Origin of the sequence: Catenulispora pinisilvae (assembly GCF_015356865.1) — a bacterium.
Taxonomy (GTDB): Bacteria; Actinomycetota; Actinomycetes; order Streptomycetales; family Catenulisporaceae; genus Catenulispora; species Catenulispora pinisilvae.
The window spans coordinates 1-51,084 of record NZ_JAAFZA010000056.1 but is presented as its reverse complement, the minus strand read 5'-3'; the positions used below and the strand labels follow the sequence as shown (position 1 = coordinate 51,084).

Sequence of the window (51,084 nt, the reverse complement as noted above, 5' to 3'; positions counted from 1 at the left end):
GTGACGGTCAGCTGGGTGACGCCGTCGGGCACGGTGAACGTGCCGTCCTGGGTGAAGGTCTGCGAGGTCTGCGCGAAGGCCGGAGCCGCCGCCAGACACGCGCCGATCAGCGCGGCCGCGCCCGCGGCCGCCGCCAGAGGCCGGGTCCGGACCAGCTTCACGTCCTCGCGCACGGTGGCTCCCTGGGGTGGTGATCGGGCACTGTCGGCGCCCACTTGACTACTGGAAGCCGGGTCCCGCCAAGTTCCAGTGCGCCATAGGAGTGCATTGCGACGTCCCGGGGTCGCGACGGCGTGTCGTAACCCTGATAAAACGCACCATAAGTGTATGGATAGCCGCTAATAGGCAACCAGCCACCAGATCCTCACCCCGGGCAGGAAACCTTGCGCCCTCTCCTCAAAGTCCGCGCCGCCCTGCTGGCGCTCGCGACGGCCGGGCTCGGGCTGCTGCCCGCACCGGCCCGAGCCGACACCTTCCCCGACCCGCCGACCGTGGTCCAGGTCGTCGCGCACGCCGACGACACGTTCCTGTTCTTCAACCCGGACCTGCGAAAGGTCTACAGCTTCCCGCTCGTGACGGTGTTCCTCACCGCGGGCGAGGCCACCACCCAGGTCGGGCCGGGCCAGCCCTTCGCCGACACCTGCCTGTACGGCGAGAGCCGCGACATGGGAGCCCGCGCCGCGGCCGCCGAGATCGCCGGCGTGGCCAATCCGACCTGGACCCGGACCCCGATCACCTTCGCCGGCAAGGTCGCCGAGGAGGACACCCTCAACCAGGCACCGCAGGTGAAGCTGGTGTTCTTCAAGCTGCACGACGCCGGGGACGCCAACTTCATCGGCGGCAAGAACAGCCAGACCACATTGCAGGACCTGTACCAGCGCGGCCAGATCACCGGCTGGCACCAGTCCACGATGGGCACGCTGGCCGCGGACGGCGGCTCGGACTGCGAGGCCCAGTACGCGAACCAGACCTACACGAAGACGCAGCTGACCGCCTCGCTGACGGCGCTGTACGCGCACTACAACGCGACCGTCGTCTACGGCATGGACCCGCACCGGTTCGCCAGCGACCCCGGCAACACCGATCATCTCGGCGCCGGCGGTTTCACCCTGGACTCGGTATCCGCCTACCACGGCCCGAACAACGACGGCCACGTGCTGCTGCGTCCCTACCGGGACTACAACGTGAGCTTCGAGGAGTCAGACCTCGACAGCGCCGACGCCACGCAGAAGAACAACGACTTCCTCGCCTATCTCGGCCCGAACCGCGGCGACATCCCCGGGGTGTATCACGGGCTCTACGACACCTCGCCGGACCCGAACGACACGTTCTATCCGCCGTTCTACAGCCGCCAGTACTCGCGATGGCCGAACGGCTCGGTGTGGACCAAGGTGGACGGGACCGGCAAGCTCAACGCCTTCGCCATCCTCAACAGCCAGATCGAGCAATGGACCGAGACCTCCCCTGGCGGCTCCTGGACCGGTCCCACGCCGGTCCCCGGCAGCACCGGGCTCACCCCGACGCTGGACGTCACAGTGGACCCCACAGGGCTGCTGCGGGTGTTCTCCACGAGGCTGTCGGACTACGCGGTCGTGACGGACGTACAGACCGCGCCAGGGGTGTGGGGCGGCTGGACGTCGCTGGGCAACCCGAACAGCTCCAACCCGACGGAGGTCGGAGACCCGGCGTCGCTCACCGAGCAGAACGGCAACGTGACCGTCTTCGTCCGCAACCTCGGCACCGGAGTCAGTGCCAAGACCCTGAACCCGGGCAGCACCTGGCCCAGCGCCTGGGCCGACCTCGGGGGCTTCCAGATCCGGGACGACCTGTCGGCGGGCCTCGGCGGCTCCGGCGCCGGCGAGCTGTTCGCCCCGTCCGAGTTGGGAATCCAGCACTGGAAGCAGAACGCCGCGCGGTTGTGGGCCCGGGACTCCTCGCCGCTGACCCCGGCGGCGATCGGCAAGACGCAGGTCTCCTTCGCCCTCAACGCCGACGGCCGGCCGGAGATCTTCTACGCCGACCCGGACAATCCGACGGTCGCGACGCAGTGGACCCAGAGCAACGGCAGTTGGACCACCACGCCGGGGCTGCTCGGCGGCAGCCCGCCGATGCTGGAGAGCGTCGCCGCCACGACCGGGGGCGACGGCCGCGTCAGCATCGCGATCCGCAACTCCGGGGGCGGGGTCAGCATGGCCTCGCAGACCGGGCCCAACGTGGGGTTCTCCGGGACCTGGCCGGACCTGGGGAACGTGATCGTCGGGGCGCCGGCGATGGCCCTGGATTCCGACGGCCGACTGGTGGTGTTGGCGTTCGAGCTGGACGGGGCGCTGCACATCGACCGGCAGACCGCGGCCGGGACGGGCAGCCCGTTCGGCGGATGGCAGCTGGCCGGGGCCTGACGGCTTCGCCGCGGCCGCTTTCCCGCGGCTGCTTTTGAGACGACACGGCCCGCTTCCCGATTCCGGGGAGCGGGCCGTCGGCTTTCGCCGCGCGCTACGTCGATGCCGCTGCTAAGAGCGACCGAGGATTGGTGGCCGGTCTGGCGAGGCGGCGCAGCCGCCGCAGCACACGGAAAACTCGGCGGGGCTCGTGTCTTTGGCGGCTTCGCCGCTGGTGGCTGGGCGTGCCGGACGCATGCCCTCGACCCGGCCCGCGCCTGCGCGCAAATCGGCACGAGCGTCGTGGGCATGCGGCTTGCAAGCGCAGCGCCGCAAGGCACCGGTGCGGCCAGGCTCGGAGCTCCGACGCTGGTTTCCCAATGTCGCTCAGCCCGCCCGGCCACCAATCCTCGTTCGCTCTAAGTCAGTGCTGCTGGTACGGGTCGTCCCGGAACTGCCGCACGTCGATCATCCCGGTGTCGAAGAACCCGGACGCCTCCGGGTTCTGCTGGTGGGACGGCTGCGCCTGCTGGGCGGCGTACGGGTCCTCGTGCTGCGGGTACTGCTGGTACTCGCCGTTGTGGTACTCCGGCTGAGCGGCGTACTGCGCACCGTAGGGCTGGACCGGATACGGGACCGACGCCGGGTCGTTGTAGTTCGCGGCGTAACCGTTCTCCTGGTCGTAGCCGTAGCCGACCGCGACCTGCGCCGGCTGCTGCTGGTACTCAGGCTGCTGATATTCCTGCGGCGGGTAGTCCTGGGAGAAGTCGGGGCGCTGGAACACGCCGCTCATGTCGGCCGCGGCGAACTCGTGCGACAGCTCCGGCTCCGGCAGGCCGTACTCGCCGGTGTTGTACTCGCCCTGGCCGTAGGGGTCGGGCTGCTGCCCGTAGGTCTCCGGCTGCTGCTGCCCGTAAGCGTCCGGCTGTTGCTGGCCGTACGCGTCCGGCTGCTGCTGGCCGTAGGCATCCGGCTGTTGCTGACCGTAGGCGTCGGCCTGTTGCTGACCGTAGGCGTCGGCCTGCTGCTGGCCGTAGGCGTCGGCCTGGTAGACCGGGGCCTCCTGGTAGGAGGGCTGCTCCTGCGGCTGGTAGGACGGCTCCTGCTGGTAGCCGTCTCTCTGGTTCTCGTAGCCCTCTTCGGTGTACTTCGGGTACTCGCCGGTGTTGTACTCGCCCCGGCCGCCCGCGTCGCGCTGGAAGCCGGTGGGCACCTCGTCGCGCTCGCTGAAGTCGTATTCCGGCCGGGTCGCGGCCTCGACCGCGTCCTGCTCGGCGATGTGCTCGCCCAGCTCGGACATCGGGTCCTTGCCGACCATCTTGGCCCGGCCGCGGCCCACGGCCGACAGCGTCTTGGTCAGCACCACCTCGAAGTTGGCGAGCTTGTCGTCGACGTAGTTGTCGGCGTCCTCACGGATCCGGCGTGCCTCCTCCAGGGCGGCGCCGCGGATGCGGTCGGCCTCGCGGCCCACCTCGGTCCCGGAGAGCATGCTGCCCCGCTCGCGCCGGGCCGCCTCGATGTGGTCGGCGGCGTCCCTGCGGGCCTGGGCTATCACCTCTTCGCGTTCGGCCACCAGCCGCCGGGACTCGGCGAGTTCCTCGGACACCCCGGCGGCGAGCTCGTGCAGGATCTCCAGGACCTCGGCGCGGTTGATCACGCACGAGGCGGACATCGGCACCGCCTTGGCGGTCTCGACGATCTGCACGAGGTCTCCGACCATCTGCTCCAGGCGGTCGCTTGTGGCCACTTCTCACTCGCTCCTCTAGCGGCCGCGGGGGCCGCCCCTTCTTGGCGACGGTCGGTCTTCGCAAGGGGTCCACCGCGGACCCCTAGCGCCAAAGGCTACGCGGACTTCCTCTTGCGTTCAGCCAGTCGCTCGGTAAGGGATGAAAGGACCAGGTCCGGGACCAGGCCGGCGACATCGCCACCGAGCGAGGCGACCTCCTTGAGCAACGAAGAGGACAGGTAGCTGTACAACGGGTTGGACGCCACGAACAGCGTCTCGATCCCCGACAGCCGGTGGTTCATATGGGACATCTGGAGTTCGTACTCGTAGTCGCTGACCGCCCGCAGCCCCTTCATGATCGCCCGGATCCGGTGCCGGGCGCAGAAGTCCACCAGCAGTCCCTCGAAGGGCTCGGCCCGCACGTTCCCGTAGTCGGCCGTCACCTGCTTCACCAGATCGATCCGCTCCTCGACGGTGAACAGCGACCCGGCCTTCCCGGCGTTCACCCCGACCGCGACGACCACCTCGTCGAACAGCTGCGAGGCGCGGCCGATGATGTCCAGGTGGCCGTTGGTGATCGGGTCGAAGGACCCGGGACAGACCACGCGGCGGATGAGGGGCTCGTCCATGGTTACTCCGGCGAGTCGAGGGGACCGGTCGTTGACGCGCCGCGAACGTACCAGACCGCGAAGTTCATGCGGGCCTCCCCGTAGCTCTTGGTCCGTGTCCCCTCATAGCCCACTGGCCAGGGGAAATCCGCATCCCGCGCGGAACGCTCAAGCACCGCCACGGCGTCCGGCGCCAGCCAGCCGCCGTCGGCCAGCGCTGTGAGGATGGTCACGACCTCGGCGTCGGGTACCGCGTACGGCGGATCCAGGAGCACCAGGTCGAAGGGCGCCTCGGCCGGACGGCCGCCGGCGGCGGCGCGCTCGGCGCGGTCGGCGACGACCCGCGCCCCGGGCAGGCCGACGGTCGCGATGTTCTGCGCGATGAGCCGGGCGACCCGGCGATCGGCCTCGACGAGCAGGACTCGGGCAGCGCCGCGCGACAGGGCTTCCAGACCGAGGGCGCCGGAGCCGGCGAAGAGGTCGAGGACTGACAACCCGGACAAGCCGCCGAATTCGGATTCGAGGGCGGAGAACAGGCTTTCGCGCGCCCGGTCGCCGGTCGGCCGGGTGCCCTCGCCGGGCGGGACGGCCAGCCGGCGGCCCCGGGCTCGGCCCGCGATGACGCGGGTCATGCGCGCCGGGCCAGGCGCTCGGCGGCAAGCCGGCGGCTTGCGGCAACACCGGTCCGACCACGGTCGGACCGGTGCTCGGCGGAAAGGCGACAACCGGCTGCGGCGCGGCCTGCGGCAGCCGGGTCGCAGCCGATATTGCAGCGCGGCAATGCGAAACCGATCATGTCTTGCCCAAGTATTCCGCGCGCTCGCCGTCCACCAAGACGGCAATTGTCCGGGCGAGCGTCGGATACCCCGCCAGCGTCGGATCCGCTTCCACCAGCGGTGTGGCCTCGTCCCGCGCGGCGCGGATCACGTCCTCGTCGTCGATCACGCTCAACAGCCGCAGCGAACTGCGGTAGCCGGACTGCGTGGCGCCGAGGACGTCGCCCTCCTTGCGGATCGCGAGGTCTATCCGCGACAGCTCGAAGCCGTCCAGCGTCGAGGCCACCGCGGCCAGGCGCTCGCGGGCCGGGGCGCCGTCCGGCGACTCGGTGACCAACAGGCACAGCCCGGCCCACTTCCCGCGTCCCACCCGGCCGCGCAGCTGGTGCAGCTGGGACACGCCGAAGCGGTCGGCGTCCATCACCACGATCACCGTCGAGTTCGGCACGTTCACCCCGACCTCGATCACCGTGGTCGCGACCAGCACGTCCAGTTCGTGCGCGGCATACGCGCGCATCACCGCGTCCTTGTCGTCCGGCGCCATCCGGCCGTGCAGCATCCCGACGCGCAGACCCTTGAGCGGGCCCTCGGCCAGCCTCGCCGCGACCTCCACCACCGCCAGCGGCGGCCGCTGCTGACCGGGCTCGGAGACCAGTTCCGAGCCGTCGTCGAAGACATCGGAGGCGGCGCCCGGCTCGTCGTCGCCGATCCGCGGGCACACCACATAGGCCTGGTGCCCCGCGCCGACCTCCTCGCGGATCCGCTCCCACACCCGCGTGAAGTGCGACGGGTGCTCGTGCGCGGCCACCACGTGGGTGGCGATCGGGGAACGGCCCGCGGGCAGTTCGGACAGGATCGAGGTCTCCAGGTCGCCGAACACCGTCATGGCCACCGTGCGCGGGATCGGCGTCGCGGTCATGACCAGCACGTGCGGCGGGGTCTCGCCCTTGGCCCGCAGCGCGTCGCGCTGCTCGACGCCGAACCGGTGCTGCTCGTCGATCACCACCAGGGCGAGGTCGGCGAACTGGACGTGGTCCTGGATCACCGCGTGCGTGCCGATCACGATCCCGGCCGCGCCGGAGGCCGCGTCCAGCAGGTTGCTCCGGCGGTCCTTCGCGTTCTGCGATCCGGTGAGCAGCGCGACCTTCACCTGCTTGCGGGCCGGGTCCTGCGCGTCGTCGGGACCTTGCGAGAACAGGTCCACCGGCACGTCCGCCGAGGCCCCCAGCATCTGCACGATCGACCGGTGGTGCTGCTGCGCCAGCACCTCGGTCGGGGCCAGCAGCACCGCCTGGCCGCCGGCGTCCACCACGGCCAGCATGGCCCGCAGCGCGACCATCGTCTTGCCCGAGCCCACGTCGCCCTGCAACAGCCGGTGCATCGGGTGCTCGCAGGCCAGATCCCGCTCGATCTCCTCACCGACCTGACGCTGACCGGCGGTCAGGGTGAACGGCAGCGTGGCGTCGAAGGCGTCGAGCAGGCCGGCCGGGACCCGTCGGCGCGGCACGGCCGGCAGCGCCTTGAGCGCTTCGCGCCGCTGCGCCAGCACGACCTGCATCGGCAGCGCCTCGTCCCACTTCAGGCGCTTGCGGGCGACCGCGATCTGGGGCCAGTCGTCGGGCCGGTGGATCCGGCGGAACGCCTCGGTCAGCGGGACCAGGCCCTGCCGGGCCCGGACCGGCCGGGGCAGCGGGTCGTCCGCCAGGTCGGCGTCGAGCTGGTCCAGGACCATCCCGACGCAGCGCGCGATCATCCGCGGCGACAGGCCGGCGGTGGTGGGGTAGATCGGCAGCAGTTCGCCGGCCCAGCTGTCCACATCGGCGTCCTCGCCGAGCCCGTCCAGCTTCTCGAACTCCGGGTTGGTCAGCTGGATCCTGCCGTGGTACTCGCCGACCTTGCCGGCGAACATGCCGAGCATGCCGGGCTTGAGCGCGTTGGCCGCGCGCGGGTTGAAGAACGTGACCTCCACCGGCACGTCGGCGGCGTCCCGCACCTCGACGGTCAGCATCTGGCCGCGCCGGGCCGCCATCGGGCGCCGGCTGACCTTGGTGATCTGCGCGACGATCGTGGCCTCGGTGCCCGGCTCCAGCTCGGAGAGCTCGGTCAGCTGGCCGCGCTTGACGTATCTGCGCGGATAGTGGCGCAGCAGATCGCCGATCGTCTCCAGATGGAGTTTGGTGTGCAGCACCTTGGCGGTGCGGTCCCCTACCGCCTTGTGCAGGGGCTCGTCCAAACGGATGCCCATGGGCCGGGACCTCCCGGAATCACTCGACGCCGATCAGCAGCGGGTAGCCGGTCTGCCCGCCCTCGTACACCACCACGTCCGCGACCGGGTGCCGCGTCCGGATCCGCTCGGTGACCGCCTCGGGCAGGCCCGGCTCCGTAGTGTCACCGACTACCAAGGTCACCATCTCACCGCCCGCCGACAACATGCGCTCCAGGACGGCCTCGGCGGCGGCCACCTGGCCGTCCTCGATCAGCGCGACGTCGTTCTCGACGTGCCCGAGCACCTGCCCGGGCCGGCACACCCCGGCCATCGTCCAGGCCTCGGTGGCCGCCACCTCGATGGCGCCGTAGCGGGTCGCCCCGGCGGCCGCGGTCATGGCCACCACGTCGGCGTCGAAGCGCCGGGCCGGCTCGTGCACCGCCAGCGCCGCTATCCCCTGCACGGTCACCTTGGCCGGTACGGCCGCGACCCGCATCGCCGGCTGCCCGGCGGACAGCCGCTCGGCCACGGCGGCGGCGACCGCGGTGGTCTCGGCGTCGTTCGGCAGCAGCACCACCTCGGCCGCGCGGGTGGCGGCCACGGCCCGCTCGAAGTCGGCGGCGCTCGGCGGCCGGCCGGGCTCGGTGCGCAGGACGTGCGCCCCGGCCGCCTCCAGCAGCCCGGCGATGCCCTCGCCGTACGCCACGGCCACGATCGCGCGGGTGGGCCGCAGGTTCGGGGTGGCGGAGACCGTGGGCGGCTCCGGGTGCGGTGCGGTCTGTGAGGCCAAGTGGGTGATCTGGATGTCCCGCGGCCGGCCGGCGGCGATCCCGGCCTCCAGCGGGACGCCGGCGTCGTCGACGTGCACGTGGATCCGCCACAGACCGTCGCCGCCGACCACCACCAGGCTGTCCCCGCCGCCGCGCTCGCAGAACTCGTCGAGCCCGCGCCGCAGCTCGGCGACCGCGGTGTCGGTGGCCTCCAGCAGGTAGATGACCTCGAACTCGGGCTCGGCCCGGGCCGAGGTGGGCGCCGACCCGACGCTGCGCGCCGAGGCCAGCCGGCGCTGCCGGAGGGCGCCGCGCGGGTCCAGGCCGCCGGTGTAGGCGGCCAGGGTGTCGAGCAGGACCACCAGGCCCAGGCCGCCGGCGTCGACCACCCCGGCGTCGCGCAGGACCTGGAGCTGGTCGGGGGTCCGGGCCAGCGCCTCGCGGGCCCCGGCCGCCGCGGCCTGGGCGACGTAGGCCAGGGAGTGGTTCGCGGTGAGCGGCGCCGGAACGGCGGTGGCGGGCCCGGCGCCGCCGGTCGCGGACGCGGCTGCCAGTTCGGTAGCGGTATCGGCGCCGGCCGAGCCCGAAAGACCCCGCGGCCCGGAATGCGCCCCGGTCCGCTGCCCGGTCAGTTCCCCGATCGCCAGCACCGCCGCGGAAGCCGCCTGTGCCGCGGCCTCCGCCACCGACAAGATCGTCCCGGCCGCCGGCCGGGCCACCGCCTCGAAGGCCGACTCGGCCCCGGCGGCCAGGCCCGCGGCCAGCGCGCCGCCGTCGACCGCCGAACCGGTGTACCGGGCCGCTGCGGCGCCGCGCAGCAACTGGCTGAGGATCACCCCGGAGTTCCCGCGGGCGCCGAGCAGCGCGCCGTGTGCGAGCGCGTGCAGGGCCTCCGGGACCGAGGGCGCCGGGCCCGGAGCGGCCAGCCGGTCGTCCAGGGCCCGGCAGGCGGCCTCGAAGGTGAGGTACATGTTGGTGCCGGTGTCGGAGTCGGCGATGGGGAAGACGTTGAGCGCGTCGATCTCCTCGCGGTGCCGGCCCAGGACCGTCAGGGCCGCACCGGCCCAGCGCCGCAGCGCCCCGGCGTCGACGGGGGACGCGTCCGGGCGCGGCGGCACGGCCGCGTTCGCGGCGGATCCGGAGACGCTGGGGGGCATGGCGGCCAGGGTACCGCTGCGGCCTGTGGCAACCGGTGCACGCACCGCCCGGCGCAGTACGGACGAGGTATCCCCACCGGATTGGCGTCACGGCCCGCGCGTCGGGTACTCTGACCAGGTTGCCAGGAGGGGCAGTGCCCCCTGGCTATCAGTACCTGCCCGCCGACGACGGCGGGGATCACGCAACGCACGCAGCCGCAGGATCTTTTCAACCCACCGGCAGCGTCAACGACTCGGTAGAGGTGAATCGAAGTGGCTGCCAACTGCGAAGTGTGCGGCAAGGGGCCGGGCTTCGGCCACAGCATCTCGCACTCGCACCGTCGCACCAAGCGGCGCTGGAACCCGAACATCCAGACCGTCCGCGCGGTCGTGAACGGGACTCCGAAGCGCGTCAACGCCTGCACCTCCTGCATCAAGGCGGGCAAGGTCGCGCGCTGAGCGTGTGCGAAGCGTAAAGCGGTGGTAAAAACCCGCACGCTTTAGGACTTATCGAACCGCAGGTCAGCCCCACCAGGGTTGGCCTGCGGTTCCTCGTGTTCGGCAAACGGTAAGCCGCCCGACCCGCGACTTGTGTCAGTGCCGCATGTCACGATGGAGTGCATGACCCATCTCACGGTGGAAGGTGCCCTGGACTACATCTCGGGCATCTGTTTCAAGACCGGCCCGCCGAACCGGGTCGGTGTGGAACTGGAATGGTTCCCCCGCGACGCCCGCCATCCGGAGCACCTGCCGGAGCGGGAACGCCTCATGCGAGCCTTCGCAGACGCGGCCGACGCGCCGTTGTCCGGCTCCCTCACGATGGAACCCGGCGGCCAGTGGGAACTCAGTTCCTCCCCCGCCGACTCGGTCCGCGAGCTGATCGCCACCACGGACCGAGATCTGGAACTCCTACGGCGATCGGCTGCGGAGGCAGGCTTAGAGCTCGTCGGCACAGGCCGCGAGCACGGCCACCCCCCGAGTCGCGTCGTCGACCATCCCCGCTACATCGCGATGGAGCGGTACTTCGATCGCGACAACGACTCCGGCCGCGTCATGATGTGCTCCACGGCCTCGATCCAGGTGAACGTGGACGCCGGCACCGAGCACGACGGCCCGGAGGGTTTCCGCCGCCGCTGGCGGCTGGCGTACGACCTGTCCCCGATCCTCACCTTCGCCTTCTGCCGGACCGACCGGCCGGCGGTGTGGGCCGCGCTGGACCCCGGGCGCACCGTCGCCCCACCTCTGGACTCCCCCGACCCGCGCCTGGCGTACGCGCAGTACGCACTGGACGCGAACCTGTTGTGCGTCCAGCGGCCCGACGGCGTCCCCTGGACCGCACCGCCGGGGCTCACCTTCCGCGAGTGGATCAAGACCGGCGCACTGGAGCCCTCCGAGCTGCGCGCCCCGACCCTGGACGACCTCGCCTACCACCTGACCACCCTCTTCCCGCCGGTCCGGCCGCGCGGGCACCTGGAGCTGCGGGTGCTCGACGCGCTGCCCGGCGATCTGTGGCGAGTACCGACAGCGCTCGTCACAGCCCTGTTCCACGATGCCCAGGCCACCGAAGACGCCCGGGCCGCCCTCGAACTCACCCCGATCCGGAAAGCCGCCGCGGCCTGCTTCGACGCCGCCCTGTCCGCCCTGGCGCGGATGGAGGCGTCGCCGTCGCTCATAGCCGAGGTCGCGCGCTACGCCGAGGAGGACCTCCCATGACAGTGCCCATAGACGACACGAGTTCAGCAGCCGGCACCGCCGGCCTGACCGAGCGCATCGCCCGCAGCCTGGAGCGCGCCCGAACCCGCACCCAGGGCCTGACCGGCCCGGTCGAGGATCCCGACCTGATCCGCCAGCACTCCCCGCTGATGTCGCCCCTGGTCTGGGACCTGGCGCACATCGGCAACCAGGAGGAGCTGTGGCTGCTGCGCAACCTCGGCGGCCGCGAGCCCATGCACCCGGAGATCGATCCGCTGTACGACGCGTTCGAGCATCCGCGGGCCGAGCGCCCGACCCTCCCGCTGCTCCCCCCGGACCAGGCCCGGCGCTACGTCCACGAGGTCCGCGGCCGAGTGATGGACCTGCTGGAGCAACCCCGCTGGGGCGACGAAGAGCTCAGCCGGGGCGGCTTCGCCTTCGGCATGATCGCCCAGCACGAGCAACAGCACGACGAGACGATGCTGATCACCCACCAGCTGCGGGTCGGCGAGCCGGTGCTGCACCGCCCGGCGCCGCCCGCGCCGCCGGCCGACGCGCTCGCGCTGCCGGCGGAGGTCTTCGTCCCCGGCGGCCCGTTCACCATGGGCACCTCGGCCGAGGCCTGGGCCCTGGACAACGAACGGCCCGCCCACGAAGTGGACGTCGCAGGGTTCTGGCTCGACACGACTCCGGTGACCAACGGCGGGTATCTGGAGTTCATCGCCGACGGCGGCTACGACGAACCGCGCTGGTGGTCGCAGGCCGGTTGGGAACACCGGCAGAACGCCGGTCTGTTCGCACCCCTTTATTGGACCCGTGAGGGAGAGCAGTGGCTGCGCCGGCGCTTCGGTGTGGTCGAGCCGGTGCCGGCCGCGGAGCCGGTCGTCCACGTCAGCTATTACGAAGCCGAGGCCTACGCCGCCTGGAAGGGCCGAAGGCTGCCGACCGAGTCCGAGTGGGAGAAGGCGGCTCGGCACGACCCGGTCAGCGGCCGGTCGCGCCGGTATCCGTGGGGTGACGACGATCCCCTGCCCCAGCACGCGAATCTCGGCCAGGCGCATCTCCAGCCCGCGGCGGCCGGTTCCTATCCCGAGGGTGAGGCGCCCTCCGGAGCGCGGCAGCTGATCGGCGACGTGTGGGAGTGGGTGTCCTCGGACTTCCTGCCGTATCCCGGCTTCGTCGCGTGGCCGTACCGGGAGTACTCAGAGGTCTTCTTCGGCCCGGATTACAAGGTGCTGCGCGGCGGATCGTTCGCCGTCGACCCGGTGGCCTGCCGGGGCACGTTCCGGAACTGGGACTACCCGATCCGGCGGCAGATCTTCTCCGGGTTCCGGACCGCACGGGACGGGGTGCTCTGATGTGCCGACATCTGGCCTATCTCGGGCCGCGGAAGTCGTTGCGGGAGTTGCTGATCGACCCACCGCACTCCCTGTACCGGCAGAGCTGGGAACCCCGACGGCAGACGCACGGAGTGGTGAACGCCGACGGCTTCGGCGTCGGCTGGTTCGCCGAGCCGGACCCGGTGCCCGCGCGGTACCGGCAGGCCGGTCCGATCTGGGCGGATCCTTCGTTCCCTGATATCGCGCGGGTGACGCGCAGCGGCGCGGTGCTGGCGGCGGTGCGCGACGCCACGACCGGCTCGGCCACCGGCGCCGAGGCGGCGGCGCCGTACCTCGGCTCCGGTTGGCTGTTCAGCCACAACGGATCGATCGGCGGCTATCCCGGCTCGGTGGCGAAGCTCGCCGAGACCGTGCCGGCGGCCGACTTGCTGGCGCTGGAGTCCCGGACGGATTCGGCATTCGTCTGGGCCCTGATTCAACTCCGGGTCCGCGCCGGCGCCGCGATGGCCGAGGCGGTCGCCTCGGTGGTCGCCGACGTCGCCGCGGTCGCCGACGCCCGGCTGAACCTGCTGCTGATGAATGACACGACGATCGTCGCCTCGGTCTTCGGCGACACCCTCAGTGCTCTGATCGACGACGGCTTCGTGGCCGTCGGCTCGGAGCCGTACGACGACGCGCCCGGCTGGGCCGACGTCACCGAGGGGGTCCATACCTGGCGCACGGAAGGCCGACCGGAAACTGTGGAGGGACGATGAGCGGCATAGAGATCGAGCGGCACCTGCCGGCGGACTTCTTCGCGGCGGCGCTGCGGGACGATGTTCTCAAAGGCCTGACAGCGGAGCCGAAGTGGCTGCCGCCCAAGTGGTTCTACGACGCGCGCGGCAGCGAGCTCTTCGAGGAGATCACCCGGCTGCCGGAGTACTACCCGACGCGCGCCGAGCGGGAGATCCTGACCGCCCGCGCACCGGAGATAGCGACGGTGACGCACGCCGAGACGCTGGCGGAACTCGGGGCGGGCTCGTCGGCCAAGACGACGCTGCTCCTGGACGCCCTCCGGGACGCCGGCACCCTGCGCCGCTACGACCCGATCGACGTCAGCGAGGCGGCGCTGCTGGCGTCCGGGGAGCAATTGCAACAGCGCTACCCGGAGCTGACGATCCACGCCGTCATCACCGACTTCGAGGAGCGGCTGGCCATCCCGGGCTCGGCGGGCCCGCGCCTGGTGGCGTTCCTCGGCGGCACGATCGGCAACCTGCTGCCCGAGGAGCGCTCGGTGTTCCTGTCCCGGGTCCGCGCCGGGCTGCGGCCGGGCGAGTGGCTGCTGCTCGGCACCGATCTGGTGAAGGACCCGCGGACCTTGGTCGCGGCGTACGACGACGCGGCGGGCGTGACGGCGCTGTTCAACAAGAACGTGCTGGCCGTCGTCGACCGCGAACTCGACGCCGACTTCGACCCGGACGACTTCGACCACGTCGCGGTGTGGGACCCGGAGGCGGAGTGGATCGAGATGCGCCTGCGGGCCCGGCGGGACTTGTCGGTCCGGCTGAAGGAGCTCGATCTGGGGGTGTCGTTCGAGCGCGGCGAGGAGCTACGGACCGAGATCTCGGCGAAGTTCCGCCGGGAGGGCGTGGCGCGGGAGCTCGGCGCCGCGGGGTTCGCGGTGCGACGGTGGTGGACCGACGAGCTGGGGAGGTTCGGGCTCTCGCTGGCTGAAGCGGTCTGAGACCGGGACTGCTTGAGGTCACCCGGGGTCGTCCGGGGTCGTCCGGAGGGATGAGTAGGCAGTTCCCGTCCCTCCGGACGGCTACAAGCTAGATCGCCGCGCTTGCGTTGGGATTGCGCCGGCGGAGGAAAGGGGCGAAACGCTCTCGCTCAGTGTGGGTGGACCAGCTTGTCCCAGCCGGCCTTGTCCAGATCGTCCGTGTCCAGATCGTCCGTGTCCAGATCGTCCGTGTCCAGATCGTCCGTGTCCAGATCGTCCGTGTCCAGATCGTCCGTGTACGCCGCTACCGCCAGCGCCAGCCGTGGTCCACCGGACCGATGCCCGCGCCCAGCGGGAAGCCGGCCGCGATACCGCCGGTGACGTACTCCTTGGCGGCGCGCACCGCTGCCGGGACGTCATCACCGATCGCCAGACGCGAGGCGATGGCGCTGGCGAGCGTGCAGCCGGTGCCGTGGGTGTGGCGGTTGTCGTGGCGGGGCGCGCGGAACCAGTGCTCGGCGCCGTCCGGGCCGACCAGCAGGTCCACCGATTCCGGGCTGTCGCTCAGGTGCCCACCCTTCACCAGCACCCAGCGCGGCCCGAGATCGGCGAGCGCCCGCGCGGCCTGGACCATCTGGCTCTCTGCTTCGACCTGAAGGCCGGTGATCAGGCGCACCTCGTCCAGGTTCGGCGTGACCACGGTGGCGCGTGGCAGCAGTTCGGTGCGCAGCGCGTCGAGCGCCTCGGGGGCCAGGAGCGCGTCGCCGTGCTTCGAGACGCTGACCGGGTCGACCACCACCGGGACCGGGGCCGCCGGGTCAAGGGTGCCGATCAGCCGGGCCACCGTCGAGGTGAGCTCGGATGAGGCGAGCATGCCGGTCTTGATCGCGTCCACGCCGATGTCGTCCACGACCGAGCGGAACTGGCGCTCCACCGCCTCGATCGGCAGCGCCCAGAAGTCCTGCACCCCGACCGAGTTCTGCGCGGTGACGGCGGTCAGCACGGACATCCCGTGCACGCCGTGCGCCAGCATGGTCTTCAGGTCGGCCTGGATACCCGCTCCGCCCCCGGAGTCGCTTCCGGCGATGGTGAGGACGCGGGACGGGGCGGTGGCTGCGGACATGGTGATCAGCATACGAGCCGTGGCCGGCGGCACAGGAAGCGAGAGCGGTCAGGCGCGGAAGTCGAGCATGTAGAAGACCTTGTCGTAACGGCGATCTCCCACCGCGACGAAGTCCGGGAGGCGGCCGTATTCGCGGAAGCCGAGCGTGCGGTAGAGATGGAGCGCGTTCTCGTTGTCGCCGCGGGCGTCCAGGGTCAGCACCTCGATGCCGGCCTCGCGGGCACTGTCCACCAGAGCGGTGACGAGCAGGCGGCCCACCCCCATGCCCTGCGCCTCGGAAGCGACGGCGAGCTTCTCCAGATCGGCATGAGGGCGATGTGTGGGCCGCTCATAGCGCAGCCAATAGCCGAGGCCCACCAACCGATCGCCAGAGTAGGCCAGCCGCAGCGCCCCATCCCCGGCGCGCGCCGCCGCAGTCACCTTGTCCATCAAGGCGCCGATCTCAGCCCTCGAAGGCCGATCCACCCAACCGAGCGCCGCGCCCCCGGCCACTAGCTCGGCGAAAAGACGCTGCGCGGCGTCGGCGCCATCGCCCGCGACACCACCCACGACACCATCGCGGATCACCACATCGGTCATGATCGCCAGCCTGCCGGACCCAAGCGGGCGGGGCCAATGGAAGTGGTGGCCAGGGCCGGCACGGACACCCGCCACCAAGGCACTACCGAGTTGATGCGCTTGCACCATCGCTTGGAAATGGTGGCCAGCACCAGCACCAGCACCAGCACTGGCACTGGCCCGGCTACCGAGGCACTACCGGCTTGATGCGCTCACGCCATCGCCCAAGCCGCCGGGCTGAACTTCTGCGTCAGCTCCACCAACGCCCGCAGCGGCGCCGCGCCCGGCCCGATCTCGTCCCGCCACCGCGCCTCGATCGTCAGCGGCGCCAGCCCCTCCTTCAGATCCAGCATCACCAGGTCCCCCGACTCCAGCTCCGCCTGCACCGAGAAGCGCGGCAGCAGCGCCGCTCCCCGGCCGTTCACCGTCAGTCGGCGCAGGGCGTTCAGCGAGCCGGTGATCATCGCGATCTTCAGCGACGGGCCCAGGTCGCGGCCGCATTCGTCGAAGAGCTGCCGGTAGATGCAGCCGATCTCGGTCACCATGAACTCCGTGCGCCGAACGTCGTCCAGCGTCAGCGGGTGGACACTGGCCAGCGGGTGCGACGGGGCCGTGACCAGCACCACGTGGTCCGTGCCGACCACCGCGGTCGGGCCGTCGTAGGCGGGGCCGCTGTCCAGCGTGAAGACCGCGTCCAGGCGTCCCTCCAGCAGCTCCTCCATCAGGCGGGTGCGGCTGGTGACGGTGACCGTGACGTCCGCGGTCTCCGGGCCGGCGGCGCCGTGGTCGAAGGCGGTCAGGACCTCGGGCAGCCACTCGTCGGCCAGCGATTGGAGCGCGCCGATGCGCAGCAGCGGGCGGCGGCCGGAGACGGTACGGCGCAGCTCGCCGTCCAGGTCCAGCATCCGGCGGGCGTACGGCAGCAGGCGCTGCCCGGCCTCGGTCGGGACGGTGCCGATGCTTGTGCGGTTCAGCACCGGGGTGCCGAGGTCGCGCTCCAGGGTGCGCAGCTGGTCGCTGACGCTGCTCTGCGCGTAGCCGAGCTGGTCGGCGGCCGCGGAGATGCCGCCGGTCTCGACCACCGCGAGGAACGCGCGCAACTGTCGGGTGTCCATGCCACCATCCTGCCATCGGCTTCTCCGATAGGGGCGGTTCGCAGGGTACGGTGCGTGCGGACCCCGGGGCCGCGCGCCGGCCCCTCCGGAGCCTTTGTACAGAACGCCGTCGCTGGACTGAAACTTCCATTCCCAAGGAGACATGGTGGCTCGCTTCGCCGTCGAATACGTCTACACCGCGGACACCGCCAAGCGGGACGAGGTCCGCCCGGCCCACCGCGCCTTCCTGCGCGAGGCCCAGGACCGCGGGGAACTGCTGGTGTCGGGGCCGTGGGTGAACAACACCGGGGCGCTGCTGGTCTTCGAAGCCGAGGACGAGGCGGCGCTGAAGAAGCTGCTGGAGCACGACCCCTTCGCCGAGGCCGATCTGGTCGCCCGGGTCCGGATCAACGAGTTCAACCCGGTGCTGGGCAGCTGGCTGGCCGACTGAGCCGGCCGGGGTTCGGTCCGGCCGTCGGCGCGCGGTCGGTAGTCGGCGCGCGGTCGGCGATCGCCGGTCGGCCGTCAGTCAGATGCGGAACAGGATCCGGTCCCGCTGCGCGCGGATCGGGTCCAGGTACGTGGACCGCACCTGGTGGTGGCCGGGGTCCGCGACCCAGGCCCGGTAGGCCTCCTCGTCGTCGAAGTCGGCGATCACCGCGGCGTCCATCGCGTCGTCCGTCAGCCGGACGTCGCGGTGGAACTCGAAGTGCCGGCGCCGCTGGAACGGCACCGCCGCCAGGGCCGCGCCGAACGCCTCGATCTGCGCGTCGGTCGCCTCGGGGGTGAACTTCAGGAGCAATATGCTTCGGATCATGCCCTGATCCTCGCGCAGGCCCGTCCCTTCCCGCCATCGGAGTCTCCGATGGGGCGATCGGAAAGACGGCCTGTCGGCCGGAGCGGGGCCGGCCCGATCCTCAAGCCATGGCACTGATCGACGAAGCCGCGCCGAAGAACACCGGAGACACCGTCACCGGCCCTACCCCGCGTCCCGACCCGACACCGGCGAACCCCCGGGCCAAAGCCGCGTTCGCCGGCATCGTGGCCGGCAACTTCATGGTCCTGCTCGACGCGACGATCCTCAACGTCGCCCTCCCCGATGTGAAGGCGCACCTGCACTCCTCGGCCGCGGCGCTGCCCTGGACCGTGGACGCCTACACCGTCGTGTTCGCCGGCCTGATGCTGGCCTCCGGCGCGATCGCCGACCGGTTCGGCGCGCGCAAGGTGTATCAGAGCGCGGTCGCCCTGTTCGGGCTGATGTCCCTGCTGTGCGCGCTGGCCCCGAACGCCGCCGGCCTGATCGCCGGCCGGGCGCTGCTCGGCGCCGCCGCGGCCGGCATGGTCCCGGCCTCGCTCGCGCTGCTGGCCGGGCTCTACCCCGACGCCAAGGAGCGGACGAAGGCGATCGGCGCGTGGGCCGCGCTGTCCGGGATCGGGCTGGCCGTCGGGCCGGTGCTCGGCGGCGCGCTGGTCGCGGCCGGCGGCTGGCGGCTGGTGTTCGTCGTGAACCCGCCGCTGGCGCTCGCCTCCTGGTTCCTGGTCCGCGGCCTGTCCTCGCACCGTTCCGAGCACCGCAAGAAGTTCGACGTCCCCGGCCTGGTCCTGTTCACCGTCGCGCTCAGCGCCCTGACCTACGGCCTGGTCGACGCCGGCACCGAGGGCTGGGGCAGCCCGGCGCCGCTGGCCGCGCTGGGGCTCGCGGTACTGGCCGCCGTCGCGGTGGCGTTCGTCGAGCGCCGGGCCGAGACCCCGGTGCTGCCGCCGGATCTGCTGCGCCTGGGCCGGGTCCGCAACAACCTGGTGACCGCGGTCTCCGCGAACTACATCTTCTACGGCCTGTTGTACTCGGTCACACTGTGGCTGGAGCAGACCCGGCATCTGAGCGCGGCCATGACCGGCGTCGCGTTCCTGCCCATGATGGTCCCGATGTGCTTCCTGCCGTTGCTGACCAGCAGGCTGGCGCACCGGTTCGGCGCCCGGCCGATGGTGATGGTCGCGATGGTGGCGAACATCGCGGTCGGCGCGGTCCTGTCCACGGTCGGCGCGCACACCTCGCTGGCGGTGGTGATCCTGGCCCAGGTGCTGATGGCGCTGGCGACCACGATGACCATCCCGTCGATCACCGCGGACATGGCCGTGGCCACCCCGCGCGCGCTCGCCGCGACCGGCCAGGGCGCGCTGAACGCCGCCCGGCAGACCGGCAGCGCGCTCGGCGTCGCGATCTTGGGCACGCTGTCCGGGATGCACGCCGCCGGGATCGCGATGGCCGTCGGGGCGCTGGTCACGCTGGTGCTGACCGGGCTGACGCGGCGCGGTGCCTGATCCGGGAGCCAGGCAGGAGCCAGGCGGGAGGCCAGGCGCGGGCACTACTCCGAATGGCCGAAGTGGCTCCAGCCCACCGCGCCGTCCCACGCCTTGCCGTCGACGGTCACCGCCGCAGAGCCCTCATGGACTCTGCCGATCGGACGCCAGCCCTCGGGCAGTTCGGCGCCGGAGGCGAAGGTCGCGACCAGCGCGTGATCCTCGCCCCCGGTCAGAACCAGGTCGAGGCGCGGGCCGGGGGTGGTGACCGCCAGGGCGCTGTCGACATCGACCGCGACGCCGCTGGCCACGGCCAGGTGCATCAGGTCGGCCAGCAGGCCGTCGCTCACATCGAGCATCGCGGTGGCGCCGGCGCGGGCGGCCTGCGGACCGGCCGCGTACGGCGGGCTCGGGCGGCGGTGCGCGCTCAGGTAATCAGCAGGCTGCGGGGCCACCGACCCCGCGGATCCCGCTTCAGGCCGCGCCAGGGTCGAGCCCGCAGACCCCGCTCCAGCCGGCACAGCCGCCGGGCCCGCGGACCCCGGCCCCGCTTCGGCCACGCCACCACTCGCTTGCTCCGCGCCATCACCCGCCTCAACGCCGGTTTCCTCGCCGGACAGCAGCAATTCCAGCCCGGCCGCCGACCACCCCAGCCGTCCGGCCACCGCCACGGTGTCTCCCGGCCGAGCCCCCGACCGCAGCACCGGGGCCCGGCCCTCCAGCGTCCCGAGCACCGTCACCGAGATCGTGATCAGCTCGCCCCGCACCATATCGCCGCCGGCCACGATGGCCCCGAGCCCGGCGCACTCCCCGGCCACCCCCTCGGCGAACTCCTCGACCCAGGCCACCGGCAGATCGCCGGGCAGCACCATCGACAGCAGCAGCGAGGTGGGGACGCCGCCCATCGCGACGATGTCGCTGAAGTTCTGCGCCGCGGCCTTGTGGCCGATGTCACGGGGACTGGACCAGTCCCGGCGGAAGTGGTTGCCCTCCAGCAGCAGGTCGGTGCTGACCGCCAGCCGGCCGTCCGGGGCGTTGAGCAGCGCGGCGTCGTCGCCGGCCGGGACCGGGGTGTCGGGGCTGGTCAGCGGCAGGCGGGCCTGGACGCGGGCGATCAGCCCGAACTCGCCGACATCGTCGATGGTCTCCACGCCAGAACGGTAACCCGGCGACACACCGTGGTACTCGATCGGGTGAACCGTGGCGGTCCGCCCAACGGGCATGGACTCCCGGAATGAGGGAACCGCAGGGTACGGTGGCGTTTCCGACAGTAGGAGGACACGTGGTTCAAGCGTACATCCTGGTCCAGACCGAGGTGGGGAAGGCGGGCGCCGTGGCGCAGGCGATCGCCGAACTCGAGAGCGGCATCACCACCGCCGAAGACGTGACCGGGCCCTACGACGTCATCGTCCGCGCCGAGGCCGGGACCATGGACGAGCTCGGCCGGCTGGTGATCGCCAAGATCCAGGTCATCGAGGGCATCACCCGCACACTGACCTGCCCCATCGTGCATTTCGAGTGATGTGGTAGACCGGTCTTCCGTGGGAGCGACCTCGGGAGACGTGAAAAGGTGGATACCGGCCGCGGCTGTAGGAACAGCCGCGGTTTTGGCATGCGTGGGCGCGGTGTGGGGCTACCACGTCGGGCACACCGGCGCGGTCGGCGTCGATCTGCCGCCCGATTCCGATCCGGCCGTGTTGTCCGCCTGCGCGAACCTCGTCAAGGTCCTGCCGTCGGAACTGGAGGGCGACCACCGGCGCGGAGTGGTCGGCGCGGACGACCATGTGAAACAGCGGGCCGCGGTCTGGGGCTCGCCCACGACCGTCCTGCGGTGCGGGGTCGCCGAGCCGGCCGCGATCGTGGTCGGCGGCCCGGACTACACCCCGCTGAGCAACCAGTACGCGAACATGGGCGACGACACCGCGCAGGTCAACTGGCTGATCGAGGACCACGGCGACCACGTCACCTACACCACCACCGACCGCGCGGTGTACGTCGAGGTCACCGTGCCCTACGACGGCCAGACCCAGAAGCAGAACGCCTCCAACGCGTTGGTGGACCTGGCCCCGCTGATCGTGAAGACCGTCCCGGACCGGGCCGGACACTTCGCCAACGACCAGGTGCAGTGACCTGGAGTCCACCGCACCGCGAGTGGGTCAGCGCAGCCCGGTGGGCCGCCGCATCGCGGTGTCGACCAGCCGCCCGATCAGCTCCGCGTAGGTCATCCCGGCCGCCAGCCACATCTGCGGGAACATCGACGTCGGCGTGAAGCCCGGCATGGTGTTGATCTCGTTGACGATGAACCGGCCGGGGCCGCCGTCGACCGACTCCTGGTAGAAGAAGTCGACCCGGGCCAGGCCCTCGGCGCCCAGCGTCTCGAAGACGCCGATGGTCTGCTCGCGGATGTCCTCGATCTCCTCGGCGCTCAGCCGGGCCGGGATGTCGACCTCGGTGCTGCCGTCGAGGTACTTGGCCTCGAAGTCGTAGAACGTGTGCGGGCCGGTGACCCGCAACTCGGCCGGCATCGAGGCCTCGGGCCGGTCCAACGGCTCCAGGCCCGCCAGCACCCCGCACTCGATCTCGCGGCCCGGGATCGCCGCCTCCACCAGCACCTTCGGGTCGTGCCGGCGGGCGATCTCGATCGCCTGGTCCAGGTCCTCCTGCCGGTCGACCCGGGTGACGCCCATCGACGAGCCGCCCCGGGCCGGCTTGACGAACACCGGGTATCCGAGCTCTTCCACGGCCAGCCGCACCCCGGACCGGCCCTCCTCGGTGGCCCAGTCCCGAGGCCGCACCACCTCATAGGCGCCGATCTCGAACCCGGCCTGGGCCAGCAGCCGCTTCATGAACTCCTTGTCCATGGAGACCGCCGAGGCCAGCACGCCGGAGCCGACGTAGGGGATGCCCGCGAGCTCCAGCAGGCCCTGCAAGGTGCCGTCCTCGCCGTAGGGGCCGTGCAGCAGCGGCAGCACGACGTCCACCTCACCGAGCGACTTGGGCACCGCCCCGGGCTCGTGCACGGTCAGCTCGCGGGCGGTCGGGTCGCCGGCCATGGTGACCAGGTTCGCGCGCTCGGCCGAGGCCGGCAGGCCGATCGCGGGCAGCCGCCCGTCCTCGATGGACAGCCGCAGACCGCCCTGCTCGGGCAGCTCGGCCAACACCCAGCGGCCGTCCGAGGCGATCCCGATCGGCAGAAACTCGTAGCGGTCCGCGTCGGGACTGCTGCGTACGGCGTCCAGTATCGAACCGGCGGTGACGCAGGAGATGGCGTGCTCGCTGGACCGCCCGCCGAAGACGACAGCCACCCGGATCCGCTTCTGATCGCTCATGGTCCGACCATACCTAAGTCCTTGTAGGGTCCGAAGCATGATCATGCAGGGTGGGGGCGCGGCGGGCGGCCGAATACGCCGCTGGCTGCCGGAACTGCCGGACCCCGGACCTCAACGCGCGCTGGTGTGGTCGAGCTTCGTGAACCGGGTCGGGACCGGCATGTTCCTGGCGACGTCGGCGCTGTATTTCACGGTGATCGTGGGTATCCCGGCGCGCCAGGTCGGGACCGGGTTGAGCATCGCCGGGCTGGCCGCTCTGCTCGGTTCGGTGCCGGCCGGGACGCTCGCCGACCGGGTCGGGCCGCGCACCGTCCAGCTGGTGACGCTCGCCGTGCAGACCGTGACGATGGCGCTGTTCGTGGTCGTCCACTCGTGGTGGGCCTTCACGGTGGTGGCGGCCTTCGACTACGTCGCGGACGCGGCGAACAACGCGGCGCGCGGGGCGTTGATAGGCCGGGTCGGCGGTGAGCGGCCGGCGCTGTTCCGCGCGAAGCTGCGGACGAACGCGTGCGTCGCGGTGGTGGCCGGAACGCTGCTCGCCGCAGTCGCGATCCAGATCGGCACACGCGGGGCGTACCTCACAGTCATCCTGGTGAACGCGGTCTCCTATGTGGTCTGCGCGCTCCTGCTGTTGCGGGTGCCGGACTTCGCGCCGCTGCCCCGGCCGCCGGGAACCCGGCGATTCGCGGCGCTGACGGACCGGCCCTACGCGGCCTTCGCCATTCTCAATGGTCTGATAAACCTGCAAGCGGTGGTGGTGACGCTGCTGATCCCGCTGTGGATCGCCTCGCGCACGCACATCCCGCACGGCTTCGCCGCCGCGGTCTTCGGGCTGAACTTCCTGGTCGGGGTGCTGCTGATGCAGCCGGTCGGCCGCCGGATGGAGACGGCCGAGCAAGGCGGCCGGGCGTTGCGGATCGCGGGATTGGCGATCGCGGTGGGGTGTGCGGTGTTGGCGGGCAGCGGATCCGGGCCGCGCTGGGCCGAGACGGTCGTGTTGCTCGGCGGCTCGGCGGTGGTGTGCGCGGCCGGGGTGTGGGTGACGGCGGCCGGATTCTCGTTGAGCTTCGAGCTGGCCCCGGCGCACGCCCAAGGGCAATACCAAGGACTCACGTTGCTCGGCCTGGACGCCGCGAGCGCGGTCGGACCGGCATTGCTGACCGCGTTGGTGCTCGGGCTCGGCGGGCCGGGGTGGGTGATTCTGGGCGCGGGGTTCGCGGCCGCCGGGTTGATGGGGCCGACGGTCACGCGGTGGGCCGAACGGACTCGGCCGGAGAGCGCGGGAAGCACAGAGGACGCGGGAAGCCCAGAGGACCCTAGTGCAGCGCCGCGTCGATCTTTCGGGGGTTGGGTGGGGGGTTTTGGTCACCGGCCTGAGGCGAGTCGGATACGGAGCCCGGCGGTCGCGTGCGAGGCTTTGGTCACCGGCTTGAGGCGAGTCGGGTACGGAGCCCGGCGGTCGCGTACGGGGCTTTGGTCACCGGCTTGAGGCGAGTCGGGTACGGAGCCCGGCGGTCGCGTACGGGGCTTTGGTCACCGACCTGAGGCGAGTCGGATACGGAGCCCGGCGGTCGCGTACGGGGCTTTGGTCACCGGCCTGAGGCGAGTCGGGTACGGAGCCCGGCGGTCGCGTACGGGGCTTAAAAGCGTTGTGAAAAAACCGCCAGATTTCGTCCGCCGGCTCACCGAGACCCGCGGCGGTCGCCCGGCAGGGCGGACAAAATCAGGCCGTTTTGTCACAACATGTGTGGTCCGCTTCCGAGAACGGACAGCCCGGGCGTCAAGCCGGCCACGTCGCCGGCTGCCGGTCGCCCCCAGGGCGAGGTTCACAACCCTACGGCGCAAGGCGGGGACCGGCTGAGGTGACGGCGTACCCGGCCGCGGGCTTCGTGCGGTGCGGGACCCTGACTAACGCAAGCACACATGTTGTTAAAAAACGGCCAGATTTTGGCGGCCGGACCTGCTCACCGCCGCCCGACAGCGCAAGTCAGCGGCCAAAATCTGGCGGTTTTTTCACAACGCCTTTAAGCCCCGCACGCGACCGCCGGCCTCCGCACCCGACTCACCTCAAGCCGGTGACCAAAACCCCCCACCCAACCCCCGAAAGATCGACGCGGCGCTGCACTAGTGCCCGTGCCGCTCCGCCTTCAACGGCCGCGTCATCAGTTCCTTGAGCATTTCGGCCGGCGCCCGGCCGTCATGCACGATCGCCACCACGGTCTCGGCGATCGGCATCTCCACGCCGTGCCGATCCGCCAGTTCCAACACCGCCTCGCAGGACTTCACACCCTCAGCGGTCTGCTTCACTTCCGCCTGTGCCTGTTCCAACGTCAGGCCGCGCCCCAGATGCACGCCGAAGCTGCGGTTGCGCGACAGCGGCGAAGCGCACGTGGCCACCAGGTCGCCGAGTCCGGCCAGGCCGGAGAACGTGTACGGATCCGCGCCCAGGGCCGCGCCGAGCCGTGCCGTCTCGGCCAGGCCGCGGGTGATGAGGGTGGCCTTGGTGTTGTCGCCGAAGCCCATGCCGTCGGCGATGCCGACCGCGAGCCCGATGACGTTCTTCACCACGCCGCCGAGTTCCACGCCGGTCACGTCGCTGGCGGTGTAGGTGCGGAAGTAGGGACCGTTCGTCTCGGCCTGAAGGCGCAGCGCCACGTCCTCGTCCCGGCTGGCCACCACCGAGGCGGCGGGCTGGCGGCGGGCGATCTCCAGGGAGAGATTCGGGCCGGACAGAACCGCGACGCGTTCCCGGCCGAAGCCGGTCACTTCGCGGATCACCTCCGTCATCCGCTTGGCGGTGCCGACCTCCAGCCCCTTCATCAGCGACACCAGGACCGTCTCCGGACCGACCAGGTCCTTCCAGGCCGTCAGGTTCGCGCGCAGCGTCTGCGCCGGGACCGTGAGGTACGCGAACTCGGCGCCGGCCAGCGCCTCGGCGGCGGCGGTGGTGGCCCGCACCGAATCGGGCAGCCGGACGCCCGGGGTGTAGTCGGCGTTCTCGTGGTCGGCGTTGATCGCGGCGATCTGCGCCTCGCGGCGCCCGACCATCACGACCTCGTTGCCGGCGTCGGCCAGCACGATGCTCATCGCCGTGCCCCACGAACCGGTACCGAAGACGGCGCAACGCCTCATGCGCTCTCGACCTGCTTTCCGCTCTCTCCGTCGGCGTCCCACCTGACGGCCGCGCCCGCGGCCCCTTGGTCGGCTTCGCCGTTGTCGTTCTCGATCGCCGGCAGATACCGCACCGCCGGCGGCTCCTGGCCGCGCACGTTCGCCAGCAACTCGGTGATGGCGTCCATGATGCGCTCCGTCGCCTCCCGCACCGTCTCCGCGGTCTGCGGCCGACCGCGCAGGTCGTCCAGGTCCACCGGCGGGCCGGCCAGCATGATCATCCGCTTGCGCGGCAGCAGGTGCGGCTTCCTCTCGTGGTAGGCCAGGATCTCCTGCGCCCCCCACTGTGCCACCGGGACCACCGGGCAGCCGGTAGCCAGCGCGATGCGCGCCGCGCCGCTCTTGGCCGCCATCGGCCACAGCCCGGGGTCGCGGGAGATGGTTCCCTCCGGATACATCGCGACCGCCTGGCCCTCGTTCACCGCGGCGATGGCGTCGCGCAGCGCGTTGGCCGCGTCCGCGCTGTCCCGGTAGACCGGGATCTGCTTGGCCGCACGCAGCACGCTGCCCACGAACTTGTTCTTGAACACCCCGGACTTGGCCAGGAACCGCGGGATCCGGCCGTTGCCGTAGACGTAGTGGCCGAAGGCCAGCGCGTCCACGTGCGAAATGTGGTTGGCCGCGATCACCACACCGCCGGTCTCCGGGATGTGCTCGCCGCCGCGCCAGTCCCGCTTCATCAGCACGCGCAGCAACGGGATCATCACGACGACGATGAACCGAAAGGCCGGACCCAGCTTCCTGGGCGGCCGGTAGGGGGTGCTGGAGGGCATCCCCCAAGTGTCCCCGAGTGCGGGGCGTCCGAACAAGTACGCCGGTCGTCCTCTCGACGTGACAGGATCAAGTCATGCCCCGGTCAGACCTCTCCGAGCCCGGCGCCGGCGACACGGGCCGTACCACGGGAAACACAGACTGGTGTCTGGTGGTGCCGGTGAAACGCCTGGGGCTCGCCAAGACCCGGCTGGCCGGTCCCGGCGTACCGCCGGCCCTGCGCGAACGCCTCGCCCTGGCTTTCGCCACGGACACGGTGAACGCCGCGTTCTCCGCCTCCGCGGTCGCCGATGTCCTGGTGGTCACCGACGATCCGCAAGCCGCCGAAGTCCTCGGCGAAATCGGCGCGACGATCGTCCCGGACGCCCCGGATGCCGGATTGAACGCCGCATTCATGTTCGGAGCGGCGGCGGCCCGAAGAAAGTTCGGAACCGATATCGGCATCGCCGCCTGCACCGCAGATCTCCCGGCATTACGCGCCGCCGAGTTGGATATCGCCTTGGCACATATTGCCGAAGGCGTTCGCTCTTTCGTCGCCGACGCCCACGACATCGGCACCACGATGCTCTTCGCCCCGCCCGGCGTGGAATTGGACCCGCGCTTCGGCGGACCCTCCCGCGCGGCCCACGCCGCCAGCGGCGCCCTGGAACTGCCCGGTACCCGCTTTGGCCAGGGGATACAGATCACCTCGCTACGCCGCGACGTGGACACCGCGACGGACCTCGCCGACGCCCTGCTGCTGGGCGTCGGCCCGCGCACGGCCGAGGTCTGGAGCGCACGGGAGCGAGTGTGCTCGGGTGTATAAACAGTGCGTGACGCGCAAAGAGGCCCAAGGCACCGCAAGGGTTTTCGACCCCACGACCCGCGCCGGCACCGTCCTGTTGGACGACGGCACCGAGGTCGCCTTCGACGGCCCGGCCTTCGACGCCGGCGGACTGCGGCTGCTGCGCATCGGCCAGCGGGTGAAGATGAGCGTGGATGACGGGCGCGTTGTGGCGCTGACGCTGGTGACAATGCCGCTGCCGGATTAGGGCCGAGCCAGGGGGCCTCCATGACCGACACAGCCGCCGCGCTTATCGCACTTGCCGCAGCGTTGGTGCTGGTGGCGGCCGGCCTGGCGATCCAGCGCAACGTCTTCGGGATCGTCTCCAAGAACGCCCGACTGACCGCGAAGGTCTACGGTCGGCTGAAAGACCCTGACGAGATCCGGGCGTCGGTGGAAGCCCGATCGCGTTACGCGGCGGTCGGCTTCCTCGCCGTGGGCGGCGTGGCGGCTGTCATCGACATGCTGTGGCTGGTCAAGACGCTGGCCTGACCCGCTCTTCGCCCCCAAAAGAAACGAGGCGGCGCCCAGACCAGGGCACCGCCGCGTATCAATCTGCCGGAACGCTATGTCCGGCGCCGGAGAAGAACTACCGCTTGGCGGTCTTCTTCGCCGGCGCCTTCTTGGCGGTGGTGCGCTTGGCCGGCGCCGCCTTCTTCGCCGGAGCCTTGGCGACCTTCTTCGCGACCGGTCGGGCCGCCGCCTTCTTGGCCGGGGTGGCCTTCTTGGCCGGCGCCTTCTTGGCGGTGGCGGCCTTCTTCGCCGCCGCCTTCACCACGGTCGCCTTCTTGGCGGCGGCCTTCTTCGCCGGCGCGGCCTTGCGGGCCGGAGCCTTCTTGGCCGGTGCCACCTTCTTCGCGGTCGCCTTGACGGCGGTCTTCTTCGCCGCCGCCTTCTTGGCCGGAGCCGCCTTGGCCGCGGTGGCCTTGGCAGCGGTCTTCTTGGCCGGCGCCGCCTTCTTCGCGGTCGCCTTGGCGGTGGTCTTCTTGGCGGCCTTCGCGGCGGCGGGGGCCTTCTTGTCGCCGTTGACCATGTCCTTGAAGCCCTGGCCGGCCTTGAACTTCGGCGCGGAGGAGGCCTTGACCTTCACCGACTCGCCGGTGCGCGGGTTGCGCGCGGTGCGGGCCGGACGCTTGACCTTCTCGAAGGAGCCGAAGCCGGTGATGGAGACCTTGGTCCCCGACGCCACCGAGGCGATGATCGCGTCCAGAACCGCGTCGACAGCGTCCCCGGCGTCCTTCTTGGACGCATCGAGCTTGTCGGCGACGGCCTCGATCAGCTGGGCCTTGTTCATGTCTACCTACCCTTGGGGCTGTTGGTACGTCTAGCGTCTGATTTCGGCCGTACGTCGCATGCTTGCTCCGTATCAGAACCAATCGCACCGTATGGTGGCACCAGAGGGTGAATCAAATACCTAGGGGTTAAATCACCCTTGTGTCGCAGTGTTTTTCCCAGAAGGGGTGCCTTCGGGGGAAGAAACGGCCCCCGGAGCGAGCACTGCGAGTTCGGTGAAAAACGCTTCCAAACGGTCTGCCGCGACCGTCACGTCATGGCGCGACAAAGCGGTGATGGCAAGCACTCGTTTGGTGAGCTCAGCGCGCCGCTGCGCTGGGATCCGCGGATCCCCGAGCGCTTTGTGGACGTCCTTCAGGCGCGCGGCGAAGGCCGCGTAACGCGAAGGGCGGGGCCGTAGGGGCACGTCGGATGACATTCACCCATAGTGCCCCTCGGCCCCGCCCAAGAAGAAACTGATCAAGTACCGCCGTTAGGGGACGGCGCTCGCGCGGCTCAGGCCGCGGCCGGCAGCGTCTTCGGCTTGAATCCCGGACGCTTGTCCTCGAAACCGTCGATGTCCTCGCCGTGCCGCAGCGTCAGGCTGATGTCGTCCAGCCCCTCCAGCAGCCGCCAGCGGGTGTACTCGTCCACCTCGAAGGTGAAGACGTGCCCCTCGACCCGCACCTCGCGGGCCTCCAGATCCACCGTCACCTCCAGCTCCGGATTCTCCTCGACCAGCTTCCACAGGAGCTCGATGTCCTCCTGCTTCAGCACCGCGGTCAGCAGCCCGTCCTTGGCCGAGTTGCCCCGGAAGATGTCGGCGAACCGCGCCGAGAGCACCACCTTGAAGCCGTAGTCCTTCAGCGCCCACACGGCGTGCTCGCGGGAGGAGCCGGTCCCGAAGTCGGGTCCGGCGACCAGTACCGACACACCCTGATAATCCTCGGAGTTCAGGATGAAATCCGGATCGGCGCGCCAGGCGGCGAACAGCCCGTCCTCGAATCCGGTGCGGGTGATGCGCTTGAGGTACACCGCCGGGATGATCTGGTCGGTGTCGACGTTGGAGCGGCGCAACGGCAGCGCGCGCCCGGTGTGCGTCTTGAACTTCTCCATGACTGTCCTCGCTCCTGCTCTGTGTGGGCTCAGGCGGCCAGATCCGACGGGGACGACAGCGTCCCGGTGACCGCCGTCGCGGCGGCCACCAGCGGCGACACCAGGTGCGTGCGGCCGCCCTTGCCCTGCCGGCCCTCGAAGTTGCGGTTGGACGTGGACGCCGAGCGCTCGCCGGGGGCCAGCTGGTCGGGGTTCATGCCCAGGCACATCGAGCAGCCGGCGAACCGCCACTCGGCGCCGGCGGCGGTGAACACCTCGTGCAGGCCTTCGGCCTCGGCCTCCAGCCGCACCCGCGCCGAGCCCGGCACCACGAGCATCCGGACGCCGTCGGCGACCTTGCGGCCCTTGATGACGGCGGCGGCGGCGCGCAGGTCCTCCAGCCGGCCGTTGGTGCACGAGCCGAGGAAGACGGTGTCCACCTTGATCTCGCGCAGCGGGGTGCCGGCGCGCAGGCCCATGTATTCCAAGGCCTTGCGGGCGGCGGTCTTGTCCACCTCGGCGTCGAAGTCCGTCTCCGGGTCCGGGACCGACGCCGACAGCGGCAGGCCCTGGCCGGGGTTGGTGCCCCAGGTGACGTACGGGGTCAGGGCGTCGCCGTCGATGACCACCTCGGCGTCGAACTTCGCGCCGTCGTCGGTGTGCAGCGTCTTCCAGTACGCGACCGCGGCGTCCCAGTCGGCGCCGGCCGGCGCGTGCGCGCGGCCCTTGAGGTACGCGAACGTCGTCTCGTCCGGCGCGATCATCCCGGCCCGGGCGCCGGCCTCGATGGACATGTTGCAGACCGTCATCCGGCCCTCCATCGACAGCTTCTCGACGGCCGCGCCGCGGTACTCGATGACGTAGCCCTGCCCGCCGCCGGTGCCGATCTGCGCGATGACGGCGAGGACGACGTCCTTGGCGGTGACCCCCTCGGCCAGCTCGCCGGTGACCGTGACGGCCATCGTCTTGAACGGCTTGAGCGGCAGCGTCTGGGTGGCCAGCACGTGCTCGACCTCGCTGGTGCCGATGCCGAACGCCAGCGCGCCGAAGGCGCCGTGGGTGGAGGTGTGCGAGTCGCCGCACACCACGGTCATGCCGGGCTGGGTCAGGCCCAGCTGCGGGCCGACCACGTGCACGATGCCCTGCTGAGCATCGCCCAGGGAGTGGATCCGCACGCCGAAGTCGGCACAGTTCTTGCGCAGCGTCTCGATCTGCAGCCGGGACACCGGGTCGGCGATCGGCTTGTCGATCTCCAGCGTCGGGGTGTTGTGGTCCTCGGTGGCGATGGTGAGGTCGGGGCGGCGCAGCGGCCGGCCGGCGTTGCGGAGCCCGTCGAAGGCCTGGGGCGAGGTCACCTCGTGCAGCAGGTGCAGGTCGATGTAGAGCAGGTCGGGCTCGCCGTCGGCCGAGCGGACCACATGGTCCGCCCACACCTTTTCAGCCAGGGTGTGGGGCATCATCGCTCCTGTCTTCCCACTTGGTCACATCTGTTGTCGCCGATCTCGCGGCCGGCGCGCCCACAACGGTTTGGATCATTCGCGGCGCACGCCTTGCGTCTCGGGATCTGAGACGGCAGAATTCGGTCTATGGACAACTCTAGCGGAGTCGGCGTCCTGGACAAGGCCGCCGTCGTATTGAGCGCCCTGGAAGCAGGCCCGACCACCTTGGCGGGCCTGGTCACGGCCACGGGTTTGGCGCGCCCGACGGCCCACCGGCTGGCCGTGGCCCTTGAGCATCACCGTCTCGTATCCCGGGACATGCAGGGCCGCTTCATCCTCGGGCCGCGGTTGCAGGAACTGGCCTCGGCGGCCGGCGAGGACCGGCTGCTGGCCGCCGCGGGGCCGGTGCTGGCCGCGCTGCGCGACCACACCGGGGAATCGGCGCAGCTCTACCGGCGCCAGGGCGACCTGAGGGTCTGTGTGGCCGCCGCCGAGCGCATGTCAGGACTGCGCGACACCGTGCCGATCGGCTCGGCGCTGCCGATGACCGCCGGCTCCGCGGCGCAGATCCTGCTGGCGTGGGAGGAGCCGGACCGGCTGCACCGCGGTCTGCAGGGCGCCCGGTTCACCGCCACCACACTGGCCGGCGTCCGCCGCCGCGGCTGGGCCCAGTCGGTGGCCGAACGCGAGCAGGGCGTGGCCTCGGTCTCGGCCCCGGTCCGCGGTCCCAACAACCGCGTCATCGCCGGGGTGTCGGTATCCGGTCCGATCGAGCGGCTCACGCGCCAGCCCGGACGGCTGCACGCGCAGTCGGTGGTGGAGGCCGCGGCGCGGCTGAGCGAAGCGGTGAAGCGCGGCTCGTAGCAAGCCGGGCAGTGAAGCGCGGCTCCTAGCGAGCCGGGCCCGGAGAACAGACGGAGCGAATTCGGGATCGACGACACAACGGCGTGTCCGTCGCCCGGGTCGATAGCCCGGGCGAGGACTCACACCGCTCCGGTCAGTAGAGCCGGCCCGCGAACCGGCGCTCGAACCCGTCCCCGGTGTCGGCGGTCACCGTGAAGTCATACCGGCCCGCCGCGGTCGCGGTCAGCGTCACAGCCTCCTTACCTCCAGCGGCGACCGACACCTTCCGCGTGGAACCCAGGTTCGCGCCGAAGGCCGCGTTGGCGCCGATGGTGAACTCCACCGCCTTCGTCCCCTGATTCGTCAGGGTCGCGGTGAGCGTCTTGCCCTTGCCGCGCGTGACGGACGCCTCGGGGTGCGCGGCAGTCTTGTCGGACCAGGTCTTCACGTTCCCCTTGAATCCGCGCAGGTAGCCGTCCGGGCCGTGCGCGTCGATGTCGTAGGGGCCGCCGCTGACGCTCAGGGCACTGAAGAAGTCCTGGACGCTCTCCCCCGCCGGGACGACGTACTGCCAGGCACCGAAGTCGCGGTAGTTGACCGTGTAGATGGCGAACCCGGCGCCGAGCCCACCGGTGTTGTCCACCTTGATCCAGAACGTGCCGTCCGAGGTGTCGGTCCACGACGTGGTGTCGAACGCGTAGCCGAGCGGCCGGGCCGGCCGGTCGCCGCCTTCGGGCACCGGCATCGACGGCTCCAGCGGCGGGAACACCGGCGGCAGCGTCTTCTCCTGCTGCGCGAGGGCGGCCAGCAGCGCCTTGGTGTCCGGCAGGACCGGGAAGGTGGTGTTCTTGCCGGAGAAGTCGAAGGCGGACATCAGGTCGCCGCAGACGGTGCGCCGCCAGGCCGAGATGTTCGGCTCCCGCACACCGGTCCAGTTCTCCAGGAAGCGCAGCACCGAGGTGTGGTCGAAGACCTCGGAGTTCACCTTGCCGCCGCGGCTCCACGGCGAGATGACGACCATCGGCACCCGCGGGCCCAGCCCGATCGGCGCGCCGTTGACGTACTCGTCCGCGGTGCCGGGCGGGGCGACCGGCGGCACCACGTGGTCGAAGAAGCCGTCGTTCTCGTCGTAGTTCAGGAGCACGACGGTCTTGGCCCACACCTCGGGGTTGGCCGCCAGCGCCGACAGGACGTAGGACGCGGTGAAGTCGGCGCCCTGGGCCGGCGGGTAGTTCGGGTGCTCGGACTGCGCGGTCGGCGCCACGATCCAGCTGACCGCGGGCAGCTTCCCGGCCGCGACGTCCTGCGCGAAGTCGTCCGGCCCCAGCTTCTGCATCCCGTTGACCCACAGCGGCGAGGACTGCGGGGCGTTGGCGAACTGGTCGAACCAGGCCAGCGCGTTGTCGTCGAAGTTGTCCGGCTGCTGGTAGACCTTCCACGAGATCCCGGCCGCCTGAAGCCGCTCGGGGTAGGTGGTCCACTTGTAGCCCTTGCCGGTGTTGTCGATCGCCGGCCCGCCGTACTTGCCCGCGGCGTCGATGGTCCCGGACCACAGGTAGAGCCGGTTCGGGTCGGTGGAGGTCATCGCCGAGCAGAAGTACTGGTCGCAGATCGTGAAGGCGTCGGCGAGGGCGTACTGGAACGGGATGTCGTTCCGGTTGTAGTAGCCCATCGTGTACCAGGTCTTGGCCGGAACCCAGTTGTCGTACTGGCCGTTGGCCCACGCACTGTGCGTGCCGTTCCAGCTGTGGTCCAGATCGTAGATCTGCTGCGCGTCGGAGGTCGCGGTGTCCAGGTGCCAGGGCATCAGGGTGCTGCCCCACGTGCCGAAGAGCTTCTGCTCGAACACGTTCGAGCCGTTCGGCAGCCGCACCCGCGAGGTGTCGCCGAAGCCGCGCACCCCGGACAGCGTGCCGTAGTAGTGGTCGAAGCTCCGGTTCTCCTGCATGAACACCACGACGTGCTCGACCTGGTCCAGCGAACCGGGCCGGACCGCGGTGGCGGCGAGCGCCTGCTGCACGGTGTCCGGCAGCGCGCCGAGGCCGGCGGCGGCGCCGACGCCTGCGGCCAGGCCGGAGCCGAGCAGAGTGCGACGGGTCAACGGGGACATGAGGGACCTCCGGAGTCGGATGGCAGGTTACCGGCGGGTAGCGATCGTGCCAGAACGACCTTCAACCCGGAAGCCCCATTGGGTGAACGTGTATAGACAACTGGCCGTCTAGCGACGCCCCTGCTGCCTGCCCGCCGCCGCGACCGTCTGCTCCAGCAACACCGCGATCGTCATCGGTCCGACGCCGCCGGGCACCGGGGTGATCAAGCCCGCCTTGGTCACCGCGCTGTCGAAGTCGACGTCGCCGATGTTGCCGGGGTTGTAGCCGGCGTCGATGACGACCGCGCCGGGCAGGATGTCGTCGCCGGTGATGAACCCGGGCCGGCCCACCGCCGCTACCAGGATGTCCGCCTGCCGGGTGTAGGAGGCCAGGTCGGCGGTGCGGGAGTGGCAGTAGGTCACCGTCGCGTCCCGGGCCAGGAGCATCATCCCGACCGGCTTGCCGAGGATCGGGCTGCGACCGACCACCACGGCGTGCTTGCCGGCGAGTTCGACCCCGTATTCGTCGAGCAGGCGCAGGATGCCGCCGGGGGTGGCGGAGACGAAGCCCGGTTCGCCGAAGGCCATGGCGGCGAAGGAGTGCATCGTGACGCCGTCCACGTCCTTCTCCGGGGCGATGGCCTCGAAGGCGGCGCGCTCGTCGATGTGCGCGGGCACCGGGTGCTGGAGCAGGATGCCGTGCACGTCCGGGTCCTGCGACAGTTCGGTGAGGGCGGCGACCAGGGTCGCGGTGGTGATGTTCGCGGGCAGTTCCACGTGCCAGGAGCCGATGCCGGCCTTCGCACTGCGGTTCTGCTTCATGCGGACGTAGGTGACCGAGGCCGGGTCCGCGCCGACCAGCACGGTCGCCAGGCACGGGGTGACGCCGTCGGCGGTGAGCGCGGCCGCGTCGGCGGTGACCTTCTCGACGATGCGCCCGGCCACTGCGGTGCCGTCCAGAAGTGTGGCGTTGTGGGATTCGGTCATGAGCGCGCCTCCTGGGCGATCGTCACGGAATCGCCCAGGCGCACGGCAGAAGACAACGGTGTCAGGCCGCTCCCCGGTGGTGTCCCACCTCAGCGCCAGTCACGGCCTGACTGCACTCTAATTCAGCGACCCGCGCATTCGGCAACCTGCGCGGCGCCGAGCTCACGCGTCCGGCGCGATCTTCGCCATCGCGTTGATGACCCGGTCCATCGCGTCGCCGCCCTTGGGGTCGGTGAGGTTGGCGAGCATCTTCAGCGTGAAGCGCATCAGCATCGGGTGCGACAGGCCGCGCTGGGTGGCCAGCCGCATCACCTTCGGGTTGCCGATCAGGGAGACGAACAGCCGGCCCATCGTGTAGTAGCCGCCGTAGGTCTCCTTCAGCGCGCGCGGGTACGCCGACAGCGCGAGTTCCCGCTCCGGGCCGGCCGGACGGATCAGCGCCTGCGCGATGACGTCCGCGGCCAGTTCGCCGGACTCCATGGCGTAGGCGATGCCCTCGCCGTTGAACGGGTTGACCATGCCGCCGGCGTCGCCGACGAGCAGCACGCCGCGGGTGTAGTGCGGCTGCCGGTTGAAGCCCATCGGCAGCGCGGCGCCGCGGATCGGCTCGGTGCGGTTCCCGTCGTTGAAGCCCCACTCTTCCGGGGTGTTCTTCAGCCAGGCGCGCAGCAGGTCCGGGTACTTCACGTTGCGGAACGACTTGGTGGTGTTCAGGATGCCCAGGCCCACGTTGGAAGTGCCGTCGCCCATACCGAAGACCCAGCCGTAGCCGGGGAGCAGCCGCTGGCCGTCCCACAGTTCCAGCCAGGACTCCAGGTAGTCGTCGTTGGTGCGCGGCGACTTGTAGTAAGTGCGGTAAGCGACGCCCATCGGGCGGTCGTCACGCTTGTGCAGCCCCAGCGCGATCGAGAGCCGGGTGGAGTTGCCGTCGGCGGCCACCACCAGCGGGGCGCGGAACTCGGTGTCCCGCTTGGCGCCGTCGGCGTCGGTGATGCGCGCGGTCACCCCGATCACCCGGTTGCTGCGGGGGTCCACGACCGGACCGGTGACGTTGGTGTTCTCGTGCAGCCGGGCGCCGGTCTTCTGCGCCTGCCGGGCCAGGACCTGGTCGAAGTCGGCGCGCGGCCGCACCAGCCCGTAGTTGGGGTACGCGGCCAGCTCCGGCCACGGCATCTCCAGCCGCATGCCGCCGCCGATGATCCGCAGCCCCTTGTTGTGCAGCCACCCGGCTTCCTCGGAGGTGTCGACACCCATCCGCACGAGCGACTTCACCGCACGCGGGGTCAGGCCGTCGCCACACACCTTCTCGCGCGGGAACTGGGACTTCTCCAGCAGCAGGACGTCCAGGCCGGCGGAGGCCAGGTGGTGGGCCGTCGCCGAGCCCGAGGGCCCGGCGCCGACGACGATGACGTCGGCGACGTTCTCCGAGGGCACGGCCTCGCTCGGAGCGGAGGAAGAGGTTTGCGCGGTCACCCGCCCGATTGTAGGCGCAGGCGGCGCAGGAGCTGCGATCAGGCCGGGCGGACGGCGCGACGGCGCGCGCCCGGGTCACGACCCCGGCCGAACCGCCCGCTCCGGCGGTACCCCCACAGCGGTACCGCTACGGCTGTACCGCTCGGCCGTACCGCTACGGCGCCAACCCGCCCCGGCTCGGCGCCGGCTTGAGCCGCGCCGTGTTGTCCACCGCGGGATGCGCCTGACCGGCCGGGCCGGCGGCGAAGGCGAGCAGCATGTTCTGGGTCACCTGCTGGGCGAAGGTGTGCGCGGCGGCGTCCATCTTGTCGGTGCAGCCGCCGCTGACCAGCGCGCAGTTCCAGCGCATGGTGCCGGTCGCGAAGACGCCCGCGCCGGAGGGCACCGTGTAGTACGCCGAGTCGGAGTAGGAGGACTTGCCCATACAGGTGATCGGCGAATGCGTCAGCGCCTCGATCGGGTGCGGGGTCGTCGAGTCGGACACCACCCGGTCGTACTCGATGCCGATCAGGCCCTTGTACGACTGCCCGGCCTTCGCCCCGGTCCCGGCCAGCAGCCACGAGGTCGGGTCGTAGACCACCATGTTCGCGTTCGCCGGGTTGCACTCGTAGAAGACGCCGGTCAGCACGTTCTCCGGCCGGGGATCCGGCGGGTTGCGCCAGTCCTGGGTGGACTCGGCCGGATTGGTCACGTGCATCGGGTCCTCGGCCGCGTCCTTGTAGTCCACCTGGATGCGGTCCTTGCCCAGCGGTGAGTCCTGGAAGCGGATGTGCCGGAAGATGGCGTTCGCGCCGAGGAAGGCGATGTTCGTCCCGGCGTCGCGCGCCTGGGTCAGGGTCTGGCGCATCTGCGTCGAGTAGTACTCGTCGTGGCCGAGCGAGATGATCGCCCGCGCGCCCTGGAACAGACCGGGGTCCTCGTGCAGATCGAGGTCGGTGGCGTAGGCGAGTTGCAGGTTGTGGGACGCGGCCAGCTTCTCGGCGAACACGATCGAGGACTGTTCGTAGGTCTGGAACCGGTCCGCGCCGGTGGAGTCGTAGGGCCGGTCGAAGGACACGATGCGCGCGCGGTTCGCGTAGTCGTTCTTCGGCCCGCCGCTGTAGAGGTCGTAGCCGCCGTAGGAGTTGTAGGCCTGCCAGGTGGTGACCCCGTTTATCAGCACCACCTTGCCGGCCGTGGAGGTGGACTTGACGGTGATCGGCACGAACCGCGCACCCTTCACCTTGCCCCCGACCGCGTCCAGCCGGATCAGGTAGGAGCCCTCCGGCCAGTCGTTCGTGGCGACCGTCAGGGACGGCTGCCACTTCGTGCTCACCGTGTTCACCTGCGACTCCACCGTGAACTTCGGCTGCGCCTTCCCCGGTGTCGGATCGGACTTCCACACCTGCCGGGCCTGTGTCCCGCCGTAGTAGCCGATCCGGTAGGCGGTGGCCGTGAACTTCGGCGCGGCGGTGTTCACATAGAGCTTGAAACTCTGCCCGGAGGTCACGGCTATCTGGTCGGCGTAGCCCTCGATCCCGTGGTCGTCGCCGGAATCTATGCCCTTGTTCCACCCGGGCGTGCCGGGCTGGGCGTTCTCCGTCGCGACGTTGAGAGCCCCAGCGGGAGCCCCAGTAGGACCGCCGGGACTGGCCCCTGGAGAGCTGCCTTGAGTGGTACCCGGCGCACCGCCGTTGTCCGGACCCGAATGCTTCGAGCCGCCCCCCGAGCACGCCGCCGCCGATGCCAGCAACAGCACCGCCGCGGTGACGAGCGCCGTCGCCCGGCCTATTCGAGCCTTCACAGACTCAGTCTTCCTTAAATGCGCGGTGCAATGCGACGATTCCGCCAGTCAGGTTACGGTGCGCGACTCGCTTCCAACCCGCCTCGCCGATGACCGCGGCCAGCTCGCGCTGGTCCGGCCAGGCCCGGATGGACTCGGCCAGATAGACGTAGGCGTCCGGGTTCGAACTCACCTTCGTGGCCACCGCGGGCAGCGCCTTCATCAGGTACTCGATGTAGACGGTGCGCAACGGCGCGAGCGTGGGGTGCGAGAACTCGCAGACCACCAGCCGGCCGCCGGGCTTGGTGACCCGCAGCAGTTCGCGCAGCGCGACGTCGGTGTCCTGGACGTTGCGCAGCCCGAAGGAGATGGTCACCGCGTCGAAGACGCCGTCCCGGAACGGCAGCCGGGTCGCGTCGCCGGCGGCGAACGTCAGGTGCGGCAGCCGGCGCTTGCCGACCTGGAGCATGCCGAGCGAGAAGTCGCAGGAGACGGTCTCCGCCCCGGCCGCGTGGAACGGCTGGGTGCTGGTGCCCGTGCCGGCCGCGAGGTCCAGCACCCGCTGTCCGGGCCCGGCATCCACCGCCTGGCGCACCGCACGCCGCCACAGCCGGGTCTGGCCGAGCGCCAGCACGTCGTTGGTCAGGTCGTAGCGCTCGGCCACGCCGTCGAACATGGCGGCGACCTCGTGCGGCTGTTTGTCCAGGGATGCTCGGCTCACGGGGCGATTCTCTCACCCGGGACGGCCGGCGCCGGTACCGCCTCAGACCGAGCGGTGCACGATCGTGCCGCCGAGCACGGTGGCCACGCAGGTGCCGTGGTCGATGAGCCGCTTGTAGGGATCGCTGTTGGAGGGATTGCTGTCACCGTCTGTGCCGTCCGTGCCGTCCGGCACCGAGAACACGGCGAAGTCCGCACGAACCCCGGGTTCCAGCCGCCCGACCCGGTCCGGCCCCGCACTCAGCCCGAGCGCGGCCGCCCCGCCGAGGGTCGCCGCCTCCACGATGCGCCGGTCCAGATCGTCGGCCGCGTACCCCTGCGCGCGGGCCACCGCACGCAGCGCCCGCGCTTCCTCCAGCAGGTCCAGCGACGGCGAGGAAGCGGCCGAGTCGGTGCCGATGCCGACCGGTGAACCCTCGGCGAGATAGGCGGCCACCGGCGGTTCCCCGGACTCCAGGATCCGGTTCGAGCGCACGCACAACGCCACCGCGGTCCCCCGCTCGCGCAGCAGCGCGCGGTCGGACTCGTTGGCGTGGACGCCGTGCGCGATGTGGCAGTCGGGGCCGAGCGCGCCGCGGGCGTCGGCCCATTCGACCGGCGTCATCGCGGTGCCGCGGTCGAGGATGTCGGAGAAGTCCAGGCCGAACTGCTTGGCGTTGTCGGCGAACGGGCCGGTGCCGGTCAGGACGTACTCGGATTCCTGCGTGGTCTCGGCGATGTGCGGGTGCAGGCGCTTGCCGCGCTCGTGCGCGACGGTGACGCAGTCCTCGTACACGCCGGTGCTGATGGTGAACGGCGTGTGCGGCGAGACCCCGCGGGTCGGACCGCCGGACCCGTCGACCGCCGCCACGAAGTCGGCGCGCCGGCCGGCCGCCCACGCGGCGTCGTCGGCGAACACCGCCTCGATGTAGGCCACGCCCCGGATCCCGCTGCGCGCGATCGCCGAGAGCACCACCGGCTCGGTCACGATGTCCGCCACGGCCGTGGTCCCGGTCTTCAGATACGCGTGCAGCCCGCGCCGCGTGGACTCCTGCCACATCGCGTCGGTGAACGTCGCCCGGCGCTCGACCATCTGGTGCAGCCACTCGGGGAACGGCAGACCGGAGGTCGCCAGGTCCGCGAAGTCGTAGTACTGCGTGTGGGCGTGGCTGTTGACCAGACCCGGGGTGAGGATGCCCGGCCAGTCCCGAACGCGCGCCTCCGGATGCGCGGCGAGGAGTTCGGCACGGGTTCCGACGGCGAGGACGCGGTCGTCGTCGACGACGATCGCGCCGTCGGCGATCGGGGCGGCGGTCATGGGCAGGACGAGCGGGGCGGCGTGGAGGGTCAGCACGGTTCGAGGTTAAGGCAAGCAGTGGGGCCGGTGCGTATCGCACCGGCCCCACAAGCCTTACCGATTTCCGACGATCCGGGTCAGTCGCACTCGCGCCCGAGGTCCGGCAGCACCTTGGTGTGCTCTATCCGCACCGCCTGCAACTGCTGCGGGTCCAGGCCCAGCAGGCGCAGGATGGTCGGGGCGATCTGGGTCGTCTCGACCTGCCGGCCGTTCACGCCCCGGGCGCCGACCCCGGCGCCGGAGACCACGATCGGCACGTCGCGGTCGTCCTCGGCCGCGCCGCCGTGCTCGGCGATCTTGGCCTGGCCGCCGGTGAACACCACGCCGTGCTGCGCGATGCCGAAGATGTCCGGCACCCGGTTGTCGCCGGGCTGCACGTGGAAGTACTGGCGCGCCTCGGCGCCGGCGTAGACGGTGGTCAGCCCACCGTGCGTGAACGCCTTCGGGTTTCCCTTGATGTCGTTGCCGGTACCGCTCTGGGCCAGCAGGTACTTCTTCGCGAAGTCGGCGGCGGCCTGGCTGCGGTCGTTGAGCCACAGCAGCATGGCGTCGTCGTCGGTGGACAGCGCGACCAGGTTCCCGGCCCCGGGGTGGGCCTTCTTCCAGGCCGCGTTCAGGCCGTCGAGCAGCGGTCCGTCGGGGATGCGGGTCAGCGCGGCCGGGTTCTTCGGCGACTGGCCGTGCTTGGCCGACAAGATGATCGTGGTGTCGTTCGCCTGGCCGGTCTTCTTGATCTCGGCCACGAACCGGCCGACTTCGTTGTTGACGAAGTCCATCGTGCTGGACAGCAGCGGACCGGGGGTCTGGCCGTCGGCGAGGTAGCCGCCGGCCATGCCGTCGGAGGTCGGCAGCTTCTGCGCGGTGGAGACCGCCTGGAAGTTCAGGCCGAAGACGGCCGGGGTGCCGACCTTGGACTTGCCGCTGTGGTCGAAGCCGTCGATCTCGTTCAGGACGCCCTGGACCTTGTAGTCGTCGTACTGCCGGGTCGCGGCGTTGTCCGTGGTCCAGTCCTGGCCGGGCGCCAGCGCCGGGTCCTGGCTGTTGATTTCCGGCGAGAACATGTCCTGGATGCCGGTGCCGGACGGACCGGACAACAGCTGGTAGGCGGCGTGCTTGTCCGACCACGCGGTACCCAGACCGGCGTTGTGGACCACGTTGAAGACCGTGTTCACCTGCAGGTAGTTGTTCGGGTAGACCGGCTTGCAGGTCTTCGGATCGACCGGCAGCTTCGCCGGGTTGATCAGGCTCTTGGCGTTGCCGGTCAGGTTCAGGATCGAGCCCGGCAGCCCGGTCAGGCCAAGGCCTGCGTCGATCGAGTTCTTGTTCCAGTCCAGGTCTTCGGTGTAGTCGACCTCGGCGCCCAGCGGCACGCTGCCGTCGCACTTGGTGGTGCCGGCCGGGAGCAGGCCGTGGTTGTAGGTGTCGTCGTAGTAGACCCCGGTGGTGCCCGGGTCGCCGCCGGTCAGCTGCGCGGTCATGCCGGGGAAGGAGTCCGACGGGACCGGGGTGGACGCGGCGGAGTAGTCGACGCCGCCCTTGACCAGCTTGGCCAGGGCCGAATCCGGGTGCTGCTTCACGTACCACGCCAGGTCGGACTGGTGCAGGCCGTCCACTGAGATGAGCAGTACGTGCTGCGCCGGAGCGTGCGGCTTGCCGTGCGAGGCGGCCTGGGACGGGGCGACGGCCAGCACGCCGCCGAGCAGGGCGGTGAGGCCGCCGGCGACGGCGAGCCGGGTGACGGTGCGGGACAAGGTTGGGACCCCCTTGTGACATGCGACAAGCCCGGGATGGCCGGTCGCCGCCCGTATCCTCCGAGGCCAAGATGGACTGCGCCCCCACCGGTAGTTGAACAACACTCCAACGACGGGCCATCGGATCATGGCTGGTACGACAAAGAGGGGCGTCGGGGATGGCAGGAGTCTGATGACAGGAATCTGATGACAGAAGACTGTGTCACGCGGGATCCGGTCACCAGGCGCCGGTCGCGAGCAGGCGGCCGAGCAGGCTGTGCAGCACGTCGGCCTTCACCGCGAAGACCTCCCGGTCGCTCTGCTCGGCGCTGAACCGGCGCACCCGGGCCGCCGATCCCGCGCCGACGACGGAGATCCCGGCCTCGACGACCGCGCCGCCCTCGGGCCGCTGGAAGCGCCGGATGCCGTACGGGTAGGTGCCGCCCCGGTCCTGGCGCGGGGTCAGGGCCATGTCCGTCAGGATGCCGACCGCCTGGCCTTCGGAGACCAGACGATAGCGGGTCATCCAGCCGAGCGGGCCCAGGGTCTCGACGTTCTTGTAGGAACCCGTCGGCAGCGCCACCGGCTCCTCGACCACGACGCCGCACACCGGCTGCTCCTGGTCGCCGATCGCGAAGAACCGCAGACCGCGCGTCTTCTTGCCCTCGACCTCGGTGACGACCAGGTAGGCCGGTTTCCGTTGCGCCGCCTGCACTATCCCCAGTTCCGGCGACATGCTCCAGAGCGAGGCGGCCGGCTCTGCCGCGTCGTCCCCCACTTCGCGCCTGATCAGCCCGCGTTCGCTCATGCCCGCCAACGAGAGCTCGGTCGCCTTGGTCCGCCGGGTCTCCCCGAAACCGTCCCACGCGAGCCGCACCGGTCGTTCCAGCAACGCGTACGCCGGCTGGCCGAGCACACATCGCTCCACCCCGGACAGCACGGCCAGCTCCACGCTCTCCCCGGTCGCGACCCGCTCGAAGAGCCGGACGGCCACCGCGCCGAGATCGCGCGGCGCCGTCCGCGAGCTGCCTGACATGTCCCGCCCCCGCGCAGGAATCCCCTGCTCAATAGTCTTGTGCGCAAACTTGTGCGCAAGCCACTACGCAAACCAGTGCGCCAGAAACAACGCGCGCCAATGTAGCGGGCGGGCACAGGGGCATACAAGAATACTGAGATAATCGCAAATCAGTTCACCCGGCTGGTCAATTGACCTTGCGCTCCCGGCCCTCCCAATACGGCTCGCGCAGTTTGAACTTCTGCAACTTCCCGGTGGCGGTACGCGGCAGGGTCTCCCGGAACTCCACGCTCGTCGGCGCCTTGTAGCCGGCGATCAGCCCCTTGCAGTGCTTGATCACCTCCGCCTCGGTGGTGGCCCGCGAAGAGTGGTCCTCCTTCAGCACCACCAGCGCCTTGACGGTCTCGCCCCACTTGTCGTCCGGCACCCCGATCACCGCGCATTCGGCGATGCCCGGGTGCTTGTAGAGCGCGTCCTCGACCTCGATGGAGGACACGTTCTCGCCGCCGGTGATGATGACGTCCTTCTTGCGGTCGGAGATGGTCAGGTAGCCGTCGGCGCCGACGGTGCCGCCGTCCCCGGTGTGGAACCAGTCCTCGGCCAGCGCCCGCTCCGACTCCTCGGGCTGCTCCCAGTAGCCCGCCAGGACCACGTTGGAGCGCACCAGGACCTCGCCCTCGGGGTCGGTGACCAGCTGAGTGCCCAGCGAGGGCACGCCGGCCCGCATCAGGTTCTGCGCGCGTTCCAGGCTCGACAGGCCGTCCCACTCCTGCCGGGTGCGGTTCACCGTCACCAGCGGGGCGGTCTCGGTCAGGCCGTAGATCTGGTTGAACTGCCAGCCCAGCACGTCCTCGACCTGCTGGATGACGGTGCTCGGCGGCGGCGCGCCGGCCACCACGATCCGCACCCGGTCCCGGCCCGGGATCTCGCCCTCCCACTCCTTCGCCGCCGCCAGCACCATCGCGATGACGGTCGGGGCGCCGTTCAGCAGGGTGACACCGTGCTCCTGGACACGGCGCAGGATCTCGGTGCCGTCGACCTTCCGCAGCACGATCTGCTTCGCCCCGAGGCCGGTGACCACGTAGGGCATGCCCCAGCCGTTGGCGTGGAACATCGGCAGCGTGTGCAGGTAGACGTCGCGGTCGCCGACGCCGAGGTGCAGGCCCATCAGGACCGCGTTCAGCCAGAGGTTGCGATGCGTGAGCTGCACGCCTTTGGGCCGCGCGGTGGTGCCGGAGGTGTAGTTGATGGTCGCGGTGTCGTTCTCGTCGATCGCGTGGCGCACCGGGTCGTGGTCCCCGGCGAAGAACTCGGCGTCGGTCTCGGCGCCGATGACGAACCGGTGCCGCGCCTTCACATCCTTGAGCGAGTCCGCCAACTCCGGATCGACCAGAACCACCTCCGCCCCACTGTGCTCCACGATGTAGGCGACCTCATCGGTCCGCAGCCGGAAGTTCACCGGCACCAGGACCCGGCCGTACCCGCTGACCCCGAAGAACGAGGTGAGCAACCGCGCGGAGTTGTGCGACACCACCGCCACCCGCGCCCCCGCGTCCACCCCGAGCCGGTCCAATGCAGCAGCCTGCGCACGGGCCCGCTTGGCGATGTCCTTGTAGGTGAGTGTGCCCCAGGACGGCGCGGGCTGGTCGGGTTCGTCGACGACGGCTGCGCGGTCGCCGTAGACGACTTCGGCGCGGTCTAGGAAGTCCGAGACGGTGAGGGGAATTTCCACACTTCTACCTCCACTCTAGGGACCACGAGAAGCCACGTGGTTACCGGCGAGTCACTAGGAAACCGACGCCCAGGCTACTGAGTGGACGTGCCCGTGAGGAGGCCTGGTGAATCTCCAGTTTCGCCGTGTTCCTGGACAGGCACCAGGGCATGCCACATGGGCCCGATCGAGATCGCCGGACGAGGAAGGCAAGTCACCGGGCCTCGCGGATTCGGAGGCGGGCTACCGGTCAGTTGTTGATGGACTGGATCTCGTTGACGGTGACGGGCACAGTCCCCTGAGACGTGACCGGCCCGGGCACCGTGCCGCCGGGGTACGCCGGGTCGTTGCTGGTCCAGGTCACGTTCCAGACCAGCTTGAGGGTGATGGTGCGGGGCCCGGGATTGCGGTAGACGATCCCACACGCCGGATCACCGGACTGCCCGGTCCACACCCGGCCGATGTGCCCCGCGTTGTCACCCGTACAGCCGGAGGTGAAGACCTGCGCGTTGGCATCCCCGGGGTCGATGTCCAGCGCGACCGGGGTCGCGGTGGCGGTCGCCGACAACGGCGGCATCGGAGCCTTGAGGGTCGCCGTCACCGATAACGGATGGAAGATCGCCTGGTCCAGCCACAGCCAGGTCGACAGATTGACGACCTGCTTGTCGGCCTTGGGCGCGAGGCCGACGTTCTGGGCCGCGATCGGCGGGACCCGGAGGTGGTTCAGAGCCAGCTTCCCCAGGTCTTGACCGGTGAGAGTGCCGCCACCCGGCGGGACCTGACCGGCCGCCGCCCAGGTCCACGGCTGGTCCGGCGGGTTGGCGGTGGCCAGCAAGGCCGTTCCGCAGTCGTCGACTTCTTTCCAGTAGGTGTTGGGGCTCCAGTTCTCGAAGCTCTCCCACCACATACCTTTCTGACCTATATTGAAATTCGTATAGGGATGACCGTCATGGTAGATGTTGTACTCGAAGTCGCCGGGCTTGGACCACGAGTTCATGAAGTCGGCGAACTGCTGCGGCGTGTATTTCGGCGCCCACCAGCACAACGGGGGAACCCAGTCGGCGCTGACCGTCACCTGCTGCCCCGGGCCGGACTCACCGTGGTAGTTCTTCGACTCGTCGAAGCTCACCCAGACGCTGATATCCCCAGAGTCAGAGCCGGATCCCACGGGCGGAGAGCCCGGCGGCGGAGGGGGATTCACGACGTCAGCGTTCGCCGGAACCGCCAACAGCCCGATCACGGCAAGCGTGACGGACAACCCGATGACGCTTCGTATCCGCGGCCGATTCATCGGCACGCCTGCTTGACCGCCTGATCGTTGTGGTGGACAACGGTGGCCGCTACTTGCCAGATACCGTTCGAGGCCTTCTGGGTCTTCAGATAGTACAGAAGATAGCTGTTGTCGGTGGCCGGCGTAACGTGCACTTTGCCGGTCGCGATCTCCTTGTTGTAGGCGTGGCTCTGGTCGTCGCACACTGTCACATCGGCTTCAGTCGGGCTCTTGATATCGACGATGCGATTGTAGAAACGCTCCGCCCCGGTGATGGTGAAGCCGTCGGCATGCGTGGTGGTGACGCCCTTCTGCCAGTAAAGCGCCAGAGCACTGGGCGTCGCGTAGGTGAGCAGCAGGGGGTCATTGGCGTTGCCCGACGCCAGGGCCTCCTCATAAGCCTTCAGGAAACGGGCGTCGTCAGTGAGGACTGCGTCCTTCACCGGATCACCCGTGGTGTCCGGATCGACGGTCAGGGTGTAGTCGGCCGGGAACTTGAAGTTCGGCTGAGCCGAAGTCGCCGGCGAGGACGGCGCACTCGTCGCGGCAGTGCCGGGGGAACTCGAAGCCGCGCTGGACGGGGCCGAAGTACTCGCGCTGCTGTTGTTCGCGGCGATCACGGCGGGCTTCTGGGTCGAGCTGGAACACCCGGCGACCGCCCACAAGAGCAAGGCGCCTGCCGCCGCAGCGACCGCACGTTCGACAGCGTCATTCCTACGCACTCGCATGTGCCACCCCCGAGCATCAACATCATCCGACACAGGATCGCGGCATGCTACCACGCGCGATACCTGGCCACTCTCTGTTACTTCATCATGGATGCCCTCGACCACAAGGACGACCGCCGATGAAGACGTACGCAGAAGAGGTACCCAATGCAGGGCGCTGAAACAACACCCGCATGTGCTCGACGCAGCGCACCAGGCAACGCGCGGCGGAACGCACCGACCAGCGCCGCCGGGCGAGGCTGTCGAACGAAAAGCGCGCCCAGCGGGCCAGCGCTCTCGTAGAGTTCATCGGCTGCGGCAGCACACGACCAGAGAGCCCGACCGTCGACTAGCCCGGCGGGCGTCGTGGGTACGGCAGACATCGCAGGCCCCCGACAGAGTCTGCCTGTCGGAGAATCGGGGGATGACAGTGTGGGGATGGGCTCGGATCTCCCCGCTGACCAAGTACCAGTACCGGTTGACGCCCCCGTTGATCCTGATGGGCTTGGCCCTCTGCTGGTACCCGGCCCTCGTCGTCAGCTACAACGAGCCGGCTTGGCAGATGGTCTTCGAGCTCATATTCCTCGTCCCGCTCGCCATCCTGCTGCGCGCGATCGGGCCGGCGTCTACGCAGACAAAGAGCACGTACGTGTCCGCTGCCTATGGCGCCGTAGCCGCACTGTCCTTCTGGCCGAAATAGGCTCCATCACATCCGCGCCCCGGCACGGCAATCCCGAAGACCCGATGCGCAGTGATGTCCTGCATATAGTGCCGCGCAGCGGCGAGACGATCAGGACTCCGCTCCGGATCCGCAACCCCGCCGAGAGCGACCATGTCATCGGCGCGGTCTACGACCGTGACGAGTATCTGCGGATCAAGAACCATCTCGGAGCGCTCGTCCAGAATCGGAGGCTCGACGACGCTGTCCCCCGCCGCAGACGGTTCAGGTGACAGTCGGGACCGACGGCCGAGGCGGACAGCCGGGGCTCAGTGCGCGACGAGGGTGTCAGCCATGGCCTTCGTCACAGCTGCCTTGTCGGTATCCGATCCGGTCCCGTTCACCGCGATCTGCACGATCGCCGTGCCCTTCTGCACGACCAGGACCCAGACCTCGGTACCGGAGGAACCTGCACCACTCGTCTTCTCGACCACAGCGGCCGAGGAGTCGCCGGGCACCCCCACAGGCGGGGCGGCGGCGGCCAAGGCGATGTTCTCGTTGTTGTGGCTGAACCCACTCGTGCATCCAGGCGTGCTGCTCTTGACGTCGCTGACCACGCGGGCGGCATCGCTCTGGGACGAGAAACGTGCCAAGGTAATCCCGGTCTGCCCCGTCGCGCCGCCGGAGACTTTTGGATTCTCGGTATACGCGGCGACGACCTCACCGACCGGGCCGTACGTACCGAGATCGATGTTGATCGCGTTGACGAACTACTGACAGGCCGCGTCACCGTTCACCTTGTACGCCTTCGAACCCGGCACCGCCTTCTGGTAGAGCAGGGATCCATACCCGGACATCATCGCGGGCAGCGCCGCCGCCAAGCTCTGTTCGGCCGCGTTCGGCGATGAAGAGGCGGTAGCCGAGACGCCCCCCGACACCTGCGAAGCGCCAGCCGAGCTCTTCGAGGGGCAGCCGGCCGCGACGGCGACGACAGTCGCAGCCGCGGTCAGCACTGCCAGGGGCCGGATCATCGACGTCATGGTATGCCTCACTTGATGGGGGTGGCCTTCCCGGTGGAGGTCTTTCCTCCCTGGTTCGCGGGCGAGTAGATGATGCTCTGCACGATCGGATCGAGCAGCCAGCTGTCATAGGCGCTCCGCTGGGCCTCCGTCATCTGCGAGACGTCCATGGGTACGCGCTGCGCATTGAGGAAGTTCAGCGAAGGGTTGGTGATGTACTTGCCGAACGTCGCGGAAATCGGAGTCCGGTTGATCGGCGACGGGAGGTACCGGACGCTGCCTGGTCGGCGAGCGTGTGCACCTCCTTCTGCCAGATGTCGAGCGCGCCCGCCTGGTACTGATCCGAACCGGTCGAGGCGAGGTCCGAGTCGGAGAAAGTGACCTGGGTGCCCTGTACCGCCTTCAGCGCGTCGTACATCGAGCTGGGCGCCTTCGGGTTGAAGTAGCCGTGGATACCCGGGATCAGCTCCACCAGGTTCTCCACCGGCTGGTTCAAGAAGACTGTGGCGATGGTCTTGCCCGGCCCCAGCCACGCCTCGCCGACGCCGACCCCGTCTTGGAGCATCTGGTTCCGCGCGGAGGACATGCTGGACTCCCACTGGGTGATGTCGCCCTGCAAGCTGGCCGCCGCGTTGCTGTACGTCGTGTTGTAGAAGAGCTCGATCATGCCGCGCTGCTTGTTGAGCAGCTCGATCTCGGAGCCGTCGCCATTGGTCCCGGAGATGACGTCGGCGAGCTTGTTGCTGGCGAGCCGGGCTTCCACCGACAGCTGCGCGGCGGCGGTGGGGTCCCGCATGGCTTCGCTGTCGAAGGTGATCCACGCGTCCGGGGGAGCTGGAAGCCGGGTCCGCCGGGGTTCATGGATGCGAACGTCGTGTCGCTCCAAGAGTTCAGCAGGTTCGGTGTGCCGTCGGGTCCGGTGCCGTAGGCCTGGCCGGACGGCGAGGTGATCGAGGCCGCGGTGGACGGATAGTACAGAGTCGCCACGTCGCCGAGGACTTTGGTCATCATCGGATCGAGATGGATACCGGCATATCCCGATCCGGGCCTCTGCATTGAGGCGTACCAGGAGATCAGGTGCGCGGCGTTCATCTTCGCCAGCTGCTGGTCGTTGCCGAAGTCGTCCACGCTCGCGGCCCGGATGACGTTGGCGACTGCCTGGTAGCGCGCTTGGTCCTCACTCCACGGCCCGACACCGCGGTACATGATGGTGGGGCTGTTCAGGGTGCTGAAGTGGGCGTCGTACCATTCGGCGGATGCCTGCGGCTGCCGGCTCAACGCGTCGAGAACCTGGGCGTAGTGGTCCTGCTGGAACGGGTTCGTCGACTGGTCCCAGCCCCGCATGAACTGCTGCTCGGAGGATTTGCTGGGGTCGAAGACGCGGGCGGTCAGGGCCTCGATGAAGTTCTTGTCGAACGTGACCGGGTTCCCCGCGTCGTCGGTACGCCGGGTAATTCTTGTTCTCGGACAGATCGGCCAACAGCGAGGGATCTATCTCGCTGCTCCCGTCGTTGTTGTCCAGCCACTTCTGCATCGCCTTGGCGTTCGTCTGGCCACTGGCCACTGCCTGGCTTGTCGAAGAGACGGGTTCGTCGAGGAACACCATCGGCGTCGACCCGCCCGAGTTCTTGGGGACGCCGCGGGCCAGCGCCTCTGCTAGGGACTGCCGGCGTCGCAGCATGGGCAACTGGTCCTGCACCCAGGCCACGATCGACAGCACCGTGCTCATGTCGCCGGGAGCGATCCCGAAGTAGTCGAGGTTGCTCTGAAGCCCGGTCGCGTCAGTCTGAAGCGTGTCGGAGTTGGTCGACAGTGTGGCCACCATCGCCGCGAACGCCACGGGATCGATCATCGAGAACTGGCCGCCACCGCCGTCGTCCGGATGCGCCATCGTAGCCCCCCCTTCAGAACCCGCGCTGCGTCCACGCTCACTCGCGACGCAGCGCCGTGGCCTGCGACATGGGCATCTGCAGCGGCTCCTTGTTCAACGCCGCCTGCACCTCGCCGGCCAGGTCGCCCATGATCCGGTGCAGCCGTTGCTGCCGGCCCTGGACGTCGTGCATGAACGTGTCGCCCGGTGCTCCAGGCGGGCTGGTCCACACGCTGCCGGAACCCATCTTGGACGCCGCGTCGTCCAACGCCTTGTACATCTCCGGCTCGACCGAGTTGACCTGGTTGAGCAGATCTCGCAGCCACTCCCTGTCGGGGTTGTCGACCATCGGCTCCGAATTCGGCGCGGACACGGCAACCACCCCCATCCCCGTTGATAGCACGGCCCTGCGATGATCGGCCTTTTGCGCGACTATAGTGCCGGGATCTCCCTCGGTGGGGGGCGCATTTGTTTTACAGGTGACTTCCCGTTGGGTGGGTCGTTCATATGGTATGACGACGGTTCCGGGTGAGATGGTCGAGTTGTTCCGAGGGGTGTTCGAGTCGCTGTTGCCGCATCTGGAC

The 51,084-nt window shown here is 70.1% G+C and carries 51 protein-coding genes and 1 riboswitch; of the genes, 17 read left to right on the top strand and 34 right to left on the bottom strand.

What is annotated here, in order from left to right; translation table 11 throughout:
• Nucleotides 1–383 precede the first annotated feature (383 nt).
• Nucleotides 384–2,399, top strand: a complete 2,016-nt coding sequence (locus tag IZR01_RS17855; protein WP_194895927.1) for a DUF8189 domain-containing protein — start codon at nt 384–386, stop codon at nt 2,397–2,399.
• 403 nt (nt 2,400–2,802) lie between these two features.
• On the opposite strand, the gene IZR01_RS17850 is transcribed toward IZR01_RS17855, so the two are convergent.
• From IZR01_RS17850 to IZR01_RS17830, 5 genes are all read right to left on the bottom strand, one after another.
• Nucleotides 2,803–4,125, bottom strand: coding sequence for an ATP synthase subunit B family protein (locus IZR01_RS17850; RefSeq protein ID WP_194895928.1), 1,323 nt, complete (start codon nt 4,123–4,125; stop codon nt 2,803–2,805).
• Nucleotides 4,126–4,220: 95 nt separating this feature from the next.
• The gene (coaD, locus tag IZR01_RS17845) at nt 4,221–4,718 is read right to left on the bottom strand and encodes a pantetheine-phosphate adenylyltransferase (RefSeq protein ID WP_194895946.1); all 498 of its coding nucleotides are present in this window, start codon (nt 4,716–4,718) and stop codon (nt 4,221–4,223) included.
• A gap of 17 nt (nt 4,719–4,735) precedes the next feature.
• Complete coding sequence (rsmD, locus tag IZR01_RS17840) at nt 4,736–5,344, bottom strand: 16S rRNA (guanine(966)-N(2))-methyltransferase RsmD (RefSeq protein WP_194895929.1); 609 nt, start codon at nt 5,342–5,344, stop codon at nt 4,736–4,738.
• A 160-nt stretch (nt 5,345–5,504) separates the two neighbouring features.
• On the bottom strand, nt 5,505–7,733 hold the full coding sequence (recG, locus tag IZR01_RS17835) for an ATP-dependent DNA helicase RecG (protein ID WP_194895930.1): 2,229 nt from the start codon (nt 7,731–7,733) through the stop codon (nt 5,505–5,507).
• A gap of 19 nt (nt 7,734–7,752) precedes the next feature.
• The gene (locus IZR01_RS17830) at nt 7,753–9,621 is read right to left on the bottom strand and encodes a DAK2 domain-containing protein (protein WP_194895931.1); all 1,869 of its coding nucleotides are present in this window, start codon (nt 9,619–9,621) and stop codon (nt 7,753–7,755) included.
• A 252-nt stretch (nt 9,622–9,873) separates the two neighbouring features.
• Here IZR01_RS17830 and rpmB point away from each other — a divergent pair, with 252 nt between their 5' ends.
• The 5 genes from rpmB (at nt 9,874) to egtD (ending at nt 14,355) form a co-directional block, all read left to right on the top strand.
• A complete protein-coding gene (gene rpmB, locus IZR01_RS17825) occupies nt 9,874–10,059 on the top strand; it encodes a 50S ribosomal protein L28 (protein ID WP_194895932.1) in 186 nt (61 codons plus the stop codon).
• Between the two features lie 162 nt (nt 10,060–10,221).
• Complete coding sequence (locus IZR01_RS17820; protein ID WP_228555013.1) at nt 10,222–11,313, top strand: glutamate-cysteine ligase family protein; 1,092 nt, start codon at nt 10,222–10,224, stop codon at nt 11,311–11,313.
• Entirely contained in the window at nt 11,310–12,650 is a 1,341-nt protein-coding gene (gene egtB / locus IZR01_RS17815; RefSeq protein ID WP_228555014.1) for an ergothioneine biosynthesis protein EgtB, read from the top strand. Before IZR01_RS17820 ends, egtB begins: the two co-directional genes overlap by 4 nt.
• Nucleotides 12,650–13,387 (top strand): ergothioneine biosynthesis protein EgtC, encoded by a 738-nt coding sequence (egtC, locus tag IZR01_RS17810; protein ID WP_194895934.1) that lies wholly within the window; start codon nt 12,650–12,652, stop codon nt 13,385–13,387. The genes egtB and egtC overlap by 1 nt, the downstream gene beginning before the upstream one ends.
• Nucleotides 13,384–14,355 carry an L-histidine N(alpha)-methyltransferase gene (gene egtD / locus IZR01_RS17805; protein ID WP_194895935.1) on the top strand — a complete coding sequence of 324 codons (972 nt, stop codon included), beginning with the start codon at nt 13,384–13,386 and terminating at the stop codon, nt 14,353–14,355. Before egtC ends, egtD begins: the two co-directional genes overlap by 4 nt.
• Before the next feature lie 283 nt (nt 14,356–14,638).
• Here egtD and thiD read toward each other — a convergent pair whose 3' ends face one another.
• The 3 genes from thiD to IZR01_RS17790 form a co-directional block, all read right to left on the bottom strand.
• Nucleotides 14,639–15,457: a bifunctional hydroxymethylpyrimidine kinase/phosphomethylpyrimidine kinase gene (gene thiD / locus IZR01_RS17800; RefSeq protein ID WP_194895936.1), complete on the bottom strand. Its 819-nt coding sequence runs from the start codon at nt 15,455–15,457 to the stop codon at nt 14,639–14,641.
• Between the two features lie 48 nt (nt 15,458–15,505).
• A complete protein-coding gene (locus tag IZR01_RS17795) occupies nt 15,506–16,036 on the bottom strand; it encodes a GNAT family N-acetyltransferase (RefSeq protein ID WP_194895937.1) in 531 nt (176 codons plus the stop codon).
• A gap of 191 nt (nt 16,037–16,227) precedes the next feature.
• Complete coding sequence (locus IZR01_RS17790) at nt 16,228–17,130, bottom strand: LysR family transcriptional regulator (protein ID WP_194895938.1); 903 nt, start codon at nt 17,128–17,130, stop codon at nt 16,228–16,230.
• Between the two features lie 142 nt (nt 17,131–17,272).
• Here IZR01_RS17790 and IZR01_RS17785 point away from each other — a divergent pair, with 142 nt between their 5' ends.
• A complete protein-coding gene (locus IZR01_RS17785; protein WP_228555015.1) occupies nt 17,273–17,560 on the top strand; it encodes a YciI family protein in 288 nt (95 codons plus the stop codon).
• A gap of 78 nt (nt 17,561–17,638) precedes the next feature.
• Here IZR01_RS17785 and IZR01_RS17780 read toward each other — a convergent pair whose 3' ends face one another.
• Complete coding sequence (locus tag IZR01_RS17780; protein ID WP_194895939.1) at nt 17,639–17,926, bottom strand: Dabb family protein; 288 nt, start codon at nt 17,924–17,926, stop codon at nt 17,639–17,641.
• A 107-nt stretch (nt 17,927–18,033) separates the two neighbouring features.
• Here IZR01_RS17780 and IZR01_RS17775 point away from each other — a divergent pair, with 107 nt between their 5' ends.
• Nucleotides 18,034–19,431, top strand: coding sequence for an MFS transporter (locus IZR01_RS17775; protein WP_194895940.1), 1,398 nt, complete (start codon nt 18,034–18,036; stop codon nt 19,429–19,431).
• A gap of 44 nt (nt 19,432–19,475) precedes the next feature.
• Here the strand turns inward: IZR01_RS17775 and IZR01_RS17770 are convergent, their stop codons facing one another.
• Nucleotides 19,476–20,561: a thiamine-phosphate kinase gene (locus IZR01_RS17770; protein ID WP_323746430.1), complete on the bottom strand. Its 1,086-nt coding sequence runs from the start codon at nt 20,559–20,561 to the stop codon at nt 19,476–19,478.
• A gap of 131 nt (nt 20,562–20,692) precedes the next feature.
• Here IZR01_RS17770 and IZR01_RS17765 point away from each other — a divergent pair, with 131 nt between their 5' ends.
• Both IZR01_RS17765 and IZR01_RS17760 read left to right on the top strand, forming a co-directional pair.
• Nucleotides 20,693–20,932: an Lrp/AsnC family transcriptional regulator gene (locus IZR01_RS17765; RefSeq protein ID WP_194895942.1), complete on the top strand. Its 240-nt coding sequence runs from the start codon at nt 20,693–20,695 to the stop codon at nt 20,930–20,932.
• Nucleotides 20,933–21,026: 94 nt separating this feature from the next.
• The gene (locus IZR01_RS17760) at nt 21,027–21,539 is read left to right on the top strand and encodes a DUF3515 family protein (RefSeq protein ID WP_194924448.1); all 513 of its coding nucleotides are present in this window, start codon (nt 21,027–21,029) and stop codon (nt 21,537–21,539) included.
• Between the two features lie 27 nt (nt 21,540–21,566).
• Here the strand turns inward: IZR01_RS17760 and IZR01_RS17755 are convergent, their stop codons facing one another.
• On the bottom strand, nt 21,567–22,739 hold the full coding sequence (locus IZR01_RS17755; RefSeq protein WP_194924447.1) for a D-alanine--D-alanine ligase family protein: 1,173 nt from the start codon (nt 22,737–22,739) through the stop codon (nt 21,567–21,569).
• A gap of 37 nt (nt 22,740–22,776) precedes the next feature.
• Here IZR01_RS17755 and IZR01_RS17750 point away from each other — a divergent pair, with 37 nt between their 5' ends.
• Nucleotides 22,777–24,228 (top strand): MFS transporter, encoded by a 1,452-nt coding sequence (locus IZR01_RS17750; RefSeq protein ID WP_228559679.1) that lies wholly within the window; start codon nt 22,777–22,779, stop codon nt 24,226–24,228.
• A 635-nt stretch (nt 24,229–24,863) separates the two neighbouring features.
• On the opposite strand, the gene IZR01_RS17745 is transcribed toward IZR01_RS17750, so the two are convergent.
• A complete protein-coding gene (locus IZR01_RS17745) occupies nt 24,864–25,871 on the bottom strand; it encodes an NAD(P)H-dependent glycerol-3-phosphate dehydrogenase (RefSeq protein ID WP_194897542.1) in 1,008 nt (335 codons plus the stop codon).
• A complete protein-coding gene (locus IZR01_RS17740) occupies nt 25,868–26,683 on the bottom strand; it encodes a lysophospholipid acyltransferase family protein (protein ID WP_194897543.1) in 816 nt (271 codons plus the stop codon). The genes IZR01_RS17745 and IZR01_RS17740 overlap by 4 nt, the downstream gene beginning before the upstream one ends.
• Nucleotides 26,684–26,757: 74 nt before the next feature.
• Here IZR01_RS17740 and cofC point away from each other — a divergent pair, with 74 nt between their 5' ends.
• Genes cofC through IZR01_RS17725 form a run of 3 tightly spaced genes read left to right on the top strand, consistent with a single transcriptional unit; the run spans nt 26,758 to nt 27,996 of the window.
• Nucleotides 26,758–27,486 carry a 2-phospho-L-lactate guanylyltransferase gene (gene cofC, locus IZR01_RS17735; RefSeq protein ID WP_194897544.1) on the top strand — a complete coding sequence of 243 codons (729 nt, stop codon included), beginning with the start codon at nt 26,758–26,760 and terminating at the stop codon, nt 27,484–27,486.
• 7 nt (nt 27,487–27,493) lie between these two features.
• Nucleotides 27,494–27,712, top strand: a complete 219-nt coding sequence (locus tag IZR01_RS17730) for a hypothetical protein (protein ID WP_228555530.1) — start codon at nt 27,494–27,496, stop codon at nt 27,710–27,712.
• Nucleotides 27,713–27,732: 20 nt separating this feature from the next.
• Nucleotides 27,733–27,996 carry a hypothetical protein gene (locus tag IZR01_RS17725; RefSeq protein WP_194897546.1) on the top strand — a complete coding sequence of 88 codons (264 nt, stop codon included), beginning with the start codon at nt 27,733–27,735 and terminating at the stop codon, nt 27,994–27,996.
• Between the two features lie 97 nt (nt 27,997–28,093).
• Here IZR01_RS17725 and IZR01_RS54280 read toward each other — a convergent pair whose 3' ends face one another.
• From IZR01_RS54280 to leuC, 4 genes are all read right to left on the bottom strand, one after another.
• On the bottom strand, nt 28,094–28,798 hold the full coding sequence (locus IZR01_RS54280) for an HU family DNA-binding protein (protein WP_194897547.1): 705 nt from the start codon (nt 28,796–28,798) through the stop codon (nt 28,094–28,096).
• 132 nt (nt 28,799–28,930) lie between these two features.
• Nucleotides 28,931–29,215, bottom strand: a complete 285-nt coding sequence (locus IZR01_RS17715; protein WP_194924446.1) for an SCO5555 family protein — start codon at nt 29,213–29,215, stop codon at nt 28,931–28,933.
• Nucleotides 29,216–29,292: 77 nt separating this feature from the next.
• Nucleotides 29,293–29,892 (bottom strand): 3-isopropylmalate dehydratase small subunit, encoded by a 600-nt coding sequence (gene leuD, locus IZR01_RS17710; RefSeq protein WP_194897548.1) that lies wholly within the window; start codon nt 29,890–29,892, stop codon nt 29,293–29,295.
• 29 nt (nt 29,893–29,921) lie between these two features.
• Complete coding sequence (gene leuC / locus IZR01_RS17705) at nt 29,922–31,328, bottom strand: 3-isopropylmalate dehydratase large subunit (protein ID WP_194897554.1); 1,407 nt, start codon at nt 31,326–31,328, stop codon at nt 29,922–29,924.
• A 129-nt stretch (nt 31,329–31,457) separates the two neighbouring features.
• Between leuC and IZR01_RS17700 the strand changes: the two genes are divergently transcribed.
• On the top strand, nt 31,458–32,174 hold the full coding sequence (locus IZR01_RS17700) for an IclR family transcriptional regulator (RefSeq protein WP_194897549.1): 717 nt from the start codon (nt 31,458–31,460) through the stop codon (nt 32,172–32,174).
• 133 nt (nt 32,175–32,307) lie between these two features.
• On the opposite strand, the gene IZR01_RS17695 is transcribed toward IZR01_RS17700, so the two are convergent.
• The 11 genes from IZR01_RS17695 to IZR01_RS17645 form a co-directional block, all read right to left on the bottom strand.
• Nucleotides 32,308–34,263 carry a phosphocholine-specific phospholipase C gene (locus IZR01_RS17695; protein ID WP_194897550.1) on the bottom strand — a complete coding sequence of 652 codons (1,956 nt, stop codon included), beginning with the start codon at nt 34,261–34,263 and terminating at the stop codon, nt 32,308–32,310.
• Nucleotides 34,264–34,371: 108 nt separating this feature from the next.
• Nucleotides 34,372–35,229, bottom strand: coding sequence for a bifunctional 5,10-methylenetetrahydrofolate dehydrogenase/5,10-methenyltetrahydrofolate cyclohydrolase (locus IZR01_RS17690; protein WP_194897551.1), 858 nt, complete (start codon nt 35,227–35,229; stop codon nt 34,372–34,374).
• A gap of 25 nt (nt 35,230–35,254) precedes the next feature.
• Nucleotides 35,255–35,342: riboswitch (ZMP/ZTP riboswitch) on the bottom strand.
• Nucleotides 35,343–35,391: 49 nt separating this feature from the next.
• Nucleotides 35,392–36,702 (bottom strand): geranylgeranyl reductase family protein, encoded by a 1,311-nt coding sequence (locus IZR01_RS17685; protein ID WP_323746575.1) that lies wholly within the window; start codon nt 36,700–36,702, stop codon nt 35,392–35,394.
• Between the two features lie 154 nt (nt 36,703–36,856).
• Nucleotides 36,857–38,485 (bottom strand): N,N-dimethylformamidase beta subunit family domain-containing protein, encoded by a 1,629-nt coding sequence (locus IZR01_RS17680; RefSeq protein ID WP_323746576.1) that lies wholly within the window; start codon nt 38,483–38,485, stop codon nt 36,857–36,859.
• A gap of 4 nt (nt 38,486–38,489) precedes the next feature.
• Nucleotides 38,490–39,185: a demethylmenaquinone methyltransferase gene (locus IZR01_RS17675; RefSeq protein WP_194897552.1), complete on the bottom strand. Its 696-nt coding sequence runs from the start codon at nt 39,183–39,185 to the stop codon at nt 38,490–38,492.
• 42 nt (nt 39,186–39,227) lie between these two features.
• A complete protein-coding gene (locus IZR01_RS17670) occupies nt 39,228–40,517 on the bottom strand; it encodes an amidohydrolase family protein (protein ID WP_194897553.1) in 1,290 nt (429 codons plus the stop codon).
• A gap of 80 nt (nt 40,518–40,597) precedes the next feature.
• On the bottom strand, nt 40,598–42,271 hold the full coding sequence (locus IZR01_RS17665) for an alkaline phosphatase family protein (protein WP_194893822.1): 1,674 nt from the start codon (nt 42,269–42,271) through the stop codon (nt 40,598–40,600).
• 217 nt (nt 42,272–42,488) lie between these two features.
• Nucleotides 42,489–43,286 (bottom strand): hypothetical protein, encoded by a 798-nt coding sequence (locus tag IZR01_RS17660; protein ID WP_194893821.1) that lies wholly within the window; start codon nt 43,284–43,286, stop codon nt 42,489–42,491.
• A 166-nt stretch (nt 43,287–43,452) separates the two neighbouring features.
• Nucleotides 43,453–44,997 (bottom strand): AMP-binding protein, encoded by a 1,545-nt coding sequence (locus tag IZR01_RS17655; protein ID WP_194893820.1) that lies wholly within the window; start codon nt 44,995–44,997, stop codon nt 43,453–43,455.
• 229 nt (nt 44,998–45,226) lie between these two features.
• On the bottom strand, nt 45,227–46,105 hold the full coding sequence (locus IZR01_RS17650) for a hypothetical protein (protein ID WP_194893819.1): 879 nt from the start codon (nt 46,103–46,105) through the stop codon (nt 45,227–45,229).
• Nucleotides 46,106–46,263: 158 nt separating this feature from the next.
• The gene (locus tag IZR01_RS17645) at nt 46,264–46,866 is read right to left on the bottom strand and encodes a hypothetical protein (RefSeq protein ID WP_194893818.1); all 603 of its coding nucleotides are present in this window, start codon (nt 46,864–46,866) and stop codon (nt 46,264–46,266) included.
• 511 nt (nt 46,867–47,377) lie between these two features.
• Here IZR01_RS17645 and IZR01_RS17640 point away from each other — a divergent pair.
• Nucleotides 47,378–47,653 carry a hypothetical protein gene (locus IZR01_RS17640; protein WP_194893817.1) on the top strand — a complete coding sequence of 92 codons (276 nt, stop codon included), beginning with the start codon at nt 47,378–47,380 and terminating at the stop codon, nt 47,651–47,653.
• A 44-nt stretch (nt 47,654–47,697) separates the two neighbouring features.
• On the top strand, nt 47,698–47,904 hold the full coding sequence (locus IZR01_RS17635) for a hypothetical protein (RefSeq protein ID WP_194924445.1): 207 nt from the start codon (nt 47,698–47,700) through the stop codon (nt 47,902–47,904).
• Nucleotides 47,905–47,940: 36 nt separating this feature from the next.
• Here IZR01_RS17635 and IZR01_RS17630 read toward each other — a convergent pair whose 3' ends face one another.
• The 6 genes from IZR01_RS17630 to IZR01_RS17605 all read right to left on the bottom strand — a co-directional run bounded on the left by IZR01_RS17630 (nt 47,941) and on the right by IZR01_RS17605 (nt 50,873).
• Entirely contained in the window at nt 47,941–48,264 is a 324-nt protein-coding gene (locus tag IZR01_RS17630; protein ID WP_194893815.1) for a hypothetical protein, read from the bottom strand.
• A 117-nt stretch (nt 48,265–48,381) separates the two neighbouring features.
• A complete protein-coding gene (locus IZR01_RS17625) occupies nt 48,382–48,642 on the bottom strand; it encodes a hypothetical protein (protein WP_194893814.1) in 261 nt (86 codons plus the stop codon).
• 17 nt (nt 48,643–48,659) lie between these two features.
• Nucleotides 48,660–48,800 carry a hypothetical protein gene (locus IZR01_RS17620; RefSeq protein WP_194893813.1) on the bottom strand — a complete coding sequence of 47 codons (141 nt, stop codon included), beginning with the start codon at nt 48,798–48,800 and terminating at the stop codon, nt 48,660–48,662.
• A 26-nt stretch (nt 48,801–48,826) separates the two neighbouring features.
• A complete protein-coding gene (locus IZR01_RS17615; protein WP_194893812.1) occupies nt 48,827–49,426 on the bottom strand; it encodes a hypothetical protein in 600 nt (199 codons plus the stop codon).
• 381 nt (nt 49,427–49,807) lie between these two features.
• On the bottom strand, nt 49,808–50,521 hold the full coding sequence (locus IZR01_RS17610; RefSeq protein ID WP_194893811.1) for a hypothetical protein: 714 nt from the start codon (nt 50,519–50,521) through the stop codon (nt 49,808–49,810).
• A gap of 37 nt (nt 50,522–50,558) precedes the next feature.
• A complete protein-coding gene (locus IZR01_RS17605; protein ID WP_194893810.1) occupies nt 50,559–50,873 on the bottom strand; it encodes a hypothetical protein in 315 nt (104 codons plus the stop codon).
• Nucleotides 50,874–51,084: the final 211 nt, after the last annotated feature.

What these genes read in the sequence shown, in the direction of transcription:
- rsmD (WP_194895929.1), bottom strand. Translation starts at nt 5,344, where the DNA reads ATGACCCGCGTCATCGCGGGCCGAGCCCGGGGCCGCCGGCTGGCCGTC.
- recG (WP_194895930.1), bottom strand. Translation starts at nt 7,733, where the DNA reads ATGGGCATCCGTTTGGACGAGCCCCTGCACAAGGCGGTAGGGGACCGC.
- IZR01_RS17830 (WP_194895931.1), bottom strand. Translation starts at nt 9,621, where the DNA reads ATGCCCCCCAGCGTCTCCGGATCCGCCGCGAACGCGGCCGTGCCGCCG.
- IZR01_RS17820 (WP_228555013.1), top strand. Translation starts at nt 10,222, where the DNA reads ATGACCCATCTCACGGTGGAAGGTGCCCTGGACTACATCTCGGGCATC.
- egtB (WP_228555014.1), top strand. Translation starts at nt 11,310, where the DNA reads ATGACAGTGCCCATAGACGACACGAGTTCAGCAGCCGGCACCGCCGGC.
- egtC (WP_194895934.1), top strand. Translation starts at nt 12,650, where the DNA reads ATGTGCCGACATCTGGCCTATCTCGGGCCGCGGAAGTCGTTGCGGGAG.
- egtD (WP_194895935.1), top strand. Translation starts at nt 13,384, where the DNA reads ATGAGCGGCATAGAGATCGAGCGGCACCTGCCGGCGGACTTCTTCGCG.
- thiD (WP_194895936.1), bottom strand. Translation starts at nt 15,457, where the DNA reads ATGTCCGCAGCCACCGCCCCGTCCCGCGTCCTCACCATCGCCGGAAGC.
- IZR01_RS17795 (WP_194895937.1), bottom strand. Translation starts at nt 16,036, where the DNA reads ATGACCGATGTGGTGATCCGCGATGGTGTCGTGGGTGGTGTCGCGGGC.
- IZR01_RS17790 (WP_194895938.1), bottom strand. Translation starts at nt 17,130, where the DNA reads ATGGACACCCGACAGTTGCGCGCGTTCCTCGCGGTGGTCGAGACCGGC.
- IZR01_RS17785 (WP_228555015.1), top strand. Translation starts at nt 17,273, where the DNA reads ATGGTGGCTCGCTTCGCCGTCGAATACGTCTACACCGCGGACACCGCC.
- IZR01_RS17780 (WP_194895939.1), bottom strand. Translation starts at nt 17,926, where the DNA reads ATGATCCGAAGCATATTGCTCCTGAAGTTCACCCCCGAGGCGACCGAC.
- IZR01_RS17775 (WP_194895940.1), top strand. Translation starts at nt 18,034, where the DNA reads ATGGCACTGATCGACGAAGCCGCGCCGAAGAACACCGGAGACACCGTC.
- IZR01_RS17755 (WP_194924447.1), bottom strand. Translation starts at nt 22,739, where the DNA reads ATGAGCGATCAGAAGCGGATCCGGGTGGCTGTCGTCTTCGGCGGGCGG.
- IZR01_RS17750 (WP_228559679.1), top strand. Translation starts at nt 22,777, where the DNA reads ATGATCATGCAGGGTGGGGGCGCGGCGGGCGGCCGAATACGCCGCTGG.
- IZR01_RS17745 (WP_194897542.1), bottom strand. Translation starts at nt 25,871, where the DNA reads ATGAGGCGTTGCGCCGTCTTCGGTACCGGTTCGTGGGGCACGGCGATG.
- IZR01_RS17740 (WP_194897543.1), bottom strand. Translation starts at nt 26,683, where the DNA reads ATGCCCTCCAGCACCCCCTACCGGCCGCCCAGGAAGCTGGGTCCGGCC.
- cofC (WP_194897544.1), top strand. Translation starts at nt 26,758, where the DNA reads ATGCCCCGGTCAGACCTCTCCGAGCCCGGCGCCGGCGACACGGGCCGT.
- IZR01_RS17725 (WP_194897546.1), top strand. Translation starts at nt 27,733, where the DNA reads ATGACCGACACAGCCGCCGCGCTTATCGCACTTGCCGCAGCGTTGGTG.
- IZR01_RS54280 (WP_194897547.1), bottom strand. Translation starts at nt 28,798, where the DNA reads ATGAACAAGGCCCAGCTGATCGAGGCCGTCGCCGACAAGCTCGATGCG.
- IZR01_RS17715 (WP_194924446.1), bottom strand. Translation starts at nt 29,215, where the DNA reads ATGTCATCCGACGTGCCCCTACGGCCCCGCCCTTCGCGTTACGCGGCC.
- leuD (WP_194897548.1), bottom strand. Translation starts at nt 29,892, where the DNA reads ATGGAGAAGTTCAAGACGCACACCGGGCGCGCGCTGCCGTTGCGCCGC.
- leuC (WP_194897554.1), bottom strand. Translation starts at nt 31,328, where the DNA reads ATGCCCCACACCCTGGCTGAAAAGGTGTGGGCGGACCATGTGGTCCGC.
- IZR01_RS17700 (WP_194897549.1), top strand. Translation starts at nt 31,458, where the DNA reads ATGGACAACTCTAGCGGAGTCGGCGTCCTGGACAAGGCCGCCGTCGTA.
- IZR01_RS17695 (WP_194897550.1), bottom strand. Translation starts at nt 34,263, where the DNA reads ATGTCCCCGTTGACCCGTCGCACTCTGCTCGGCTCCGGCCTGGCCGCA.
- IZR01_RS17690 (WP_194897551.1), bottom strand. Translation starts at nt 35,229, where the DNA reads ATGACCGAATCCCACAACGCCACACTTCTGGACGGCACCGCAGTGGCC.
- IZR01_RS17660 (WP_194893821.1), bottom strand. Translation starts at nt 43,286, where the DNA reads ATGTCAGGCAGCTCGCGGACGGCGCCGCGCGATCTCGGCGCGGTGGCC.
- IZR01_RS17640 (WP_194893817.1), top strand. Translation starts at nt 47,378, where the DNA reads ATGACAGTGTGGGGATGGGCTCGGATCTCCCCGCTGACCAAGTACCAG.
- IZR01_RS17635 (WP_194924445.1), top strand. Translation starts at nt 47,698, where the DNA reads ATGCGCAGTGATGTCCTGCATATAGTGCCGCGCAGCGGCGAGACGATC.
- IZR01_RS17625 (WP_194893814.1), bottom strand. Translation starts at nt 48,642, where the DNA reads ATGATCCGGCCCCTGGCAGTGCTGACCGCGGCTGCGACTGTCGTCGCC.
- IZR01_RS17620 (WP_194893813.1), bottom strand. Translation starts at nt 48,800, where the DNA reads ATGGACGTCTCGCAGATGACGGAGGCCCAGCGGAGCGCCTATGACAGC.
- IZR01_RS17615 (WP_194893812.1), bottom strand. Translation starts at nt 49,426, where the DNA reads ATGCGGGACCCCACCGCCGCCGCGCAGCTGTCGGTGGAAGCCCGGCTC.
- IZR01_RS17610 (WP_194893811.1), bottom strand. Translation starts at nt 50,521, where the DNA reads ATGGCGCATCCGGACGACGGCGGTGGCGGCCAGTTCTCGATGATCGAT.